General features: G+C 60.6%; 54 protein-coding genes and 5 pseudogenes (2 of these 59 running past the window's edge). 30 read left to right on the top strand and 29 right to left on the bottom strand.

Annotated elements, in window-relative coordinates; genetic code table 11:
• The 4 genes from cysT to HJB82_RS11610 all read left to right on the top strand — a co-directional run.
• Positions 1–688, top strand: partial view of a sulfate ABC transporter permease subunit CysT gene (gene cysT, locus HJB82_RS11625; protein ID WP_207585580.1) — the 3' portion only. Its footprint begins 170 nt before the window's first position; 688 of the gene's 858 nt are visible here — the last part of the coding sequence; the start codon falls outside the window, past its left edge; the stop codon is at positions 686–688.
• The gene (cysW, locus tag HJB82_RS11620; protein WP_207585579.1) at positions 678–1,550 is read left to right on the top strand and encodes a sulfate ABC transporter permease subunit CysW; all 873 of its coding nucleotides are present in this window, start codon (positions 678–680) and stop codon (positions 1,548–1,550) included. Before cysT ends, cysW begins: the two co-directional genes overlap by 11 nt.
• A gap of 10 nt (positions 1,551–1,560) precedes the next feature.
• A complete protein-coding gene (locus tag HJB82_RS11615; protein ID WP_207585578.1) occupies positions 1,561–2,601 on the top strand; it encodes a sulfate/molybdate ABC transporter ATP-binding protein in 1,041 nt (346 codons plus the stop codon).
• 159 nt (positions 2,602–2,760) lie between these two features.
• Entirely contained in the window at positions 2,761–3,630 is an 870-nt protein-coding gene (locus HJB82_RS11610) for a cell wall hydrolase (protein ID WP_221115666.1), read from the top strand.
• A gap of 31 nt (positions 3,631–3,661) precedes the next feature.
• Here HJB82_RS11610 and pepT read toward each other — a convergent pair whose 3' ends face one another.
• The 9 genes from pepT to HJB82_RS11565 form a co-directional block, all read right to left on the bottom strand.
• A complete protein-coding gene (gene pepT, locus HJB82_RS11605) occupies positions 3,662–4,894 on the bottom strand; it encodes a peptidase T (RefSeq protein ID WP_221131871.1) in 1,233 nt (410 codons plus the stop codon).
• A 93-nt stretch (positions 4,895–4,987) separates the two neighbouring features.
• Complete coding sequence (locus tag HJB82_RS11600; protein ID WP_207585575.1) at positions 4,988–6,046, bottom strand: ABC transporter ATP-binding protein; 1,059 nt, start codon at positions 6,044–6,046, stop codon at positions 4,988–4,990.
• 4 nt (positions 6,047–6,050) lie between these two features.
• Positions 6,051–6,881, bottom strand: a complete 831-nt coding sequence (locus HJB82_RS11595; protein ID WP_221131870.1) for a carbohydrate ABC transporter permease — start codon at positions 6,879–6,881, stop codon at positions 6,051–6,053.
• 4 nt (positions 6,882–6,885) lie between these two features.
• Entirely contained in the window at positions 6,886–7,821 is a 936-nt protein-coding gene (locus HJB82_RS11590) for a carbohydrate ABC transporter permease (protein WP_221139983.1), read from the bottom strand.
• Between the two features lie 207 nt (positions 7,822–8,028).
• On the bottom strand, positions 8,029–9,288 hold the full coding sequence (locus HJB82_RS11585; RefSeq protein WP_221139982.1) for a sugar ABC transporter substrate-binding protein: 1,260 nt from the start codon (positions 9,286–9,288) through the stop codon (positions 8,029–8,031).
• A gap of 34 nt (positions 9,289–9,322) precedes the next feature.
• Positions 9,323–10,495 (bottom strand): PLP-dependent transferase, encoded by a 1,173-nt coding sequence (locus tag HJB82_RS11580; protein WP_221139981.1) that lies wholly within the window; start codon positions 10,493–10,495, stop codon positions 9,323–9,325.
• Complete coding sequence (locus HJB82_RS11575) at positions 10,492–11,214, bottom strand: FadR/GntR family transcriptional regulator (RefSeq protein ID WP_221139980.1); 723 nt, start codon at positions 11,212–11,214, stop codon at positions 10,492–10,494. The genes HJB82_RS11580 and HJB82_RS11575 overlap by 4 nt, the downstream gene beginning before the upstream one ends.
• 298 nt (positions 11,215–11,512) lie before the next feature.
• On the bottom strand, positions 11,513–12,493 hold the full coding sequence (locus tag HJB82_RS11570; protein ID WP_207585569.1) for an NADP-dependent oxidoreductase: 981 nt from the start codon (positions 12,491–12,493) through the stop codon (positions 11,513–11,515).
• A gap of 344 nt (positions 12,494–12,837) precedes the next feature.
• Positions 12,838–13,728 (bottom strand): LysR family transcriptional regulator, encoded by an 891-nt coding sequence (locus HJB82_RS11565; RefSeq protein ID WP_221115664.1) that lies wholly within the window; start codon positions 13,726–13,728, stop codon positions 12,838–12,840.
• 103 nt (positions 13,729–13,831) lie between these two features.
• Here HJB82_RS11565 and HJB82_RS11560 point away from each other — a divergent pair, with 103 nt between their 5' ends.
• On the top strand, positions 13,832–14,707 hold the full coding sequence (locus HJB82_RS11560) for an SDR family oxidoreductase (protein WP_207585567.1): 876 nt from the start codon (positions 13,832–13,834) through the stop codon (positions 14,705–14,707).
• A 26-nt stretch (positions 14,708–14,733) separates the two neighbouring features.
• Here HJB82_RS11560 and HJB82_RS11555 read toward each other — a convergent pair whose 3' ends face one another.
• Complete coding sequence (locus HJB82_RS11555) at positions 14,734–15,552, bottom strand: endonuclease/exonuclease/phosphatase family protein (RefSeq protein WP_207585566.1); 819 nt, start codon at positions 15,550–15,552, stop codon at positions 14,734–14,736.
• Between the two features lie 94 nt (positions 15,553–15,646).
• Positions 15,647–17,110: a phosphatidylserine/phosphatidylglycerophosphate/cardiolipin synthase family protein gene (locus HJB82_RS11550; RefSeq protein ID WP_221131953.1), complete on the bottom strand. Its 1,464-nt coding sequence runs from the start codon at positions 17,108–17,110 to the stop codon at positions 15,647–15,649.
• Positions 17,111–17,276: 166 nt separating this feature from the next.
• Here HJB82_RS11550 and HJB82_RS11545 point away from each other — a divergent pair, with 166 nt between their 5' ends.
• The 4 genes from HJB82_RS11545 (at position 17,277) to HJB82_RS11530 (ending at position 18,815) form a co-directional block, all read left to right on the top strand.
• Entirely contained in the window at positions 17,277–17,918 is a 642-nt protein-coding gene (locus HJB82_RS11545; protein ID WP_221139979.1) for a UdgX family uracil-DNA binding protein, read from the top strand.
• A 143-nt stretch (positions 17,919–18,061) separates the two neighbouring features.
• Positions 18,062–18,316, top strand: coding sequence for a DUF2934 domain-containing protein (locus HJB82_RS11540; RefSeq protein WP_003574663.1), 255 nt, complete (start codon positions 18,062–18,064; stop codon positions 18,314–18,316).
• 135 nt (positions 18,317–18,451) lie between these two features.
• A complete protein-coding gene (locus HJB82_RS11535; protein WP_221139978.1) occupies positions 18,452–18,631 on the top strand; it encodes a hypothetical protein in 180 nt (59 codons plus the stop codon).
• A gap of 10 nt (positions 18,632–18,641) precedes the next feature.
• Positions 18,642–18,815: a hypothetical protein gene (locus HJB82_RS11530; protein ID WP_207585563.1), complete on the top strand. Its 174-nt coding sequence runs from the start codon at positions 18,642–18,644 to the stop codon at positions 18,813–18,815.
• Positions 18,816–18,843: 28 nt separating this feature from the next.
• On the opposite strand, the gene HJB82_RS11525 is transcribed toward HJB82_RS11530, so the two are convergent.
• Positions 18,844–19,197: a hypothetical protein gene (locus tag HJB82_RS11525; RefSeq protein ID WP_207585562.1), complete on the bottom strand. Its 354-nt coding sequence runs from the start codon at positions 19,195–19,197 to the stop codon at positions 18,844–18,846.
• Between the two features lie 142 nt (positions 19,198–19,339).
• Between HJB82_RS11525 and HJB82_RS11520 the strand changes: the two genes are divergently transcribed.
• The 3 genes and pseudogenes from HJB82_RS11520 (at position 19,340) to HJB82_RS11510 (ending at position 20,734) form a co-directional block, all read left to right on the top strand.
• The gene (locus tag HJB82_RS11520) at positions 19,340–19,654 is read left to right on the top strand and encodes a plasmid stabilization protein (RefSeq protein WP_221115662.1); all 315 of its coding nucleotides are present in this window, start codon (positions 19,340–19,342) and stop codon (positions 19,652–19,654) included.
• A 59-nt stretch (positions 19,655–19,713) separates the two neighbouring features.
• Positions 19,714–20,003: pseudogene (locus HJB82_RS11515) on the top strand (DUF3175 domain-containing protein).
• Between the two features lie 5 nt (positions 20,004–20,008).
• Complete coding sequence (locus HJB82_RS11510) at positions 20,009–20,734, top strand: glutathione S-transferase (RefSeq protein WP_221115660.1); 726 nt, start codon at positions 20,009–20,011, stop codon at positions 20,732–20,734.
• 12 nt (positions 20,735–20,746) lie between these two features.
• Here HJB82_RS11510 and ligD read toward each other — a convergent pair whose 3' ends face one another.
• From ligD to HJB82_RS11465, 9 genes are all read right to left on the bottom strand, one after another.
• On the bottom strand, positions 20,747–21,625 hold the full coding sequence (gene ligD / locus HJB82_RS11505; protein ID WP_221115659.1) for a non-homologous end-joining DNA ligase: 879 nt from the start codon (positions 21,623–21,625) through the stop codon (positions 20,747–20,749).
• A complete protein-coding gene (locus tag HJB82_RS11500) occupies positions 21,622–22,629 on the bottom strand; it encodes a DNA topoisomerase IB (RefSeq protein WP_221115658.1) in 1,008 nt (335 codons plus the stop codon). The genes ligD and HJB82_RS11500 overlap by 4 nt, the downstream gene beginning before the upstream one ends.
• A gap of 15 nt (positions 22,630–22,644) precedes the next feature.
• Positions 22,645–24,801: a glycogen debranching protein GlgX gene (gene glgX / locus HJB82_RS11495; RefSeq protein ID WP_221139977.1), complete on the bottom strand. Its 2,157-nt coding sequence runs from the start codon at positions 24,799–24,801 to the stop codon at positions 22,645–22,647.
• Positions 24,802–24,904: 103 nt separating this feature from the next.
• Positions 24,905–25,699 (bottom strand): SDR family NAD(P)-dependent oxidoreductase, encoded by a 795-nt coding sequence (locus HJB82_RS11490; protein ID WP_221139976.1) that lies wholly within the window; start codon positions 25,697–25,699, stop codon positions 24,905–24,907.
• Between the two features lie 174 nt (positions 25,700–25,873).
• Positions 25,874–27,088: an MFS transporter gene (locus HJB82_RS11485; protein ID WP_221139975.1), complete on the bottom strand. Its 1,215-nt coding sequence runs from the start codon at positions 27,086–27,088 to the stop codon at positions 25,874–25,876.
• A 136-nt stretch (positions 27,089–27,224) separates the two neighbouring features.
• Positions 27,225–27,707, bottom strand: a complete 483-nt coding sequence (locus tag HJB82_RS11480; RefSeq protein ID WP_221139974.1) for a GNAT family N-acetyltransferase — start codon at positions 27,705–27,707, stop codon at positions 27,225–27,227.
• 83 nt (positions 27,708–27,790) lie between these two features.
• Positions 27,791–28,996 carry a 3-oxoadipyl-CoA thiolase gene (pcaF, locus tag HJB82_RS11475; protein ID WP_221139973.1) on the bottom strand — a complete coding sequence of 402 codons (1,206 nt, stop codon included), beginning with the start codon at positions 28,994–28,996 and terminating at the stop codon, positions 27,791–27,793.
• Between the two features lie 9 nt (positions 28,997–29,005).
• Complete coding sequence (locus HJB82_RS11470; RefSeq protein WP_221139972.1) at positions 29,006–29,710, bottom strand: CoA transferase subunit B; 705 nt, start codon at positions 29,708–29,710, stop codon at positions 29,006–29,008.
• A complete protein-coding gene (locus HJB82_RS11465; RefSeq protein WP_221115651.1) occupies positions 29,707–30,414 on the bottom strand; it encodes a 3-oxoacid CoA-transferase subunit A in 708 nt (235 codons plus the stop codon). Before HJB82_RS11465 ends, HJB82_RS11470 begins: the two co-directional genes overlap by 4 nt.
• 141 nt (positions 30,415–30,555) lie before the next feature.
• Here HJB82_RS11465 and HJB82_RS11460 point away from each other — a divergent pair, with 141 nt between their 5' ends.
• Entirely contained in the window at positions 30,556–31,314 is a 759-nt protein-coding gene (locus HJB82_RS11460) for an IclR family transcriptional regulator C-terminal domain-containing protein (RefSeq protein WP_207585549.1), read from the top strand.
• Positions 31,315–31,369: 55 nt separating this feature from the next.
• Here the strand turns inward: HJB82_RS11460 and HJB82_RS11455 are convergent, their stop codons facing one another.
• Positions 31,370–32,863 (bottom strand): acid phosphatase, encoded by a 1,494-nt coding sequence (locus HJB82_RS11455; protein ID WP_259673943.1) that lies wholly within the window; start codon positions 32,861–32,863, stop codon positions 31,370–31,372.
• A 236-nt stretch (positions 32,864–33,099) separates the two neighbouring features.
• Between HJB82_RS11455 and HJB82_RS11450 the strand changes: the two genes are divergently transcribed.
• The 9 genes from HJB82_RS11450 to HJB82_RS11410 all read left to right on the top strand — a co-directional run bounded on the left by HJB82_RS11450 (position 33,100) and on the right by HJB82_RS11410 (position 44,580).
• Positions 33,100–34,389, top strand: coding sequence for a cytochrome-c peroxidase (locus HJB82_RS11450; protein WP_221139970.1), 1,290 nt, complete (start codon positions 33,100–33,102; stop codon positions 34,387–34,389).
• A 419-nt stretch (positions 34,390–34,808) separates the two neighbouring features.
• A complete protein-coding gene (locus HJB82_RS11445) occupies positions 34,809–35,924 on the top strand; it encodes an acyltransferase (RefSeq protein ID WP_221139969.1) in 1,116 nt (371 codons plus the stop codon).
• Between the two features lie 117 nt (positions 35,925–36,041).
• Positions 36,042–36,968, top strand: a complete 927-nt coding sequence (locus HJB82_RS11440; protein WP_259669603.1) for a transcriptional regulator — start codon at positions 36,042–36,044, stop codon at positions 36,966–36,968.
• Between the two features lie 208 nt (positions 36,969–37,176).
• Positions 37,177–38,685: an alpha-N-arabinofuranosidase gene (locus tag HJB82_RS11435; RefSeq protein ID WP_221131861.1), complete on the top strand. Its 1,509-nt coding sequence runs from the start codon at positions 37,177–37,179 to the stop codon at positions 38,683–38,685.
• Positions 38,686–38,888: 203 nt separating this feature from the next.
• Positions 38,889–40,793, top strand: coding sequence for an ABC transporter substrate-binding protein (locus HJB82_RS11430; RefSeq protein WP_221139968.1), 1,905 nt, complete (start codon positions 38,889–38,891; stop codon positions 40,791–40,793).
• A 121-nt stretch (positions 40,794–40,914) separates the two neighbouring features.
• A complete protein-coding gene (locus HJB82_RS11425) occupies positions 40,915–41,919 on the top strand; it encodes an ABC transporter permease (protein WP_207585543.1) in 1,005 nt (334 codons plus the stop codon).
• A gap of 3 nt (positions 41,920–41,922) precedes the next feature.
• Positions 41,923–42,780: an ABC transporter permease gene (locus HJB82_RS11420; protein ID WP_207585542.1), complete on the top strand. Its 858-nt coding sequence runs from the start codon at positions 41,923–41,925 to the stop codon at positions 42,778–42,780.
• Between the two features lies 1 nt (position 42,781).
• Positions 42,782–43,771, top strand: a complete 990-nt coding sequence (locus HJB82_RS11415; protein WP_221131858.1) for an ABC transporter ATP-binding protein — start codon at positions 42,782–42,784, stop codon at positions 43,769–43,771.
• Positions 43,768–44,580, top strand: coding sequence for an ABC transporter ATP-binding protein (locus tag HJB82_RS11410; protein WP_221131857.1), 813 nt, complete (start codon positions 43,768–43,770; stop codon positions 44,578–44,580). The genes HJB82_RS11415 and HJB82_RS11410 overlap by 4 nt, the downstream gene beginning before the upstream one ends.
• A gap of 39 nt (positions 44,581–44,619) precedes the next feature.
• On the opposite strand, the gene HJB82_RS11405 is transcribed toward HJB82_RS11410, so the two are convergent.
• Both HJB82_RS11405 and HJB82_RS11400 read right to left on the bottom strand, forming a co-directional pair.
• Positions 44,620–44,910, bottom strand: coding sequence for a type II toxin-antitoxin system RelE/ParE family toxin (locus tag HJB82_RS11405; RefSeq protein WP_221131856.1), 291 nt, complete (start codon positions 44,908–44,910; stop codon positions 44,620–44,622).
• The gene (locus HJB82_RS11400; protein WP_221131855.1) at positions 44,907–45,131 is read right to left on the bottom strand and encodes a hypothetical protein; all 225 of its coding nucleotides are present in this window, start codon (positions 45,129–45,131) and stop codon (positions 44,907–44,909) included. Before HJB82_RS11400 ends, HJB82_RS11405 begins: the two co-directional genes overlap by 4 nt.
• A 133-nt stretch (positions 45,132–45,264) precedes the next feature.
• On the opposite strand from HJB82_RS11400, the pseudogene HJB82_RS11395 reads away from it, so the two are divergent.
• Positions 45,265–45,357 (top strand): annotated as a pseudogene (locus HJB82_RS11395) (ABC transporter ATP-binding protein); the annotation flags it as partial.
• A 262-nt stretch (positions 45,358–45,619) separates the two neighbouring features.
• On the opposite strand, the gene HJB82_RS11390 reads toward HJB82_RS11395, so the two are convergent.
• From HJB82_RS11390 to HJB82_RS11380, 3 genes and pseudogenes are all read right to left on the bottom strand, one after another.
• The gene (locus HJB82_RS11390) at positions 45,620–46,267 is read right to left on the bottom strand and encodes a hypothetical protein (RefSeq protein WP_221131854.1); all 648 of its coding nucleotides are present in this window, start codon (positions 46,265–46,267) and stop codon (positions 45,620–45,622) included.
• A gap of 251 nt (positions 46,268–46,518) precedes the next feature.
• Positions 46,519–46,665, bottom strand: a pseudogene (locus HJB82_RS11385) (DUF1778 domain-containing protein); the annotation flags it as partial.
• 153 nt (positions 46,666–46,818) lie between these two features.
• Positions 46,819–48,915: a carboxy terminal-processing peptidase gene (locus HJB82_RS11380; protein ID WP_221131853.1), complete on the bottom strand. Its 2,097-nt coding sequence runs from the start codon at positions 48,913–48,915 to the stop codon at positions 46,819–46,821.
• Positions 48,916–49,962: 1,047 nt separating this feature from the next.
• Here HJB82_RS11380 and HJB82_RS11375 point away from each other — a divergent pair.
• The 4 genes from HJB82_RS11375 (at position 49,963) to HJB82_RS11360 (ending at position 52,476) form a co-directional block, all read left to right on the top strand.
• On the top strand, positions 49,963–50,817 hold the full coding sequence (locus HJB82_RS11375; RefSeq protein WP_221115646.1) for a transglutaminase family protein: 855 nt from the start codon (positions 49,963–49,965) through the stop codon (positions 50,815–50,817).
• Between the two features lie 922 nt (positions 50,818–51,739).
• Entirely contained in the window at positions 51,740–51,883 is a 144-nt protein-coding gene (locus HJB82_RS11370) for a hypothetical protein (protein ID WP_207585536.1), read from the top strand.
• A 95-nt stretch (positions 51,884–51,978) separates the two neighbouring features.
• The gene (locus HJB82_RS11365; protein WP_207585535.1) at positions 51,979–52,200 is read left to right on the top strand and encodes a hypothetical protein; all 222 of its coding nucleotides are present in this window, start codon (positions 51,979–51,981) and stop codon (positions 52,198–52,200) included.
• 84 nt (positions 52,201–52,284) lie between these two features.
• Complete coding sequence (locus tag HJB82_RS11360) at positions 52,285–52,476, top strand: hypothetical protein (protein ID WP_207585534.1); 192 nt, start codon at positions 52,285–52,287, stop codon at positions 52,474–52,476.
• A gap of 363 nt (positions 52,477–52,839) precedes the next feature.
• On the opposite strand, the pseudogene HJB82_RS11355 reads toward HJB82_RS11360, so the two are convergent.
• Positions 52,840–53,085: pseudogene (locus HJB82_RS11355) on the bottom strand (GntR family transcriptional regulator); the annotation flags it as partial.
• Here HJB82_RS11355 and HJB82_RS11350 point away from each other — a divergent pair.
• The 3 genes and pseudogenes from HJB82_RS11350 to HJB82_RS11340 form a co-directional block, all read left to right on the top strand.
• A pseudogene (locus tag HJB82_RS11350) lies at positions 53,084–53,287 on the top strand (M20/M25/M40 family metallo-hydrolase); the annotation flags it as partial. The pseudogenes HJB82_RS11355 and HJB82_RS11350 overlap by 2 nt on opposite strands.
• Positions 53,288–53,673: 386 nt before the next feature.
• Positions 53,674–53,949, top strand: a complete 276-nt coding sequence (locus tag HJB82_RS11345) for a hypothetical protein (protein ID WP_221139967.1) — start codon at positions 53,674–53,676, stop codon at positions 53,947–53,949.
• Between the two features lie 167 nt (positions 53,950–54,116).
• Positions 54,117–54,455, top strand: a complete 339-nt coding sequence (locus HJB82_RS11340; RefSeq protein ID WP_221139966.1) for a hypothetical protein — start codon at positions 54,117–54,119, stop codon at positions 54,453–54,455.
• A 382-nt stretch (positions 54,456–54,837) separates the two neighbouring features.
• On the opposite strand, the gene HJB82_RS11335 is transcribed toward HJB82_RS11340, so the two are convergent.
• A protein-coding gene (locus tag HJB82_RS11335; RefSeq protein WP_221115644.1) for an alpha-glucosidase/alpha-galactosidase crosses the window boundary here: on the bottom strand, positions 54,838–56,021 show its 3' portion. Its footprint extends 187 nt past the window's final position; the window shows 1,184 of its 1,371 coding nt (coding positions 188–1,371); the start codon falls outside the window, past its right edge — the gene reads right to left on this strand; the stop codon is at positions 54,838–54,840.

Below are 56,021 nucleotides of genomic sequence, written 5' to 3'. Positions count from 1 at the left end.
CGCGCTCGATCCGCGCACGCTGAACGCGCTGCGCATCAGCTTCGGCAGCGCCTTCATCGCCGCGATCGTCAATGCCGTCTTCGGCGTCCTGCTTGCCTGGGTGCTGGTGCGCTACCGCTTTCCCGGCAAACGCATCATCGATGCCATGGTCGACCTTCCCTTCGCGCTGCCGACCGCCGTTGCCGGCATCGCACTGACGACGCTTTATGCGCCGAATGGCTGGATCGGCCAGTTTCTGACGCCGCTCGGCATCAAGATCGCCTTCACCCCGGCCGGCATCGTCGTGGCGCTGATCTTCGTCGGCCTGCCGTTCGTGGTGCGCACGGTGCAACCGGTCATGGAGGAAATCGACAAGGAGGTCGAGGAAGCAGCCGCAACGCTCGGCGCCAATCGCTTCCAGACGATTTTCCGCGTGCTGCTGCCGGGGCTGGCGCCTGCCGCGCTCACCGGCTTTGCGCTCGCCTTTGCCCGCGGCGTCGGCGAATACGGCTCGGTCATCTTCATCGCCGGCAACCTGCCGTTCAAATCGGAGATCGCACCGCTTTTGATCATCATCAAACTCGAAGAGTATAATTACGCGGCAGCGACCGGCATTGCGGCGATCATGCTGATCATCTCGTTCGCCATGCTGCTCGTCATCAACCTCATCCAGAGCTGGAGCAGGCGGAGGTACGGCTATGGCGCTTGAGTCAACCGTTCAACCGGTCAAGCTGCGTTCGGTGACCACCGAAAACCGGATCGCGCGCCGCACGCTGATCATCGTCTCGATGGTCTTCCTGCTGCTGATACTGCTGCTGCCGCTCGCGGCCGTCTTCGTCGAGGCCTTCCGCAAGGGTGCCGGCCCGTTCCTCCAGGCGCTCGCAGACGCCGAGACCTTCTCGGCGATCCGCCTGACACTGATCGTTGCCGGCGTCAGCGTTCCCCTCAACCTCGTCTTCGGGGTCACCGCCGCCTGGGCGATCGCCAAGTTCGAGTTCAAGGGCAAGGCCTTTCTGACGACGCTGATCGACATGCCCTTCTCGGTCTCACCCGTCATATCGGGCCTGGTCTTCGTGCTGTTGTTCGGCGCCAATACCTGGCTCGGCCAGTGGCTCAGCGCTCATGACATCAAGATCCTGTTTGCGGTGCCGGGGTTGATCCTCGCCACCATGTTCGTCACCTTCCCCTTCGTCGCCCGCGAGCTGATCCCGCTGATGCAGGAACAAGGAACGGCCGACGAAGAGGCAGCCCTTTCGCTCGGCGCCAGCGGCTGGCAGACCTTCTGGCACGTGACGCTGCCGAATATCAAATGGGGCCTGCTCTACGGGGTGCTGCTCTGCAACGCCCGCGCCATGGGCGAGTTCGGCGCCGTCTCGGTGGTGTCAGGCCACATCCGCGGCCAGACAAACACCATGCCGCTGCAGGTGGAGATCCTCTATAACGAGTATAATTTCACCGGCGCTTTTGCCGTCGCCACACTTTTGGCCTTGCTGGCGCTCGTCACTCTTGTTTTGAAGACGCTGCTGGAAATGCGCTATAGCGCTGAAATCGCCGCCAGCCGGCGGCACTGAAGGATTTGGAATGGAAGTACGCGTTCAAAACATCCGCAAGGAATTCGATCGTTTTCCGGCGCTGCACGATGTCTCGCTCGACATCCGCTCCGGCGAGCTCATCGCACTGCTCGGCCCTTCGGGCTCCGGCAAGACGACATTGCTGCGGCTGATCGCCGGCCTCGAAAGCCCAACGGAGGGTCTGATCTTCTTCGGCGACGAGGACGCCTCGAAGAAAACCGTTCAGCAGCGCAATATCGGCTTCGTCTTCCAGCACTATGCTCTGTTCCGCTACATGACGGTGCTCGACAATGTCTCCTTCGGCCTGAAGGTCAGGAACAGCGCACGGCGGCCCGCCAAGGCCGATATCCGCAAGCGAGCGCTGGAACTGCTCGACCTCGTCCAGCTTTCCGGTCTCGAAAAACGCTACCCCGCCCAGCTTTCCGGCGGTCAGCGCCAGCGTGTGGCGCTTGCCCGCGCCATGGCCGTCGAGCCGAACGTGCTGCTGCTCGACGAGCCCTTCGGGGCGCTCGACGCCCAGGTGCGCAGGGATCTGCGTAAATGGCTGCGCGATATCCATGACCGCACCGGTCACACCACCGTCTTCGTTACCCACGACCAGGACGAGGCCCTGGAGCTTGCCGACCGCGTCGTCGTCATGAGCCAGGGGGCGATCGAACAGGTCGGCACGCCGGATGAGGTCTACGACAACCCGAATTCTCCCTTCGTCTTCGGCTTCATCGGCCAGTCGAACTGCCTGCAGGTCGAAATCTCCGATGGTGACATCCGCTTTGAAGGCCGTTCGCTCGGCCTCAATGCCGATAGTGAGCCGGAGGGCCCTGCGCAGCTCTACTTCCGCCCGCATGACGTCAGGCTCTGCGAATCGGCTGAAAACTGCATTGCCGGCCAGCCGGTTTCCAGCCGCCGCGTGGCCGGTACCCGCCATATCGAATTGGATATCGGCAATGACCGCCCGCATATCGAGATCGAGCTGCCGCCGAGCGAGGCCGACAGGCTCGACCGCAACCGCGTGGCCTTCAAGCCGACCCGCTGGAAGCTGTTCCGCAGCTGATGGAGGTTGTCGCCAATGACCCGGCTCCTTGCAGGACTCTCATGTCGCGAGAGTCCATTTGGCTTTTTGTGATCTATGGTTGTTTGTATTTTAGTCACATGACGAGTAAAAGATTTTCACGATAAAAAGTAGGACTAATCCCACAGGAGGCACCTGGCGTTGAGGGCGGAGATTTCCTTTGGAAAATCCCTGATCGGGATTTTGTTCGCAGGGCTGGCGGCCGCAGGCTGCACGACGACATCGAAACCGGCGGCAACGTCGGCGAAGACCAAGCAGGTTCACGCGGCGAAGGTCACTTTCAATTATACGACCAAGGATCGCGACTGCCTGCAGCGCGCGATGTATTTCGAATCGCAGCATTCGGATGAGGACGGCTATATGGCTGTCGGAACCGTCGTCATGAACCGGCTCACCTCCGGCGCCTATCCTCCTTCGATCTGCGGCGTCGTCGCCCAGGAAAAGCAGTTTGCGCCCGGCGTGATGACGCGCGAAGTCAAGCCGCAGGCCGAAACCGAGCTGGCGACCGCCGCCGACGCGATCCTGAAGGGCGCACGCCATCCGGCGGTGAAGGATGCAATGTTCTTCCACACCGACGGGCTGAAATTCCCCTACAACAACATGCATTATGTGACGGTCGCCGGCGGCAACGCCTTCTACGAGAAGCGCGACTCCGACGGCATGCTCGAGACACCGCCGCCGCTGCCCGCCTATGAGGTGGCGATGAATTATGTACCGGGCGAAAGCATGCTGCCGCCGCAATTCGAGGCGCTGATCCCCTCGGCTGTTCCCGTTCCTCTCCCGGCTCCGGATCCGTTGGCGACGGCGAGCACGATATCGGCGATAAATATGGCGCCCACAGCACGTATGGCGCCCATCGCAAATCCCATGCCGATGCAGATCACCGCACCGGTGACTTCGCCGGAAACCTCGATCGAACCCGACCCGGGAATGCCGATCGCGATCCCCATTCCCCGCCCCGCCTATGACAGCGTCATGCTGCGCGGCAGCATTGCAGCGAACGGCGGCTAAACCAGTTTCGATTTTGAAGTGAACGCGCGCCTTAAGCGCGCTCTTCCCAGACCCTGGCAAGCTCGACGATCGTCTTGACTGCCTTTTCCATATCCTGGCGGCTGACCCATTCGAGCGGCGAGTGGAAGGCGTGGCCGCCGGCGAAGATGTTTGGGCATGGCAGACCCATGAAGGAGAGGCGCGAGCCGTCGGTGCCGCCGCGGATGCTGCCGCGCACTGGCGTCATGTCGGCCCGGCGCACCGCTTCGATGGCGTTGTCGACGATTTGCGGGTGGCGGTCGAGCACCACCTTCATGTTGCGATACTGCTCCTTGACCTGGAAATGATAGGTCGAGCCGGGATAGCCAGCCATGACCTCCTTGACGATGGCTTCGAGCATGGCTTCCTTTTCCACCAGCCCCTTGTCGGTGAAGTCGCGAATGATGAGGCTGAGCGACGCCTTCTCCATCGAGCCGGTCACCCCTGTCGCATGGATGAAACCCTGCTTTCCCTCGGTGGTCTCGGGCGCCATCTCCCTCGGCAGCCGGTCGATGATGGCGCCGGCGATCTTGATGGCGTTCTCCATACGATCCTTGGCGAAACCCGGATGGATCGCCACGCCTGCTATGCCGATCTCCACACCATCGGCCGAGAAGGTCTCGTCCTCGATATGGCCGGCGGTCTCGCCGTCCATCGTATAGGCAAAGTCGGCGCCGAGTTTCCTGAGGTCGACCTTGTTGACGCCGCGCCCGACCTCTTCGTCGGGCGTGAACAGGATTTTGATCGTCCCGTGCCGGAGAGCTGGATTGTCGACAAGGAACTGGGCCGCGGTCATGATTTCCGCCAGTCCCGCCTTGTCGTCGGCGCCGAGCAATGTCGTGCCATCGGTCGTGACGATGTCGTTGCCGATCTGATTGTTCAACTCGGGATGCTCGGAAACGCGGATGACCCGGCTTGCATCGCCGGCAAGCCTGATATCCCCACCGGCATAGTTCCGGATGATCTGCGGCTTGACATTCGTGCCGCTGAAATCGGGCGCCGTATCCATGTGCGAGCAGAAACAGATGACCGGCACCGTCTTGTCGCTATTTCCAGGAATGGTCGCGTAGACATAACCGTGTTCATCGAGATGCGCGTCGGCAAGGCCGATCTTCAGCAGTTCATCGACCAGAACCCGGCCGAGATCCTTCTGTTTTTCGGTGGTCGGCTGCGTCGACGAGGCAGGATCGGATTGCGTGTCGATAACGGTATAACGGAGAAAGCGGTCGAGAACGGTATCGGTCATGGCATCCAATCCAGAAAGATCACCCGAGAGATATAATCCTCGCGGAGGATGCGGCAAAAGATTTTTCCGCTCGCGACGCGAGAGAATTGCCGTTCAGTCGATGCGCTTTCCCTCGCCGTCGAAGACGTGCAGATACTGGGCCGGGAAGGCCACGTTCACCTTCGGGCCTGCCTTCAGCGCTTCGCGATCGAGCGTGAAGATCTTGAACGGCAGGCCGTGCAGGGCAAGGTGCAGGATGATGCCGAAACCGGTGGGTTCGACGAGTTCGACATCGGTGGCAAGTCCTGCCCCGTCATTGGTCATCAGCACGTGCTCCGGCCGGATGCCGAGCGTCACCTTGGCGCCGTCTCCCAGCGGCAGCGGCTTTGCCAGCGGCACGATCGTGCCGTCCTGCAGCTTGACGCCGCCTTCGACATAGCTCGCCTCGAGGAAATTCATTCCCGGCGAGCCGATGAAGCCGGCGACAAAAAGATTGGCAGGGCGGTCATAAAGTTCCAGGGGACTGCCGACCTGCTGGACGACGCCGCCATGCATGGCGACGATCCGGTCCGCCAGCGTCATCGCCTCGATCTGGTCGTGGGTGACGTAGATCGAGGTCGCCTTCAGGTCGCCATGCAGTTTCTTGATTTCGGCGCGCATCTGTTCGCGCAGGCGCGCATCGAGGTTGGAAAGCGGTTCGTCGAACAGGAAGGCCTTCGGTTGGCGCACGATGGCGCGGCCCATGGCGACGCGCTGGCGCTGGCCGCCGGAAAGCGCCTTCGGCCGCCGTTCGAGCAGCGGATCGAGGCCAAGCTTGGCGGCGGCCGAAGCCACAGCGCTCGCGATCTTCTCCTTCGCCGTCTTCCGCAGCTTGAGGCTGTAGCTCATATTGCCGGCGACGTTCATATGCGGATAGAGCGCATAGGACTGGAACACCATGGCGATGTCGCGGTCCTTGGGATGAAGCTCGTTCACTCTGGCGCCTGCAATGCGGATCTCGCCTGATGTGACCTCCTCCAGCCCGGCGATCATGCGCAGCAGCGTGGACTTGCCGCAGCCGGACGGACCGACGAGCACGACGAACTCGCCATCCTTGATTTCGAGGTCGACGCCGTGCAGCACCTGCACATGGCCATAGGCTTTGCGGATATTCTGGATATCGATCGATGCCATTTGTTTAACCCTTGACCGCGCCGGCCGTCAGGCCCTGGACGAGATAACGCTGGATGAGCAGGAAGAAGAGGCCGGCCGGAATGAGCGCCATGACACCCGCCGCCATCATCTGCCCGAAATCCACCGAGAATTTCGAAACGAAGGTGAGAAGGCCGACCGGGAAGGTCGCCGCGTCATTGCCGTTGATCAGCATCAGCGCAAACAACAACTCGCTCCAGGCGGCGGTGAAGACGAAGCCGAGCGTGGCGGCGATCCCCGGCAGCGTCAGCGGCAGGATGATCTGGCGAAACGCCGTGAACTGCGTCGCCCCGTCGATCATCGCCGCCTCTTCGAGATCCCTCGGGATGCCGTCGAAGAAGGACTGCATCAGGAAGGTGGCAAACGGCACGTTGAAGGCGGTGTAGACGATGACGAGGCCGGTCAGGCTGTTGGTCAGATGCAGCGGCGACAGGATCTTGAAGATCGGCGCCACCAGCATGACCAAAGGAAACATCTGGGTCAGCAGCATCAGCGCGACGATCCAGTATTTTGCCCTGAAATTGAACCGCGACAGCGCGTAGCCCGACAGCGAGGCGCAGATCGTCACCGTCACCGCCGTCGACGTCGAGACGATCAGGCTGTTCTTGAAGAAGGTCGGAAAGGCGCTGTGCTGCAGCACGAAGGCATAATGCTCCCAGGTCGTGCGCGACGGCCACATGCGCACGCCTTCGCTATAGAGCAGGTCGTTCGGCGTCACCGAGACCTTGAGCAGCCAGAACAGCGGGAAGAGCGCGAAGGCGATATAGCAGAGGATTGCCAGACGGTGCGCAATGGTGGGAATGACGGATCGTCTCATTGGCTCAATCCTTGTTCAGCAGCGTCTGCCGCAGCAGGATGATCAGCATCGAATAGGCCAGCAGCAGCCCGAGCAGCACCAGCGCGATCGCCGAGGCGTAACCGAAATCGAGCCGCTTGAACGCCGTCGTGAAGATGTAGCTCGCAACGATCTGCGTCCGATCGGCCGGCCCGCCATTGGTCATGACGACGATGAGATCGGCGAAATTGGAAATCCAGACGGTGCGCAGCAGCACGGTGATGGCGATCGTCGGCGCCAGAAACGGCAGGGTGATCGAGCGAAAACGCTGGAACCAGCCGGCGCCGTCGATCGACGCCGCCTCGTAGAGATCGCGCGGGATTGCCTGCAGGGCGGCAAGCAGGGTGATGGCGAAGAAGGGAATGCCCCACCAGACATTGGCGACGATCGGCCCCCACATCGCATAATTCGGATCGGAAAGGATATTGCCCGAGTCATGCATCAGCCCGAGGGCGAAGAGCCAGTGCGGGATCGGCCCGATGACCGGATTGAACAGCCAGGCCCAGTTGAGGCCGGCGAGAAAGGACGGCACCGCCCAGGGCAGGAAGACCAGAGCCTGGGCGATTGCCCGGCCTGGGAATGGCTTGTCGAGCAGCAGCGCCAGGATGAGCCCGAAGGTAAACTGCAGGACGACGGAGGCGCCGGTCCACCAGAGGGTGTTGCGCAGCGCCCCATAGAAGGCCGGATCCGTGGAAAGCTCGCGGAAATGATCGAGCCCGATGAAGCCGCCGGAAAACGGATTGAGCAGCTGAATATCGCGGAAGGCATAGGAAACGCCGACCGTCAGCGGCACCAGCATCACCGCGATGATCAGGATCAGCGACGGCGCGCTGTAGAGATAGGGCTCCGAAGCATCGGCAAGACGACGCAGCCATGGCCTGCGGTCGCGACGCATGTCGAGCGTATCGGCGGAAGTGGTCATCAGATTGCAGTTTCCATTGTCTTTACCGGTCGGGAATTGGTGACGTTTCCGAATGGAGAGACCGGAGCCCCCTCATCCGACCCTACGGGCCACCTTCTCCCCGCTGGGGAGAAGGGGAATGAGGCGCCGCCACGCGTCCCTTCTCCCCAGCGGGGAGAAGGTGCCGGCAGGCGGATGAGGGGGCTTCTGCCACAAAGCCCTCTATCCTTATTTCTTAGTCAGGAACTTCTGCTGCGCCTTGGTCAGGTATTCCGCCCACTGGTTGGCCAGATCCTTCGCCGAGATGTCGCCCAGCATTGCCTGCTGCGAGGTCTTGATCGCCAGCGAATCCTTGAAGAAGGCAAATTCCTCGAGGTAGGTCGGCATCACCGTCGGTACCGTGTTCGGGTCCGCCAGTTCCTCGAACCAGCCCTTGAACTGGTCACCGGCATAGAACGGATCCTTCTCGGCCGCCGTATAGGCCGGCAGGGCGCCGATGCGCTTGTTCCACTCGATATTGCCTTCCGGCCCTTCGAGGGTGGCGATCAGCTTCCAGGAGAGATCCTTGTTGCCGCTGGTCGAAAACATCGACCAGCCGCCATAACCGATGGTCGGGAAGGACTTGCCGTCGGGGCCTTTCGGCAGCGGCATGACGCCGAAATCGTCCTTCTTCATGCGTTCGGCAATGGCGATCAGCGCATCCGGATCCTGGTCGAGGAAGGCGCAGGTGCCGGAATAGAAACCGGCGACGACTTCGTTGAAGCCCCAGTTGATGCTGTCCTTCGGCGCATAACCCTTCTTGTAGAGATCGACCATCCATTCGATGCCCTTGGCCCAGCCGGGGCTGTTCATCGTCGAGGTGCCGTCCTCATTGAAGTATTTGTTCGAACCGGCCATCGAGGCGGCGAAGATCATCCAGCCGTTGAGGCCGCCCGCTCCACCGCGCATGCAGTAGCCGTATTTCCCTGAAAGTTTGGAGATCTTTTCCGACGCGGCGGTGAACTCCTCCAGCGTCTTCGGCGGCGCTGCGACACCGGCTTCCGAAAGCAGCTTCTTGTTGTAGAACATCGCCCGGAGATAGAAGCCGTAGGGCAGCATATAGGCGGTCTTCTTGACGTCGCGGCCGAGTTCGAGCGCGCGCGGCGTCAGTTCCTTTGTGTGCTCCCACTTTGCGAGATAGGGCTCCAGGCTTTCGAGCATGCCGTTATTGGCATAGAGCGACAGCCAGGTATCGGGCATTTCCATCACATCGGGCACATCGCCGGCCGATACCATGGTCGCAAACTTCTGGAACGCTTCGTTCCAGGGCAGCGAAATGATGTCGACCTTGGTGCCGGGATTGGCGGCTTCGAACTTGCCGACGATCGATTTCAGCGTTTCGGTGCGCTCCGGGCTGGTGATGACTTCGACGAGCTTCAGCGTCGTGTCGGCAAAGGCCGTGCCCGCCATCATCGAAGCAAAGAGCGTTGAGATTATTAGCTTTTTCATGCTCGGTTCCCCCTTGTTAGGTTTCTCTCAGGTTTCAGGATTGCGAGGCGGCGGCGAGCGCCTCCTCGATGTCTCTCCACAGGGCCTCGGTTCCTTCGAGGCCGACATGGAGGCGTACGGATCGCGCATGGATGCCGAAGGCATGTGCGGAATTCGGCTGCGCCTTCTGCTGAAGCACCACCTCGCCCGGTACGATCAGGCTTTCATGTCCACCCCAGCTTACACCCAATTTGAAGAGCTTGAGGTGATCGGCGAAGGCGCGGATATCGACGCCTTCGCGGAAGATGAACGAAAACAGGCCCGAGGTGCCGCTGAGCCCGGCGGGCAGACGGTTGGCGAGGCCGGGATGGCAGACCGTCTCCACGACCTCGAGCTTCTGCAGGCGCCGGGCGATTTCAAGCGCCGATGCCTCATGGGCCCGCATACGCAGCGGCAGCGTGCGCAGCCCGCGGATCAGGAGCCAGGCGTCGAACGGCGAAAGTTTGCCGCCGAGATAGGGATAGGCTTCGGCCTTGATCCGGGCGATCATCGCCTTCGAGCCGGCAACGATCCCCGCCACCACATCACTGTGGCCGCCGAGGTATTTCGAGGCGGAATGGATGACCAGATCGACGCCGAGCGTCAGCGGCCGCTGGAAGAACGGGCTTGCCCAGCTGTTGTCGATCATCGAGACGATGCCATGTTGCCTGGCGAGGGCCGCGAGCGCGCCGACGTCATGCGCTTCCATCACCCAGCTCGTCGGGCTTTCCAAGTAGAGGAGCTTGGCGCCGGGCAGCGCCCTGGCAACCGCTTCCTCGTCGCGCCCATCGACATAGGTCACCTCGATCTTCATCCGCTTCAGGATGGTGCCGAACAGGCGGAAAGCATCGGGATAGACGTGTTTGACGGCGACGATGCGGTCGCCCGGCTCGACGAAGCTCAGCACCGCCGACGAAATCGCCGCCATGCCGCTTGCAAAACCCAGCGCATCCTCCGCACCCTCGAGCTTGGCCAGCATTTCCTCGAAGGCGCGCACCGTCGGGTTCAGCCCGCGCGTATAGGTCGGCCGCACTTTCTCGCCGCGATAGGCGGCGATCATCTCGTCGTAATCGGAAAAGGTGAAAAGCGAGGTCTGGAAGATCGGCGGCACGACGGCGTCGGCGAAATTGCCTTCGTCGTGAGCGGTGATGAGGGAAGCAAGATCGAACGGGTCTGCGCCGCTGCTCATTTTGACATTTCCTTGATGTCTTCCTCGACGATATCGAGAATTTTCAATGTTTCCACGCGCGCCGCCTCGGGATCCCCGGCCGCAATCGCGTTGAAAAGGGTGCGGTGAAAGGGAAAGGACCGGCGAGCGAAATCCTGCCGGTCGAACGGATGTTCCCAGAAGCGCTCGAAGGTCTCGCGCATCTGCTCGAGCAACTGGCGAAACAGCGGATTGTGGGTGGCGTCGTAGACTGCGAGATGGAAGGCCAGATCCTCCGGCCCGGACGTGCCCTTCTCCAGGTGCACGTGCTCCATCGCGTTCAGCTTTTCCTCGATGACGACGAGGTCCTTCGCCGTGCGCCGCCGCGCCGCAACCATGCCCGCTTCGCATTCGATGCCGCGGCGAACTTCCAGCGTCTGCAGCAGCGCGTCGCGCAGATGCGCCGCGTCGAACGATAGCGGCATATGGATCGTCGCCCTGGACACCGGCTTCAACAGGTAGGTGCCGCTGCCCTTGCGCGTCTCGATGACGCCGAGCGCCTGAAAGTGGCGGATCGCCTCGCGAATGGTCGAGCGACCGACGGCAAGTGCGGCCATCAGCTCGCGCTCGGCCGGCAGCCGGTCTCCCGCCTGCAGCCGCGCTTCCTCAACATAATCCGCCAGCGCGTCGGTCACCTGACGCGCGCGGTCCATGGCGGGAAGCGGCCGGATCACCGGCCTATCGCTACGATTTGCCTTCATGGTTCCCCATTTTCTTATCAGGCAGTCAGGCTCTTGAATTGGTCTGACATCTTAGCATTTCTCAAAGTGGGGGAGGCGTCAAGGGGTGTTGTTGGTGTCGAGTTGCTCGGAATTTCCGGACAATATTGGAGAACTTTCGAAAAACCCCTCGTAAGATATTCGGAGATCGGGAGAATCACCCAGAAGGGGGCAGCCATGCAGCAGGTAGAGGATGGGCTTGAACACGGCGTCGCTCATGAGAACACCTTCCGGTAAGGATGTAGGGCCTCAGTCGGAATGAAGAGCGCGAGAATAGTAATCAGCGGGTGAGGTCTGCGACGATCTTACCCGGCGCGTGGCCGGTACGATTGCGCTCGATTGCAGAGGCAAGATCATCGAACCCGACTACCTCGGCGATTGTCGATTGCAAAGTGCCCGCGTCGACCTGCTGAGCGATGGCAGCCAGACGCGAGGTGTCGGGCTTATTCGACAGAAAGACGCCCCGCCGACCATCCGGCGCACGCGATGCGACGTCTGGTGCCGCGATGCTCACGAGCAGGCCGTTAGATGACAACAGCGCCCAAGATGGGTCCAGAACCTTGCCGCCGACCAGATCGACGACGAAGTCGATCTTGCCTGTGAGGTGCTCCAGGGTCTGATGGCGGTAATCGATCACCTCGTCTGCACCCAGGGCTTCCACATGCAGAAGGCTTGTGGTCGAGGCAGTGGCATAGACGAACGCTCCCGCCGATTTGGCGAACTGAACGGCAAAGCCGCCCACCCCGCCAGCCGCACCCTGAATCAGCACCCGCTGTCCAGACAGGTCGAGATCCGCGGCCTGAATGACATGCCAAGCCGTCATAGAGGCCACTGGGATAGCTGCAGCCTGGACGTCAGACAGGCCCTCCGGGGTCTGGACGAGTTTGCCGGCCTCGATGACAAGATGGTCGGCGTAGGCTCCGACGCCACCGAGGGCGGCCATGACCCGATCCCCAGCCTTCACGCCTGTGACGCCGTGGCCGGTCCGAAGCACGACGCCGGCCATTTCGATGCCAAGCGTCGCGGGCAGGGTTAGCTTGAAGCGCTCGCGGAGATAGCCTTCACGGATTTTCCAGTCGATGCCGTTTACTGCGGCGGCCTTGACCGACACCAAGACCTCGCCCGGGCCCGGCTCGGGCGAGGATACCCTATCGACTGTCAGGGATTCGGGCCCGCCATAGGCTTGAAGACGTAAGGCCCGGCCGGTGGCAAGCGGTGTAGTGTTTGGATCGGTGGGTTCGAAATCAGGCGAATTGTTCATGTGGATCTCCTTCTGGGGTGAAAGATATGAGTCCAAAATTTGAGCCACAAGTCGTCGCAATGGGACAGTCCGTCTCGCAGAAGAGACACATCGTCTTCAGGCGTGCCTTTGATTCGGCAGACCGTGGCGCTAGCCACCAGTTGGCATGCTCGACATTGTCTGATTATCTGCTGGTGAAGTGTGCCCCCTTAGGGGATAGGATTCGGGACGAAGTACGCCTCTGAAAGTCTCACTCAGATTGGACGATGTCTGTATTAACCGCTTCTGCAACGCGTTTAGTCTTATTATTAAGCAGTGGGCAATTATGGTCTGAACGACATTCAGGCCCGAAAGCTGCCCTCTCATCATCTGGCGATAAAGGCGGCCAGTTCGTCAGGTGTTCCGTTTGGAAAAGCCTGTTTTAGAAAATCCAGGAACGCGGAGACTTTTGGGCTTAGCAGTCGGCGAGAGGGATACAACGTCCATAAGGCTATCTCGGGACCGTCGAAATCGCCCCAATTCACCAACCTCCCGTCAGTGATATCTTGCGCCACCAACGAGATAGGAAGACGTGCCGCACCGACACCGATACGTGCCGCATCCCTGACCATGATAAGAGATGCGAGACCGAGTACAGGATCGATTGAAATCGAGGAGAGACCATTGGGTGTCTTCAGGCGCCATGTTTGTTGCTCGCCCGCCCCACGTATGACGCCAGGAGCGACAGCATCTTTTGTTGGACGCGGCAGGTCGGGGCTTGCTACGACGACAAGCCGATCCCGAAGAAATGCTCGCCCGATCAGGCTTTCATCAGAATCTGGATTGACCCGAATGACCAGATCGTAACCTTCCTCGATCATGTCGACAGGTCGATCCTCGGATGTGACCTCCAGCCGTACCTCGGGATATTTCAGTGCGAATTGAGCTGCGATTTTACCCATCGCGCTCTGAGAAAAAAGCACAGGCGCACTAATGCGCAGCTTTCCTTTGGGTGTTTGGCCGCCGGATGCGATCGCCGACGTGGTCTCGTCGAGTTCGGCGAGCAATCTCCCTGTCCGCTCGAAAAGCGCACGCCCCTCTTCGGTCAGTTTGAGGTTCCGCGCGCCCCGCTCAAACAGCCGAAGGTCAAGGCTGCTTTCCAACTCTGCGACGCGGCGGGACAGTGTTGCTTTGGGCCTTCCGGTCGCTCTTGCGGCTTTGCCGACCCCCCCGTGGCGGGCGACTAAATTAAAATCAGCAAGCGCAAGAAGATCCATAGGTGTCCCATCAGTGAGATAGTGTGTCCAAATTATCCGTCTATCGCACCGTCAGTGAACCACACACATTGGACATGTCAATCAATTTAACAGGAGAAACCCTATGACTATTCTCGTTACCGGCGCTACAGGCAACATTGGCCGTCAAGTCGTCGAACACCTTGTCAAGCGCGGTGCGGATGTTCGCGCCCTCGCTCGCGACCCATCGAAAGCCACGTTTCCGGACGGTGTGTCCGTCGTCCAGGGTGACTTTCTCGATGTCGATTCGCTACGCACCGCCATGTCCGGCGTTTCCACCTTGTTCCTTTTGAACGCGGTCGTGCCGGACGAATTCACGCAGGCCCTCATCGCGCTGAACGTCGCCCGATCGGCTGGCATCGAGCGCATCGTCTACCTCTCCGTGATCCATGCCGACGTCTACGTGAACGTACCGCATTTCGCTGGCAAGTTCAGCGTCGAGCGAATGATCGAGCAGATGGATTTCAAGGCCACAATCCTCCGTCCGGCCTACTTCATGCAGAACGATCTGATGGTGAAGGACGTCATTACCGGGTACGGCGCTTACACGATGCCGATCGGCCCCAAAGGCCTTGCCATGATCGACGTTCGTGATATCGCCGAAATTGCTGCCCTTGAGCTGCTGCGTCGTGAAAATGCCTCAGAGCCGCTCCCAATCGACCGGATTAACCTTGTCGGCCCACAGGTGTTGACCGGAACGGATATTGCCGCCATCTGGTCAGACGTGCTTGCCCGCTCGATCAACTACGGCGGCGACAACACTGAAGGCTTCGAGCAGAATCTGAAGCAGTTCGTACCAGCCTGGATGGCCTACGACATGCGTCTGATGGGCGAACGATTTATGACCGACGGGATGCTTCCCGAGGCCGGCGATGTGGCGCGCCTGACTGCATTGCTTGGCCGACCTCTGCACCAATACCGCGACTTTGCGCTGGAAACAACTACAACGCAGCGCCGGTAGCGGATTCTGCTGCGGGAATTTCGCACTTAGCCGCCGGCTGCCGGCCCCAGATCGATCAGCGCCTTGATCGGCAGATGATCCGAGGCAATACGCGCCAGCGGCGTGTCATGCGCTTCCACCTCCGAGATGATCCCCTTGCGGTTGGCGATGATGCGGTCGAGGGCGAGGAGCGGCAGGCCGGCGGGGAAGCTGGGGACGGCAGGCGGCAGTTCTCCGAAGGCGGATTGGAAGGTGTTGAGGGACGAGCGGTCGCCGAGCCGCCATTCGTTGAGGTCGCCGAGCAGGATGGTCGGCATCTCCTGCCTGTCGTTGATGAGGTCGACCAGCATTCGGGCCTGCTGGGCTCTGTTATGGCGCAGCAGGCCGAAATGCGCGGCGATGATGCGCAGCACCCCGCCCTCTTCGAGCTCGATTTCGGCGACCAGCGCGCCGCGCGGCTCCAGCCCCGGCAGCTTGACCTGGTGCACGTCATGCACCAGCCCCTTCTTGAAGAGCACGACATTGCCGTGCCAGCCATGCGCCTTGGCCATGCCCGCAATCGGCACCGGGATCAGCCCGGTTTCCCGTTCCAGCCGGCCGAGATCGAGAATGCCGGTGCGCTCGCCGAAGCGCGTATCGGCCTCCTGCAGGGCGATGACGTCGGCACCGATTTCATGAATCACCCGGCTGGTACGCTCCGGATCGAAGCGACGGTCGGTGCCGATGCACTTGTGCACGTTATAGGAGGCGATCAGCGTTCCGGCGCTGCGCGGTCTTGTCTCCGTATAGGCCGGGTCGAGCCGCTTTTTCCTGCTCCTGATCGAAGCGAGAATGCTGGCGGGAAGATTGACTTTTCTGGCGTGCATCGGAAGGCGCAGTCATTCCGTTGATCAAAAAGGGCTTCTCTCCGCAGTATAGGAGGGCAACGGGAACTTGCCATGTCCGATCACAAATAATCCTTCAGAGATAGGGTGAGCCCAGCCATAGCACCTTCTCGAGCAACCGCACCGGGAAGGGTCGCGCCCGCAAACCGTCCAGCGTCACCAGCGTTGCCGATTTCAGGGTTTCCTCGATATGCTCGTCGATCTCGCCGGCAAAACCCTCGTTCAGCACTTCGAGATCGACCTCGAAATTCAGCCTCAGCGAACGCGGATCGAGATTGGAAGAGCCGACATAGGCCCAGGTGCCGTCGATCGTCAGCAGCTTCGAATGGCTGAAGTTGCCGGTCGAGCGCCAGATGCGGCAGTAATTCTTGAGGATCTGATCGAATTGCGCCGTCATCGCCCGGTCGACCAGCACCAGGTTGTTGACTGAGGGAACGACGATATCGACTTCGACGCCGCGCCGCGCAGCCGTCACCAGGGCGCTGATCAGTTCGCGGTCCGGCAGGAAATAGGGCGACATGATGCGGATCGATTGGCGCGCCACGGAAAAGGCGCCCATCAGCATCTTGTGGTTGGTCTCGACGCTGCGATCCGGCCCGGAGGCGACGACGCGCATCAGGATCGGATCGCCGGGGCTGCGCTGCGGCGGTTCGATGCGCCAGGCCTCGCCGTTCAACAGCTCCTGCGTGGAAAAGCGCCAGTCTTCGGCGGCAAGATCGAAAAGGTCGGCAACCACTGGGCCGGTGACGCTGAAATGCGTGTCGTGAGCAAAACTCTCACCCGTCGCCTCCTCGCTGAAACCCGCGCGGATGTTCATTCCGCCTGTCAGCGCGATCTTCCCGTCTCCGATCAGGATCTTGCGGTGGGTGCGCAGATTGGCATAGGGCAGCCGCAAGCCCATGATGACGTTGCCGTTGAAGACGGCGACGGTGACGCCGCCCTCCCGGAGATGGCCGAGAATGCTCGGCACCGAATAACGCGCTCCGACCGCATCGATCAGCACCCGGACCTCGACGCCGCGCTTTACCGCCGCAATCAGCGCATCGGCGATGCGAAGGCCGATGACGTCGCGGTCGAAAATATAGGTTTCAAGCAGGATGCTGCGCGCCGCCTCGTCGATGATCGATTTCATCGCCGCATAGGCCTCGTCGCCGGTCTCCAGCACGTCGATCGTATTGCCTGAGGTCAGCGGATTGCGCGTCACCCGGTCACCGAGCGTCTGCAGCGCCGCAAAGCGGCGGCCGAACTGGCTGATCACCGTCTCGGCCTCGGCATCGAACGTCTCCAACTCGTCGATTTCGGCCGCAAGCAGCAGCGCGTCGCGGCGGATGCTCAGCGATTTGCGGCGGATACGGTTGATGCCGGCAATCGCATAGAGCACCGCACCGATGATCGGCGACAGGATGATGACGCCGACCCAGCCGATCGCCGCACGCACCTCCTCCTTGGTCATGGCAGCATGGATCGCCGCCGCGGCCCCCATGGCGATCGAAACAACAAAGAGGATATGCGGCCAGTAGGTCGACAGGAGATAGAACATCGCTGGCCAATATAGCCGCGAAACGGCAGCGTTCAATCGCGCCGGCTCTCTCCCATGACGCGAAATTTTTCGCGGTGATCATTTTCCAGGCTGGCGAGATCAATCGCGAGGGCAGGAACCATCCCGGCACAGATCGATTGATCCCAAGGAGATGAGGATCGCCATCATGAACATAGCCGCAACCGTCGGTCCTGCCCTGCAGCTCGATGTCGCCGATGCCGACAGCATTGCCGAACTGCGGCATCAGGCCGAAGGCTGCACCCGCTGTGATCTCTACAGGAACGCCACGCAGATCGTCTTCGGCGAAGGGCCGGGGAAAGCCGAGATCGTCCTCGTCGGCGAACAGCCGGGCGATCGGGAGGATCTGACCGGAAAGCCCTTTGTCGGTCCCGCCGGCCAGTTGCTCGATCACTGTCTGGAAGAGGCGGGTCTCGACCGCCAGCGCTGCTATGTCACCAATGCCGTCAAGCACTTCAAGTTCACGCCGCGGGGCAAACGGCGGCTGCATGCAAAACCCAATGCCGGCGAGATCCGGCGTTGCGCCTGGTGGCTCGGCGCCGAGCTCAACATCCTGCAACCGAAACTCGTCGTGGCGCTCGGCGCAAGCGCGGTTTATGCGCTGCTCGGGCCGAAGGTGAAGCTGACGCCGGCGCGCGGCCATATTCTGCAGCCGGCAAACCATTCGCCTGTGCTGGTCACCATCCACCCCTCCTATCTCTTGCGCATCCGCGACGAGGCAGAACGGCACAGGCTGCGGCTGGAGTTCGTGTCAGATCTGCACAAGGCGGCGGAGTTTGGGGCGCGCTGAGCGCCTCTTCTCAACCCTATTATGCTGCATTGCGAAATATTTCCGGTTGTGGGGGCGATTTCGCTTGAAACAGCTCCGTTCATCTGGAACCATCCAGGCAGTATCGCGTTCGAACGACCGCATCATGTGACTGGAGATCAGCGATGGCAGAAACTCGAGACGAGTGGATCAAAAAGCGTGCATATGCCCTCTGGGAAGAAGAGGGCTATCCGACCGGGCGAGAATCCATCCATTGGGAACAGGCACGACACGAGCGCGAAGCGCTCGAAGGCTCTGCTGCCTCTTCCGATGGGAAGGAAGTCAAGCCCAAGGCGAAGCGCAGCGTCGCCGGCAGCAAGACCAACGGCGTCGTGACACCGGCGCCGAAACGGACCGCGAGCCGCAAAACGGCGCTCTGAACCTGAATACCGAGCACTTGGATTAAAAAAGGGCGTCGTCGCGGCGCCCTTTGATGGTTTTCGTCATAAGATTGAATTAGTTGCGCTATATGGAATTTGAAAGGTGGGCTTCCACGCGGGGTGAACAGAGGCCGGATGACGCTGCAAGTTTTGAAGCTTCCCAAAAAAGTTGAGCCCTCGCCCGTTAACCGGGAACCAGATACACCGGTTGTTTATGGCGAAACCGGGGAAGTTGCCATGAACGACGGCCAGTCCGATATCCTCTCCGTCCCGCTCGTCGCAGCCAGCGGCCGCTCTTCGACCGCGCTCGTCTAGAGGGATGGAGATGTCGCTCCTCATCATCGCCGCACTGCTCTACCTCGGTCTCGCGCTCGGCTTCATCCTTGTCGTCGACAATCTCGTCGGGCTGATTTTCCGCGATCCCCGCGCACCGGTGCAGCCGCGCTCCTTCGACATTGGCCGTGCCTTCGCTGCATCGCAAAAGCTCTATCGAAAATAACAGGTCGCAGGCATCCTCCCAGCTCGTTTTACGCAAGAGCGGCGCCGTCGAATTCGGGATATTTGCGCATCAGATCCACCTCACTGGTGCAGCTGTCGTCGCGCGCCGTCAGTTCGATCGAGATCGTGTCGGCGGGATCAAGGCGGCCGCTGTCGTGATGGTTGGCACCATCGTGATAGACGGGAATACGCGCGCCGCTCTGGCTGACCAGAACGGCATCCCGCTCGAAACCTCTTTGCAGCAACCAGTCACGCGGCGCCATCAGGCGGATGTCGACCTCGTAGGAGTGCTCCTTGAGGCTGACGGTATAGGTAACCGGTGACACTTGGCCGTTGACGTCGATCGCGCCGTTTCCATCGGCTTTGACGATGTGGTTTTCCATGTTCTCGGCTCCTGTTTGCGGGCGGTTTTCCCATCTGGAATGGAGCGAACGCGGCTTTCGTTCCGATATCCGAGCGACCCTACCGCCGGAACTTTTGGCCTCAGCACCAGTTTGATCCCTTTGCACACCATTGGAGGCGACGATGCCGAGAGGTGACAAATCCGACTATACAGACAAGCAGAAGCGCAAGGCCGAGCACATCGAGGAGGGCTATGAGGATCGCGGCGTCTCCGAGAAAGAGGCTGAGCGGCGTGCCTGGGCGACGGTCAACAAGGAAAGCGGCGGCGGCAATAAATCCGGTTCCGGCCGCGGCAAGACGGATACGCACGGCTCCGCCGAAAAGGGTGGTCACATCGGCGGCGCTGCATCCGCCGCGCGTTCGAAGGAGGAACGGTCAGCTTCGGCGAAGAAGGCGGCCGCGACGCGCAAGCGTCATGAACACCACAGCCACCACTAACAAAAGGTGCGACTGGCGGTGATCTGCCGCCGGCCGCATCCGACAAAGGATTTTTAGACATGGCCAAGTCGAAGAAAAAATGGTCGCGAGATGTCACTGAACACAGCGATGCCATGGACTGAAGGAAGGCGTGTTCAAATCGGACGATCCGAAGAAGATCGCCCGCTCCGTCAAGCACTCGGCCGAGGAGAGCCATCGGCGGAAGTCGAGCCCGTTCCGGGCGGCCATGTCGATGCTGACCTTCTACATCAACCGCGCCGGCGACCAGCTGACGAAAAAGCGGCGCGGCACCCTTGAAAAAGCCAAGGACGAACTGCGAAAAGACTTCGATCGTCAACCGAAGAAATGAGCACCATGGCATACGAGCTTTATTATTGGGACGGCCTGCAAGGCCGCGGCGAATTCGTCCGGCTGGCGCTTGAGGAAGCCGGCGCCGACTATGCCGACGTCACCCGCGAGCCTACGCGGGGGACGGACGCCATGTTCGCCCTCATGGATAGCGAAAGCGAACCGCATATTCCCTTCGCCCCGCCTTTCCTGAAGGACGGCGACCTGATTATCCCGCATGTCGCCAACATCCTGTTTTACCTCGGCCCGAAACTCGGCCTTGCGCCTGAGGACGAAGGCCTTCGCCATGTCGCCAACGGGTTGCAGCTCACCATCACCGATTTCGTCGCCGAGGTGCATGATACGCATCACCCGATCGACACGTCGCTTTACTACGAGGATCAGAAGCAAGAGGCGAAAGCCCGCTCCGCCGCCTTCATCCGCGATCGCATTCCGAAATTCCTTGGTTATTTCGAGCGTGTTCTGCGGCAGAACCCTGACGGCCTCGACCATATTGTGGGAAATGCGCTCACCTATGTCGACCTCTCGCTCTTCCAGATAATCGAGGGCTTGACCTATGCGTTTCCGAAAGCCATGGCGAAGCGCAAGGCGGAATACCCGGCACTGCTCGCCCTGCATGATCGAGTGGAAAAGCGTCCGAACATCGCCCGCTATCTCGCTTCGCCTCGCCGCTTGGCCTTCAACGAGGACGGGATTTTCCGGCATTATCCCGAGCTCGACAGCGCGGGGTGAGTGAAGAGCGGTTCATTCCAGCGGCATGGCCGCATCGAAGAAATCGCCCCATGGGTCCTTCGGCCGGGTCTTCAATTGCTGCGGCACGTTGGCAAGCGTGAAGGCGGCCGGGCCGCTGACTTCGTTCAAATCAGACCAATCGAGCGGCATCGAAACCGGAGCCCCCAGTCGTGCCCGCGTCGAATAGGCCGCGACCGCCGTGCTGCCGCGGCCGTTGCGGAGATAATCGATATAGATGTGCCCGCTGCGTTTGGCCTTCGTCGCGGTCGACAGATATTTTTCCGGCGCGTCAGCCGACATGCTTTCTGCAAGTGAATGGGCAAAATCCTTCACCTCGGCCCAGCCGGCCTTCGCCGCGAGCGGCGACACAACATGCAGCCCCTTGCCTCCTGATGTCTTGACGAAGGCAGCCAAACCATGGGCCTCCAGCCGTGCCTTCACGTCAAGCGCTGCCGAAATCACCGCGCTCCAGGCGATATCCTCGCCGGGATCGAGGTCCATGGTGATCATATCCGGCCTTTCCCAATGATCGGTCGTTACGCCCCAGGGGTGAATTTCGAGCACGGCCGATTGCACCAGCGCCACCAGGCCGTTGAAATCGACGATGCGCAGCAGCTTTTCACCGTCCATATCCTGCGGATCGGCGATCTCCTCGATATGTGGATTCATGCCCTTCCAGGCATGTTTCTGGAAAAACCGCTGGTGGCCCTTTATTCCGTCCGGCAAACGCAGCAGCGCCAGGGGCCGATTGACGAGATAAGGCGCCATGAATGGCCAGACCGCCGCATAATAGTCCGCGAGCGCCTGCTTGGTCACACCCTCGTCCGGCCAATAGAGCCGGTCGGGATGGGTCAGGACTACGTCCGATGCCGGCGAATTTCTGGGGCTCATTCCTCGATCTCGCGTGTGAGAAAATCAAGTAGCCTGTTTTCCTCGGCCCGCAAGCCCCGCAGCGGCGCGTTGCTGCTCTCGATCAGCGGATGATCATTGCCGGCGAGCGCGATGATCGCCGGATGGATATAGCTCGAGCGCGAGATCGCCGGCGTGTTGTGCAGTGCCTCTGCCGAGGCCTCCGACATCTGCTTTACCGTCGGCCTGGAACCACAGACAATCGCCTCGCGCGCCGCTCCGAAGGCCGCCAGCGACCCTGCCCAGGTGCGGAAGGTCTTCGCGGAAATCGGGATTCCCGATATCTCGGCCAGATAGGCGTTCAGCCGGCCGGAATCGATCGGCTTCAGCGCAGCGTTTTCATCCTTCCAGACGAAAAGCTGGCGGCCGGGCAGGTCCGCGATCTCCTCCAGGATCTTCTGCAGCCTGGGATGTTTGAGACTGCGCTGGACGCGCTTGCCGCCCTTGGCGCGGAATTTCAGCTCGATCTGCCCGTCGACGATCTTCAAGTGCCGCTTGAGCAGCGTCGTTGCGCCATAGGTGCCGTTTTCCCTGACATAGGCCTGGTTGCCGACGCGCAAGTGCGCCTCGTCGAGCAGCGTCGTCAGGGCCGCCAGCACGCCGTTGACATCCTCGGTGCCGGTGTCGAGATGGCGCAGCACAGTGCGGCGTATCTTCGGCAGCGCCCGGCCGAACTCGATCAGCTGATGGAATTTCCCGGCACTGCGGAAAGACTGCCATTCCTTGTGATAGCGATATTGCTTGCGCCCGCGCGCATCAATGCCCGTCGCCTGCAGATGGCCGTTTTCGTAGAGGCAGATCCAGACATTCTCATAGGCCGGCGGCAGACCAAGCGCGCCGATGCGCGCCCGCTGCAATTCATCGGCAAGCGTCGTGCCGTCGGGCATCACATAGCTGAAGCCCTTGCCCTTCCTTCGTCTGCGGATGCCTGGTTCGGTATCGCTGACATAGACGAGACCAAGTTCGGTGATGGCTTCGGCATTCATCTTCTCTGCGACCTGCTACTTGCTCCTGCGACCGAACTGGAACCAGCGGCGGCGCTGGGCCTTGGTCGCCCCCTCCGGCGGTTGGGTCTGGCCTGTCGGCGCAAAGACGGCGACGCTCTGGGCATAGACGATGACCGGATTGTCTTGCTCGTGCACCTCGAAGGCGTTGGTCTCTGTCCCGGTGTCGAGGATCCGCGACCAGTGTTCCAGCCCGTTCACCTCGGGCAGGTATATTTCGCAATCGCCGCCGGCATTGAAGACTAGGAAAAGGTCGTCCATCACCTCGGTTTCCGGTGCAAGTGCGCTCCTTGAGAGATAGACGCCGAGCACTTGCAACCCGTCGTCGTTCCAGGCGTCGTCATCCATGAAGTTGCCGTCCGGCTTGTACCATGCGATCTCGATGCGCCCGTCCTCGCTGGTCTCGCCGGTCAGGAACCGCTCCTGCCGCAGGACCGGATGCGCCTTGCGGAAGGCGACGGCCTGCCGGCAAAAATCGAGGAAGGGATCGTCGAGCCCATCCCAGCCCGTCCAGCCGATTTCATTGTCCTGGCAATAGGCATTGTTGTTGCCGCCCTGGCTATTGCCGAGCTCGTCGCCGGCGAGAATCATCGGCACGCCTTGGGAGAGCATCAGCGTCGCAATCATGTTGCGCCGGCGCCGCGCCCGCGCGGCATTGATTTCGGCATTGTCGGTTGCGCCTTCGGCGCCCATATTGTCGGAATGATTGTCCGAATGGCCGTCGCGGTTGTCCTCGCCATTCGCCTCATTGTGCTTGTCGTCGAAGGACACAGTATCCGTCAGCGTGAAGCCGTCATGGGCCGACAGGAGATTGATCGAAGAGGTGGCGCCCCGATCGGAATGATTGAACTGCGGCGCCGAGCCGGTGACGCGCGCCGCCACCTCCGACACCATGCCACCATCGCCCTTCCAGAAACGGCGCACGTCGTCGCGAAACTTGTCGTTCCACTCACGGAAGGGATGCGGGAAGCCCCCGACCTGGTAGCCGCCCTCGCCGATATCCCAGGGTTCGGCGATCAGCTTGACGCCTGAGAGAATCGGATCCTGCCGGATCGCGCCGAAGAAGCCACCCTGGCGGTCGAATTCCAGGTCCTGCCGTCCGAGCGTGCTGGCGAGATCGAAGCGGAAGCCGTCGATATGCATGACGCCCACCCAGTAGCGCAGGCTGTCGAGCACCATGCGCATCACCATCGGATGGGCGACATTCAGCGTATTGCCGGTGCCAGTCGTATCGAAAGTATGGCGGGGATCGTCGGGCGAGAGAATGTAGTAGCTGGCATTGTCGAGCCCGCGGAAGGACAGCGTCGGCCCTTTTTCGCTGCCCTCGGCGGTGTGGTTGTAGACCACATCCATGATGACCTCGATGCCGGCGGCATGGAACTTCCGCACCATGGTCTTGATCTCGGTGATTTTGTCGCCGGACATGTAGCGCGATTGCGGCGCGAAGAAGCCGAGCGTCTGGTAGCCCCAATAATTGCGCAGGTTGTTTTCCAGGAGATAACGATCGTCGAGGAAATACTGGATCGGCAGCAGCTCGATCGCCGAGATGCCGAGCTTGACGAGATGGTCGATGATCGGATCGCTGCACATGCCGAGAAAGGTGCCGCGCAGTCGGTCCGGCACTTTCGGATGCGTCATCGTCAGGCCGCGCACATGCGCCTCATAGATGATGGTGTCGGGCCAGGGCCTGCGGATCGCCTCTTCACCCGCCCAATCGAAGTCCGGATCCTGCACCACGCCCTTGACCGTGAAGGGCGCGCTGTCGCGATCGTCGAAGGAAAGGTCGTCCTCGCCGATCTGATAGCCGAACAGCGCGTCGTCCCATTGCAAGTCGCCCGTTACCTGCTTGGCATAGGGGTCGAGCAGAAGCTTGTTGGCATTGAAACGATGGCCGGCGTTGGGGTCATAGGGGCCATGGGCGCGATAGCCGTAGACGGTGCCCGGCCCGACGCCGGCGACATACCCGGACCAGATGTCGCCCTCGCGTTTCGGTAGCGGCATCCGGGCGATTTCATTTTTTCCATCGGGGGAGAAGAGGCAGAGCTCTATCTGTTCCGCATGAGCCGAGAAAACGGCGAAATGGGTACCGGAACCCGTATACTCTGCCCCCAGCTCCGGCTTGAGGAAGTCGAGTTCCGAAAATGAAAAGCTCATGATGCCCCGCTCAATGAAAAGACCAAGCGGGAAACGTAATGGCGGTTCTAAAGTTCCCTCATGAATGGGAAAAGGCAACGGTGTTGCCGGCCGGAGGGTGCGCTTATGGCATCAACTGGCCACCATTCACCTCGATGATCTGGCCGGTGATGTAGCCCGACAGCGTCGGCGAGGCGAGGAAGAGATAGGCGCCGACGCAATCCTCCGATGTGCCGACGAAACCCATCGGGATCGACTTGCGCTGCAGTTCCATCTGCTCGTCATTGGTATAACGCTCGTGGAACGGCGTGGCGATCACGCCCGGCGCCACGGCATTGACGCGGATCCTGTCGGCGACGAATTCCTTGGCGTGGCCGCGGGTGATCGTCGAGACGAAGCCCTTCGATGCCGCATAGAGAATCGCCCCGTTGCCGCCGCCATTGCGGGCGGCGATCGAGGTGGTGTTGATGATGAAGCCACCCTGCTTTTTCAGCCATGGGTGGGCTGCCCGCGTCGCCGCCAGCACCGAGCGCGCGTTGAGGTCCATCACCGCGGCATAATGCGCGTCGGTATATTCCGAGGTCGGCTTGCGCCCCAGCATGCCGCCGGCATTGTTGATGAGCCCGTCGAGATGGCCGAAGGTTTTTGCCGTCTCCTCGACGACACGTTCGGTCTCGCCTTCCCGCGACACGTCGCCCTGGATCAGATGCACGGTGCCGCCGGCAGCGCGGATCTCCTCGGCAAGCGCCTCCGCGGGCTCGCGGCTGGCATTGTAGTGGATGCCAACCTTGGCGCCCTGCGCTGCAAAAGCGCGGGCGAGCGCCGCCCCGATGCCGGTCGAGGCGCCGGTGATCAGCACGGCCTTGCCGGAGAGATCCGGCAGCTTGATCGATGCGAGCGATTGCGCAAGTTCTACCATGGCTAAGACAGCCTCCCAAAAAACCAAGGACATAGGTGATGAAACAGATTGGGGAAGTCTATCAGCCGAAATCGGCGAAGGGCAATGCACGAAAACGGGAGATTTGTATCGCACGTAGGCGGGCAGAATGGTCTTTCCGGCAGCCGTCGTTGCCGACGGCTGCCGGATTTCTCGTCACGAAGGCACACCGAAAGCCGGCTGCGGTTTTTGGCGGGCGAGTGGCGGGAATGCCAGCGCGATTGCCGCAGCCCCCAGCCCAACCATCGCCGAGCCGATGAACAGCCAGGAATAATTGGCGAACGTGTCGAATATCCAGCCGCCGATAAGGGGGCCGAAGGCCATGCCGAGGCTGGAGAGCATCGTCGCCGCGCCGAGGACGGTGCCGAGGATGCGCGGCCCGAAGTATTCCCGCGCCAGCACCGCATAGAGCGGCATTACACCGCCATAGGCGCTGCCGAAGACGATGGCGAGCGCATAGAATTGGGTCAACTCGCTGACGAAGAGATAGGTTGCGAGGGCTGCCGCCTGCACCAGCAGGCCCGCGACCAGCACCGGCTTCACCCCGATCCGGTCGGCAAGGCTGCCATAGAGCAGCCGGCCGCCGAGGCCCGCCAGGCCCTCGACGCTATAGATGCTGACGGCCGCCATCGGGGCGACGCCGCAGATCGTCGCATAATTCACCATGTGGAAGATCGGCCCGGAATGCGCCGCACAGCAGGCAAAGAAGGTCAGGCCGAGGACGATGAATTGCGGCGACCGGAAGACTTTCGACAGCCGTGGCTGGGCGCCGTCGACTGCGAACGCGGCGCCGGCTTCAGTGGTCTCGGCCGGTGGGCGCTTGACCAGCAGGGCGGCCGGCACGAGCAGCGCCCAGGCAGCAATGCCGATGATCAACATGGCCGGCCGCCACTCATAGGCCGAGATCAGCCAGCGCGCGAAAGGCGAGATGGTCATCGGCGCGACGCCCATGCCGGCGGAAACGAGCGACACCGCAAGGCCACGATTCTCATCAAACCAGCCGATGGTCGCCGCGATCATCGGGGCGAAGAAGGTGCTGGCGGCCAATCCGACGAGGATGCCGTAGGTCAGCTGGAACTGCAGCAACGTCTCGGCGCGGCTGGCCAGCACAAGCGCCAGGCCGAGCAGCACTGCGCCGATCATCACGACGATGCGCGGGCCGAAGCGGTCGCTGGCCGCGCCCCAGAGGAAACCGCCAAAACCCATGACGATGAAATTCAGTGTCATCGCGCTGGCGATCCCGACATGCGACCAGCCGGTGGCGGTGGCGATCGGTTCCTGGAAAATCGCCAGCGAGAACATCGCGCCGATGGCCACGCACGACATCAATGCGCCTAAGGCGACGATGACCCAACGATAGGAAACACCCATGGCTTCATAACCTCCATGCCGACAGAGTGATCGCGACGCATACGGCAAGCCTACCGCACTTCGCGTCTGCGATCTAAAGACGTTTGAACCGCTGCGATTTCGACAGCGCACTCAGATCTTTTTCGCCGTTACGGTTCTACAGAGTCCGAAACATCACCAATGCGTCGACATAACCCTCGGTCGGATGAAGGAAGACGCCGGGAAGGCGGCCGACGATTTCGAAGCCGAGGGATTGCCACAGCTGGACGGCGCGGCGGTTGCTGCTGACGACGAAATTGAACTGCATGGCGCGAAAGCCTCTGGCGCGCGCGTGCTCAAGGGAATGTTGATGCATCAAGCGCGCGACGCCGCGGCCGCTGGCGGCTGCATCGGTCATGTAGCCGCAATTGCAGACATGGCGGCCGCCGCCGGCCTGATTGGCCTTGATGTAATAGGTGCCGAGGATGACCCCGTCCTCCTCGGCGACGAAGGTCTCGCGGTCCGGCCCCATCCAGTAGGCGAGCGCATCGACTTCGGGGAGATCGCGGTCGAGCGCATAGGTTTCGCCGGCGCGGATCGTCGGAGAAATGATCCTCCAGATGGCGCCTCGATCGTGGTTGTCTGCGGGTCGGATCAGCATGCCCGATTTTTACAGAAGGCTGATATGCCGCGCAACTGGCCGAGGGCTGCCGGCGAACCGCTGCAAGCCCTCTTCGACCGGCCTCAAACCCTTTCGAGCGCGATTGCAATCCCCTGCCCGACGCCGATGCACATCGTCGACAGCGAATATTGTCCGCCGGTCTCCAGAAGCTCCAGCGCCGCCGTGCCGGTGATGCGAGCGCCCGACATCCCGAGCGGATGGCCGAGCGCGATCGCGCCGCCATTGCGGTTCACCCGCTGATCGTCATCGGCAATGCCGAGTGCCCGCAGCACCGCCAGTCCCTGGCTGGCGAAGGCCTCGTTGAGTTCAATGACGTCGAACTGTTCCTGGGTCATGCCAAGCCGGGCCATCAGCTTGCGCGAGGCCGGGATCGGGCCGACACCCATCACCCGTGGCGGAACCGCAGCAGCCGCGCCGCCGAGGATGCGGGCAATCGGCGTCAGACCATATTTTTGCGCCGCCGCTTCGGAAGCGACGATCAGCGCCGCCGCCCCATCATTGACGCCGGAGGCATTGCCTGCCGTCACCGTGCCGCCTTCCTTCTTGAAAGGGGTGGCAAGTTTCGCCAGCGTCTCGATCGTCGTCGCCCGCGGATGCTCGTCCTTGTCGACGATGACGGGATCGCCCTTGCGCTGCGGGATGGTCACCGCAGTAATCTCCTTCGCCAGGCGGCCGCTTGCCTGCGCGGCCGCCGCCTTTGCCTGGCTGCGCACCGCAAAGGCATCCTGGTCTTCGCGGCTGACCTTGTAATCTTCGGCGACGTTCTCGCCGGTCTCCGGCATCGAATCGACGCCATATTGCTTCTTCATCAGCGGGTTGACGAAGCGCCAGCCGATGGTGGTGTCGTGGATTTCGGCCGCCCGCGAAAAAGCCGTCTCGGCCTTCGGCATGACGAAGGGCGCGCGCGACATGCTCTCGACGCCGCCTGCAATCATCAGCTCGGCCTCGCCGGCGCGGATGGCGCGCGCCGCCGTGATTACCGCATCCATGCCGGAGCCGCAGAGCCGATTGATCGTCGTGCCCGGGACAGCGATCGGCAGGCCGGCCAAGAGGGCCGACATGCGCGCGACATTGCGGTTGTCTTCGCCCGCCTGGTTGGCGCAGCCGAAGATCACATCGTCGACGGTTTCCCAATCGACGGCGGTGTTGCGTTCCATCAGCGCCTTCAGCGGGATGGCGCCGAGATCGTCGGCGCGCACCTGGGAGAGCGACCCGGCGAAGCGGCCGATCGGCGTCCTGATATAGTCGCAGATAAAGGCTTCGGTCATGGCTTTTCCTCAGAGTTCCGGGACGACGAGATCGGCAACCGGCCCGTCGAGATGGAGCGGCGCGCCGGTCATCGCCTGCAATTCCTCCGGCGATATCGCAGGCAGCTTCTCACGCAGGACGAAGTGTCCGTCGACGATGTCGATGACGGCATGGCTGGTATAGACGCGGGTGATGCAGGCCACACCGGTCAGCGGGAAGGTGCATTTCTCCACCAGTTTCGGCTCGCCTGTTTTGGTGACGTGCTCGGTGATGACGCAGACTTGCTTGGCGCCGTGCACGAGGTCCATGGCGCCGCCGACGGCCGGCACGCCTTTGCTGCCCACCCGCCAGTTGGCGAGATCGCCGCTCTGGGCGACCTGGTAGGCGCCGAGGATGGCGACATCGAGATGGCCGCCGCGCACCATGGCAAAGCTGTCGGCATGATGGAAGAAGGCCGCCCCCGGCTTCAGCGTCACTGCCTTCTTGCCGGCGTTGATCAGGTCCCAATCCTCCTCACCTTCGGCCGGCGGCTCGCCGAAATTCAGGATGCCGTTTTCCGTATGAAAGATTGCCTGGCGGCCGGGCGGCTGATAGCGGGCGACCATTTCGGGAAAGCCGATGCCGAGGTTCACATAGGCGCCGTCGGCGATGTCCTGGGCGGCGCGCCAGGCGATCTGCGCATTGGAAAGCTTGATGTCTTCCCGAGTGTTGATGGGGCGGGTGTTGACGGTCATACGTAGGCCACTCCAGCTCGAATGAGTTCTTCTTCCTGCTGGGGACTGATAACAGCGACGACGCGGTCGACGAAGATGCCGGGTGTGACCACATGCTCGGGATCGATGCCGCCGGCCGGCACGATCGACGAGACCTGGACGATGGTCTTCGCCGCCGCCATGCACATCAGCGGATTGAAGTTGCGGCCGGCCTTGTTGTAGGTGAGATTGCCCTGGATATCGCCGATCTCAGCCTTGACGATGGCGAAGTCGGCCTTCAGCCAGCGCTCCTGCACGTAATGGCGGCCATCGAATTCGGCGATGACCTTGCCCTCGGCAAGTTCGGTGCCATAGCCCGTCGGCGTATAAAAAGCCGGAATGCCGGCCCCGCCGGCGCGGATACGTTCGGCCAGCGTTCCCTGCGGCACCAGCTCGAGCTCGATTTGACCGGCCAGATATCTGTCGGTGAAGGCGCGTGGGTCCGACGAACGCGGAAAAGAGCAGATCATCTTTCTGACCATGCCTGCGTCGATCATCGCAGCGATACCGATGCGCCCGTTGCCGGCATTGTTGTTGATCACGGTGAGGCCCTTGGCGCCCTTGTCGATCAGGGCATGAATGAGCTCGATCGGCGCGCCCGAACCACCAAAACCACCAATCATGACGGTCGCGCCATCACCGATCTCGGAGACGGCCTCCGCCGTGCTCCTGACTGTCTTGTCCATGCGGGATTTCTCCTTGGCTAGATCAGGTTCTCCAGCGTCAGCCATAAAGCCCGAGGCGACGGACGGCAAGAAATTTGTGCGTTATTTGACTTTTGTTCGTATATCGCACAGAATGGATGGATCGATTGGAGAACTCGCCCGATGCGCGAAACGGATTTTGTCAGCGGCTTTGCCCGCGGCCTGAAAGTCATCGAGGCCTTCGGCGAAACGCGCCAGCGGCTGTCGATCGCCGAGGCCGCCAAGCTGACGGAGCTCGACCGCGCCACCGTGCGCCGTTCGCTGCTGACGCTGGCCGAGCTCGGTTATGCAGATTATGACGGCAAGTTCTTCACCCTGACGCCGAAGATCCTGCGGCTTGGCCATGCCTATCTCGCGGCGACGCCGCTGCCGGCGCTCTTACAGCCGCATCTCGATCATCTTTCGGAAAGGGCCGGCCAGAGCGCCTCGGCCTCGGTGCTCGACGGCACCGACATCGTCTATATCGCCCGCGCCGCGCAGCGCCGTGTCATGTCAATCAATCTCACTCCCGGCAGCCGCCTGCCCGCCTACTGTGCCTCGATGGGCCGCGTGCTGCTGGCCGCCCTTAGCGAAAACGAGGCGCGTGCCATCCTAGCCCGCAGCGAGTTAAAGCAGAACACGGTGAATACCAGGACCGATCCGGACGAGCTGATCGCCGAGTTCCGCCGAGTGCGGACAGAGGGTTACGCCATCATCGACCAGGAACTGGAGATCGGCCTCTGCTCGATTGCCGTGCCGATCGACAACGACAGCGGCGCAACGGTTGCGGCGATCAATATCGGCGCGCCGGCCGCGCTCGTCCCGGCCGCGGAGATGAAGGAGCGGTACCTACCGCTGCTGAAGGAAACGCAGGCCGCCTTGCGGCCGCTGCTGCGCCGGTAACAGCAAACATGCAGAGGGAGCGGTCCCGGTGGAAGCCGGGGCCGCTCGCGACAGATCAATGCGTCAGGTCGAGCGCGGCTGTGAGATCACCCATCGGCGGCCGGCCGTTATCACCGAGCGCCTGGTCGCGGGTGACGATGCCGGGCAGCACCGGCAAATCGTAGCGCGCCGTGATCAGCCGGAGGATCGACGTCGTGTCGTACTGGCTGTGATCCACCGTGCCGCCCTTGGCGAAGGGCGAGATGATGAAGGCCGGAATGCGGTTGCCGGGTCCCCAGCGGTCGGCTTTCGGCGGCGCGACGTGATCCCAGAAGCCGCCATTCTCGTCATAGGTGACGACGACGAGCATATGGCCCCATTGCGGGCTTTTCTCGAGGTGAGAGACGATATCGGCAAGATGCTGGTCGCCGCTCGAGACATCGGCATAACCGCCATGTTCGTTGAGGTTGCCCTGCGGCTTGTAGAAGGAAACCGCCGGCAGTTTGCCGTCGTCGATATCTCCAAGGAAGGCCTCGCCGCCAAGGCCGCCGTCTTTCAGATGTTCGGCGCGTGCCGGCGTGCCGGGCGCGAAATTGGAGAAATAGTTGAAGGGCTGGTGGTGGAACTGGAAGTTCGGCACCGGCGTGGCATTCTTGCCGTCGAGGGCTGCCTGCCAGGCGCCGCCGTACCACGCCCAGCTGATGCCTTTCAGCGACATCAGGTCGCCGATGGTCACCGCATGCTGCGGCGGTAGCGTCGTTGCCGCCGTCGGATCGGCATAGGCTTGGTCGCCATCCTTGGCCGGCGGGTTGGCGCTCGGCTGGTAGGGTGGCTGCATGGTGTTGACGGCGTAGAAATCGGGCGTCAGCGCACCGTCGGAGACGAATTTCGGGGCGCCGTCCAGCGCCGACTTCGGGGCGTTGTCGGCCACCACAAGCGAAGTGCCGTCGGCATCGACCTTGGCGATCACAGGCTTGGCCGGGCTCTTGTCGGCATCCGGATAATAGGGCGCGCAGGCGCAGACCAGCGCGAAATGATTGAGGAACGAACCGCCGAAGGCGCCCTGGAAGAAATTGTCGGCAATGACGTATTTCTTCGCGACCTGCCACATCGGCAGGATGGACCCGTCATAATGGCCCATGACCAGGCTGCCGGAATCGGCCCAGGCGACGAACTTGTCGTTCTTGCCGCCGTCGATCTGCATCTGCTCCTGGTAGAAGCGGTGCCAGAGGTCGCGGGTGATGACCGACGACGTCTGCGCAAAGCCCTTGGGATCGTCGATCGCGAAGCTGGCATTGGCAAGATGGGCCGACTGCGCTTCTGTCACGGCCGGCGTCACGCCCTTGGCAGTCAGGCCGCCCCAGGCGGGCGGCAGTTCGGAAAGCGGCTGGCCGTTGCGGTCGAGTTGGCGCGCCTGATCGGCATTGACGTTGGCGAGGCCGTCGGCACCGGGAAAGCTGCCATAGAGATTATCGAAGCTGCGGTTTTCGGCATAGATGACGACGATAGTGTCGATCTTGTCGTAACCGGCCGGCGCCGCATGGGCTGCCGTCGCCATGGCAAACGGCATCAGGGCCGATCCGGCGAGACAGATTGAGTTGAGGAAATTTGGTCTTTTCACGGGGGTAACCTCATGGCTGGGGGCGTTGGCTAGAGGGAGCGGAAAACGCTCGGGGGCACGCTGACGCTATTCCCGCCATCTATCAACTTTGTGACGTCGGGCTGCCGGAGAAGACCCGTCATCAATTTGTTGCAGCGAGGTTCGATCATGGAGGAACTCCGCGTTAAGTTATTGGAATCCCTATCATGACAACAAAGACGTTCTGGCTCGTGCGCTCCGGTCTGGCGATCGGTATCGTTGCGACAGCGCTCTGTCTGGCCATTCTGCCCCTGCGGCAAAGCAGCGCGGCGGTGGCTTTCGACGTGCATCCCGGCCCGATGTCGCGCGCCGAGGCCTTCGCCCGGGCCGAAACGCTCGGCGCGCTCGGCCGCAAAATGTTCTTCGACGCCTCGCTGTCGGCCTCGGGGCTGCAGGCCTGCGCGTCGTGCCATGATCCCCGTCACGCCTTCGGCCCGGCATCGGCCACGCCGGTGGAGATGGGCGGGCAACATATGAACCAGCCGGGGCTGCGCGCCGTTCCGACGTTGCGTTATCTGCAGGCGGTGCCGTCCTTCACCGAACACTATTACGATTCCGAGGACGAGGGTGACGAGAGCGTCGACAACGGCCCGACCGGCGGCCTGACCTGGGATGGCCGGGTCGATCACGGCGCCGAGCAGGCGAAGATCCCGCTGCTCTCGCCCTTCGAGATGAGCAACAAGGATGCGGCTGAGGTCGCGGCCAAGCTGCGCAAGACAGCCTATGCCGGCGACATCAAGGCGGCGTTCGGCAAGACGGTCTTCGACAATCCCGAGGACACCTTCAGCGCCGCTGCCGAGGCGCTCGCCACCTTCGAGCAGAGCGGCCCGGATTTTTATCCCTATTCCAGCCGCTACGACGCCTTTCTCGCCGGCAAGGCGACGCTGACGACACAGGAATTGCACGGCCGCAAGCTGTTCGAGGATCCGCAAAAGGGCAACTGTTCGAGCTGCCATCTGAGCGAACCCGCCAATGACGGCGAGCCGCCGCAATTTTCCGATTTCGGCTTCCTCGGCCTCGCCGCCCCCCGCAACATGGCGATCCCGGCCAATAGCGACCCCAACTATCACGATCTCGGCCTTTGCGGCCCGCAGCGGACCGACCTTGCCGGCCACGGCGAATATTGCGGCCTGTTCCGGACGCCGACGCTGCGCAATGTCGCGCTGAAAAAGAGCTTCTTCCACAACGGCTATTTCCACACGCTGCGCGACGTCGTCTCCTTCTACGCGAGCCGCGACAGCGATCCCGGCCGCTGGTATCCGAAAAATTCAGACGGCACGATCCGTAAGTATGACGACCTGCCGCAAGCCTACTGGGCCAATCTCAACCAGGACCGGCCTTTCGGCAGGAAGCCGGGCGATGCACCTGCCCTCACCGATCCGGAGATCGACGATATCGTTGCCTTCTTGGGGACACTGACGGATGCCGACTTGCAGCCGAAGGCGAGCGGGCACTGACGCAATCGCCGAACAGGCTGAAGATTACCACAATCTCAGGCCGCCTCTTTGCTAGTTCAATCCGGCCGCCAGATCGCATTATCTGATTTCTTCAACTCGTTTCGTATCCCACATGCCCGGATCCTGCGCTGCCGGTATCTCTTCTAACCGCTCCCGCTGATAAGCGAAGCTTTGCTCTCGTTGTGAAAAGCTCGAGCCAAGCATTCTCATCAGAACCCAACCGCCAAGTATAATGCAGTGCCCGTTGTATATGCCGTGTCAGGCCAGGAGAGATCATTCGTAGAACAACAAGGGTTTGTGAGAGGCGCATTTTGGCGGATCGGAGATTATCTCGGCTCAACCCCGTTTCACTACGGCGCGTGACAACATTCAAAACTTATCTTAATGAATAGTTAAACTGCAAAAGTGCGGGAGGCTCCATGCACGAGCGCGAAATCAAGAAGGCATTTTACCCGAACTTCAATATGATCAGGCTCGTGGCAGCCTCCACGGTAATCTTCTCGCATGCCTTCCTTATCTCGGAAAAGACCTCGGCGAACGAGCCCTTTGAGCGTTTGCTCGGAGAGGGCAATATCCTTGGCCTCTTCGGCGTCTATGTGTTTTTCATCAGCAGCGGCTTCCTCGTCACGCAGAGCGCGCAGTTCGGCAGCGCGGGTGGTTTTCTCTGGAGGCGGGCGCTGAGAATATACCCGGCATTTATCGTCTGTACGCTGCTCAGCGTCTATGTCTTGGGCGCCTTGTACAGCCCGTTGGGCGTCAGTGGTTACTTGCTCAAGTCGCTTCATATGAAGACGACACTGCATTCGTTGCTCGACCCGAACTTTGGCATGACCCTGCCGCATGTGCAGTTTTATGACCCCGCCATCTCTTGGCTTGCCACCTCGGTCAACGGCTCTCTTTGGACGATCGGGCAGGAAATCTTCTGCTACCTCATCGTCGCCGGATTAATGGTAATCGGGCTTCTGCGAGCCCCGCTGATGGCACTTGCCCTCGCCGTAGGCGTGACCTGGCAGCTTTTCTTCGATCATCCGTGGCCAAAGATACGGTTCCTGACGGATTTTACTTTTATCGCTCCCTACTTCTTCTGCGGTTCGCTTCTGAGGTTCGTGATGGAAAAGCGGCAGCCCAATATAGTCCTGGCATTGATCTTCGTAGCGCTCGGTATGCTCTGCCTCGTCTTCTGGCCCGGCTATCTTTACGGCCGCATGTTGTTCGCCTATCCGCTTATCTACATCGCAACCTCGCCGGTGATACGCCTGCCGACTCTCGAACGCTTGGGCGACGCCTCCTACGGGACCTATCTCTATGGCTGGCCAGTGGAGCAGACGATGAACCATGCCCTCGGCGGGTACAGCACGTGGTGGGCGGTCTTAGCGCTTTCCCTGCCGACAGCGTGGTTGCTCGGCTGGCTTTCATGGCATCTGCTGGAAAAGCATGCGCTGCGGTTAAAACGAATCTCATTCCTCCAGCGACAGCCTGCATCCCCTGAGAAAGGCGACTTCGACCCACGTCGCAGTGACGTCTGGCGCTCTTGATCGTCACAGCCGGACTTTGACGCGTGACTGTTCTCGGATACCAACACCATTCGGCACTGCTCCCCTTGATGTATCACAATTTCCGATATACATCATTTCATCGGAAATAGTGGGGGAATGATGGAACGTTCGTTTTTGACGATTGCCGCCGGTGAGAATAATACGGCGATACGGGCTCTTTCGGCGCCGGCGCGGGTTGAGATGCTGAAGCTGCTCTGCGCCAAAGGGCCGACGAATATCAATGATATTGCCCAGGCGCTTTCTCTCCCGCAATCCACCGTCGCCACCGGTATCCAGATTTTGGAAGAAGCCGGGCTCGTCGAGTCGCGGCTGGCCAAGGCCCGCAAGGGAAACCAGAAGATCTGCTCGGCGGTCTATAGCGAAATCCTGATCAGCTTTGAGGAAAGTGCCGCGCAACGGGCCAACAATATCATCGAAGTCGAGATGCCTGTCGGGCTCTACACCAGCTGCGACGTGCATGCGCCATGCGGCCTTTGCTCCACCGAGAGCGTCATCGGCCCTCTCGATGTTCCCGACTATTTCCTGGATCCGCAGCGCATGCAGGCCGGGCTCGTCTGGTTCGGCCGGGGCTATGTCGAGTATAAATTCCCCAACAATGCCAAGGTGTTGAACAAGGATATCCGCGCCATCGAATTTTCGATGGAGCTGTCGTCGGAAGTGCCCGGCACCAATGCGGACTGGCCTTCCGATATCACCCTCTGGGTCAACGGCATGGCGATCGGCACCTGGACCTCGCCCGGCGACTACGGCGACAAGCGCGGCGCCTTCACGCCGGCCTGGTGGAAGCTCGAAGGTTCGCAATATGGGATGATGAAGACCTGGCGCATCTCGACGCGGGGAACCTTCATCGACGGTGTCGCCGCATCGAATGTCACGCTCGGCGACCTGGCGCTCGGCCAGCACTCGTCCATCCGCCTGCGCGTCGGCATCGCTGAGAATGCCGGCCATACCGGCGGCGTCAATATTTTCGGCCGCAGCTTTGGAAATCACGGCCGCGATATCATCATGCGGCTTCATGTCTGAAAATCGATATCATAAATCGTGATTTCAAATTTCATTTCTTTTTCAAATTAGCAGACCATAAAATATAGACAATGCATTGTAATTGAATTGTTTTTCAGGAAATTATATTAGTATGATTAAAAACACCGGTCGGTTGACAGAACGACATTCCTGATATCAAGTTGGAGGCAAGAAAACAAAAATTCTGATACATAAACGGGAGGATCCGTTGAAAACCAATGTCGTTGCCCACCGCGATTTCCGCATCGCGACCATTGACGCCAGGCTCTACAGTTCATTTCTCGAGCATCTCGGCAGAGCGATATACGGCGGCATCTACGAGCCCGGACATCCGACAGCCGACGAGGACGGCTTCCGCCGCGACGTGCTCGATCTGGTGCGTGATCTCGACACGCCCTACTGCCGTTACCCCGGCGGCAACTTCGTTTCGGCCTATAATTGGGAAGATGGCGTCGGCCCGCGGTCGGAGCGCCCGGTTCGCCTCGACCTTGCCTGGCGCACCCGTGAAGCCAATCAGATCGGCGTCAACGAATTCGTCGACTGGTGCAAGAAGGCCAACACCAAGCCGATGCTCGCCGTCAATCTCGGCTCGCGCGGCCTCGATGCCGCCCGCAATTTCCTCGAATATTGCAATCATCCGGGCGGCACCTATTATTCCGATCTGCGCCGCAAGCACGGCTGGGCCAATCCGCACGATGTCAAATTGTGGTGCCTCGGCAATGAGATGGATGGCCCCTGGCAGGTCGGCCACAAGTCGGCCTATGAATATGGCCGGTTGGCCGATGAGACGGCGAAAGCCATGCGCGGCTTCGACAAGTCGCTCGAACTGGTGGTCTGCGGCTCGTCCAATTCCGATATGAAGACCTATCCGGATTGGGAGGCTCAAGTCCTCGAGCAGTGCTACGACAGCGCCGACCATATCTCGCTGCATATGTATTTTGCCAACCGCGAGAAGAATACCCTCAACTATCTCGCCCGGGCGACCAAGCTCGACCGCTACATCACCACGATCGGCGGCGTGATCGACTACATCAAGGCGAAGAAGCGCTCGAAGAAGACGATCGGCATTTCCTTCGACGAATGGAACGTCTGGTATCATTCCAACCAGCAGGACAAGGAGATCCTGGCGCGCGACGAATGGCCGGATGCGCCGCATCTGCTTGAAGACGTCTATAATTTCGAAGACGTGCTGCAGGTCGGCGGCATCCTGAATACCTTCATCCGCCGTTCCGACCGGGTGCGCATCGCCTGCATCGCCCAGCTCGTCAACGTTATTGCCCCGATCATGACCGATGACGGCGGGGCCGCCTGGCGCCAGACGATCTACTACCCCTTCTACTACGCCTCAAGATATGGCCGTGGATCGGCACTGCAGCTGGTCGTCGATGGCCCGACCTATGACAGCGACGAGGAGAACGACGTCCCCTATCTCGACGTCTCCGCCGTCCATTCCGAGGATGGCAAGACGCTGACCTTCTTTGCCGTCAACCGTCATCCGCAGACGGCACTGGATTTCGACGTGCGCCTGGAAGGTTTTGGGACCGCCAGCGTCATCGAGCAGGTGGAGATGACCCATAGCGATCTGCTAGCCGTCAACACGGCTGCGCGGCAGGATACGGTCGCGCCGGTCAATGTCCAGACTGCGAAGATCGAGGACGGCAGGTTGCGGGCGGCGCTGAAGCCGCTGTCCTACAACGTCATTCGGCTGTCGGTCTGACAGCCGCCGCCGGGTAAGGCCCATTGGCCCCCGGCTAAAGAAATTCGGCTCGACTGCGAGGAGGCAGGCGGGTTGGAGGGATGGTTGGCTAGAGCCTTGGACCTTGAGTGTTTCAAGTCCTGATGCTTTCGCGAACCGACAACCGCGACGTGCCCATGCGTGCCTTTGCGGCCGCCGTATCGTCGCTTTCTAGGGAGGAGTTCATGCAACAGTGGAAGAGGCTCGCATTTGGCGTCGCGCTGGCCGCACTCGGCCTGACAGCGGCGGCCAAGGCCGATGACTATACCTCCTTGCCCCGCAAGGAGACGCTCATCGTCGAAAATCCGGAAGGGACGATCAAGAATCCGGGCTGGTTCAATATCTGGGTCAATGGCGGCGGCGGTGTTTCCACCGGCCTGCAGCAGCTGACCATGGATACGCTCTGGTATATCGACCCCGAACAAGGGCTTGGCGGCTCGACCTGGGACAGTTCCCTGGCCGCCGACAAGCCGCAATATAATGCCGACTTCACCGAGATGACCGTGAAACTGCGCAAGGGGCTCTTCTGGAGCGACGGCGTCGAGTTCACGGCCGACGACGTGGTCTATACCGTCAAGACGCAGATGGATCATCCCGGCATGGTCTGGAGTGCTGCCTTCTCGGTTCAGGTGGCAAGCGTCGAGGCGACTGATCCCCAGACGGTGGTGTTCAAGCTGAAGAAGCCCAATTCGCGCTTCCATGCCCTGTTCACCGTGCGCTGGAACGGCGCCTGGATCATGCCCAAGCATGTGTTCGAGAAAGTCGCCGATCCGATCCGCTACGATTTCGCCAACCCCGTCTCGCTCGGCGCCTACAAGCTCAAGGCTTACGATCCCCAGGGCAAATGGTACACCTGGGAAAAGCGTGAGGACTGGCAGAAAACATCGCTTGCGCGCTTCGGCGAGCCTGCCCCGAAATATGTGACCTACACCGATCCCGGCCCGCCGGATAAACGCACCATCGCTCAGCTCGAGCACAATCTCGATATCATCCACGACAACACCCCTGAGGGCATGTTCACCCTCAAGGAAAAATCCAAGTCGATCGAGACCTGGTTCCCGGGCTTCCCCTTCGCCCATCCGGATCCGACCCTTCCGGCGGTGATTTTCAACACCCAGGACCCGACCTTCAACAATCCTGATGTGCGCTGGGCGCTGGCCCTGCTGATCGACATCAAGGCCGTCGACATGGCGAGCTATCGCGGCGCTGCGACGCTCTCGGCGCTCGGCGTACCGCCGACGGCAATCGCCATGAAAGACTATCAGGCGCCGATGCAGGATTGGCTGAAGGATTTCGAGGTCGACACCGGCAAGCAGAAGATCAAGCCCTATGACCCCAGCGTCGGCCAGCAGATCGCCGATCTGCTGCGCAAGCAGCCGAAGTTCAAGGACCAGATCCCGACCGACCCTGAGGCAATCAGCACGGCCTTCGGCTATGGCTGGTGGAAGCCGGATCCGAAGGCTGCCGGCGAACTGCTGGAGAAGGCAGGCTTCAAGAAGGCCGGCGGCAAATGGATGACCCCGGACGGCAAGCCGTTCAGGATCCGGATGACCGTGGAGGGCGATTCGCGCTCCGTCTTCACCCGAGCAGGCACGCTGATCGCGCAGCAATGGGCCGCCTTCGGCATCGACGCCAAAGCCGTGCCGACGACCAGCCTATGGCAGGTGGCACTCCAGCCCGGCGATTTCCAGGTGGCGATTGCCTGGAGCGTCGAGACCTGGGGCGGCGATCCCGACCTGTCGTTCTTCCTCGACAGCTGGCACTCGCAGTTCGTGGCCAAGAAGGGTGACGTTCAGCCGCCGCGCAACTGGCAGCGCTGGAGCAATCCGGAGCTCGACAAGATCATCGAGACCATTCGCGGCATCAGCGCCGACGATCCCAAGGGCATCGAGCTCGGCAAGGATTATCTGAAGCTGGCCGCCCGCGAAATGCCGACGATCCCGCTGATGTCCTATAACGTCTTCACCTCGATGGACACGACCTATTGGACCGGTTATCCGACCATCAAAGACCCCTATACCGACCCGGTGCCGAACTGGGCCAACTCCAGGCTGATGATGGTCAAACTGAAGCCGGCTCAACCGAAATAATCCTCCCAACGCCGGCGCGCAGCCATCGCGCCGGCCCCTTATCGGCGGGCTCTGCCCGCCGATCCTTTCCCGTCGATGCTGTCCCATCGATGAAAGGAAACCAGAGAGGAACCACTGCTCTATGACGTCCTATCTGATCTTTGTACTGAAGCGGTTCGGTCAGTTTCTGCTCGTCGTCTTTCTGGGCGTCAGCATCACATTCTTCGTCACCCACCTGACCCCGATCGATCCGGTCGAAGAAAGCATCGGCGCCATTACCCAGATGGGGCAGTCCGATCCGAATGCGATCGAACTGATGCGCCAGTCACTGCGCGAGCTTTACGGCATGGAGGGCTCGATCTGGCAGCAATATCTGCATTTCTGGCTGCGGCTTGCGACCGGTGATCTCGGCCCCTCGCTGTCGGCTTTTCCCACACCCGTTTCCACCATCATTCTGCGGTCCCTGCCCTGGACGATCGGGCTGATGACGGTCTCCACCCTGATCACCTTCGTGCTCGGCAATGCGATCGGCGCGCTCGCCGGCTATTACCGGAAGAATACGGTGCTGAAGGCCGTCAGCCTCGTCTGCATCGCCCTGCTTCCCATTCCCTATTATATTCTCGCCTTCGTGCTGCTCATCCTGTTCGGCTATCTCTGGCCGGTGCTGCCGATCAATGGCGGCTATGAGATGAACGCCAATCTCAACCTGTCGTTTTCCCTGGTCCTCGATATCCTCGAACATTCGATCCTGCCGGCCATGTCGTTGATCCTTGTCGGAACCGGCAGTTGGCTGATCGGCATGCGCGCGCTGGTATCCAACATCATCACCGATGACTACGTTGTCTTCGCCGAGCTCGGCGGCGTTCCGAAGCGGAAAATTCTCCGCTCCTACATCGCCCGCAATGCCATGGTGCCGCAGTTCACCGGGCTTGCCATGTCGCTCGGTGCGATCTTCAACGGCACCGTCATCACCGAAATCGTCTTCGGCTATCCCGGCATCGGCAACCTTTTGATTTCGGCGGTGCATGCCGGCGACTACAGCCTGGTGCTCGGCCTCAGCGCCTTGTCGATCGTCGGCGTCGCCGCCGCGGTGTTCATCATCGACATTCTGAGCCCGCTGATCGACCCGCGTATCAAGGTGGAATAGAGCATGTTTACCATTATCCGTGACCTCGCCCGCCAGAATATGGAATTCCTCTGCGGCCTGCTGCTCTTTGCCGTCATCGTCGGATTGATCATCCTGTCCTATTTCTCGCCCTACGCCCCGACGGACATCTATCTCCTGCCACCCGACATGCCGCCCGATGGCGATTACTGGCTCGGCACGACATCGCGCGGCCAGGACGTTTTCTGGCAGTTGACGACCGCCCTTCGCAACACCTTGTATTTCGGCATCGGCGTCGCTTTTATTTCACGCATCATCTCGCTGGTCGTCGGCCTCGTCGCCGGTTATGCCGGCGGTGCGGTCGACCGGGTGCTGATGGCGATCAACGACAGCGTCATGGTCATCCCGCAATTTCCGCTGCTGATCCTTTTCTATTTCGTGCTGAAGGACAGCATGACCTGGACCGCGCTGATCGTCATCATGGCCTCGCTCGGCTGGTCCTACGATGCGCGCCTCATCCGCTCGGTGGCGATCGGCCTCAAGACAAGGCCGTTCACCACCCAGAGCGTCTATTCCGGCATGAGCATGCGCAAGATCCTCGCCGAGGAGCACCTGCCCTACGTTCTGCCGATCGTCTTTGCCACCACGATGAACAACATGATCTGGTCGATCGGCATGGAGATCACCCTGTCGGTGCTCGGCTTCACCGATATCGAGACGCCGACCATGGGCATGATGATCTACTGGGCCAATGCGCATTCGGCGCTGATATCAGGCGTATGGTGGTGGGTGGCGGCACCCGTCGCCGCGATCGTCGTTCTCTTCCTGGCGCTCTTCCTGCTGTCGATGTCGATGAACGAATACAATGATCCGCGCAGCCGGCTGAACCGGATGGGAAGTTAGCATGGACCCTTTGGTCGAAATCGAGAATCTGAAAGCCTATTACCGTGCCTTCCTTTATGGCGTCGATCGCGAGGTGCGCGCCGTCGACGATATCAGCCTGACGATCGGCCGCGGCGAGGTCTATGGCGTTGCCGGTGAATCGAGCAGCGGCAAGACCACCCTGATCAAAACCATTGCCGGCGCCATCCGGCCGCCGCTGCGGGTCGTGTCGGGGAGCGTGAAATTCCATTTCGCCGGCGGCACCCAGGATATTTATGCGATGAAGCCGGAGGAGCGCATGGCGCTGCGCTGGAAGCATCTGTCCTATATCATGCAGGGGTCGATGAATGTGCTCAATCCGGTGCGCCGGATCCGCCATTCCTTCACCGATTTCGCCTTTCGCCACATGCCGGTCGGCAAACAGGTTTTCTTCGAGAAGGTCGCTGCCCATCTGCAGCGGCTGAAGCTCGATCCGCATCTGCTCGACGCCTATCCGCACGAGCTCTCCGGCGGCATGCGCCAGCGCATGACCATTGCGCTCGCCACCATCCTGACGCCGGAATTCATCATCGCCGACGAACCGACGACGGCGCTCGACGTGATCGTCCAGCGCGACGTGCTGTCGATGATCCGCGAAATCCAGCGCGAGATGGGTTCGTCCTTCCTGTTCGTCACCCATGATATGGGGGTTCACGCGACGGTCTCCGACCGCATCGGCATCGTCTATGCCGGGCGTCTGGTCGAGGAAGCGCCGACCGCCAAACTCTTCAGCAAGCCGCTGCACCCCTATACGCAGCATCTGGTCGGCAGCCTGCCGCGCATCGGCGATGCGACGACGCGACCCTCGCTGGAGGGCCGTCCGCCAAACCTTGCCATGCCGCCGGAAGGCTGCCGGTTTCACCCGCGCTGTCCGAAACGCATGGATATCTGCTCGCAGAAGGTGCCGCCCTTGGTCACCGTCGAGCCGGGGCGGCGCGTCGCCTGTTTTGCAGTTACGGGAGATCAGCTTTGACCGCTCTGCTCAGCCTCTCGCATGTCACGAAAATCTATCGGCAGGGCGGCATGCTCGGCCGGCGCCTGGTCACCGCAGTCAAGGATGTCAGCTTCGAACTGGGCGAGGAGCCGGAGATCCTGTCGATCGTCGGCGAATCCGGCTCGGGCAAATCGACGATCGCGGCGATGATCCTGGGGCAAACCACACCGACGGAAGGGCAGCTGGAATTCTCCGGCAAAACTGTCACCATCCATAGCCGATCCGAACGCAAGGCCTTCATGAAGGAGGTCCAGCCGGTTCTGCAGAACCCGTTCGAAGCCTTCAACCCGCTGAAGCGGGTCGACCGCTATCTGTTCGAGACGGCCCGCAATCTGTCAGGCCCGGGAAAACGGATAGACCGGAAAGAAGCGGAGCGGATGGCCGATGCGGCGCTTACGCATGTCGGCCTGACGCTCGAAGAGGTGAAAGGCCGGTTCCCCCACGAACTATCCGGCGGCCAGCTTCAGCGCGTCGCCATTGCCCGCGCGCTGATCCCGCAGCCCCGCCTGCTGGTCGCCGACGAGCCGGTCTCGATGGTCGACGCCTCGCTGCGCATGGCGATCGTCAACCTCTTCGGCCGGCTGAAAAGCGAACTCGGGCTGTCGATCATCTACATCACCCATGATCTGGCCACCGCCTATTACATCAGCGACAACATCATCATCATGCGCAAAGGCGAAATCGTCGAGCGGGGCCAGGCCCGCCCCGTGCTGGACAATCCGCAGCATCCCTATTCGCGCGCGCTCAAGGAGGCGGTGCTGGCGGCGGATTTCAGCCCGGCGATGTGAGCGCTGCGCGTAATGAAAATCAGGCCGCAAGCCTCGCGTTCACTGTCCGGGCATGGATGCCGGAGCGCGGGCACCATGGCGCACGGCATGGATGATAATTTCGGCCTCGGTGACTTCGTAAAAGATCAGGTAGGGGTAAGGAACCGCCGTCAAGCGGCGAATGGTCAAGTCTTCGGTGCGCTTGCCGACGAACGGTTGCTCGGGAAGTTTTTCGATCAGCAATTTGATGCGCTGCCGAACACGGCGTGCGCCCTGCGGCGAACGCGGGTCGAGATATCCGGCAATGTCTTTCAGGTCGGCAAGGGCCGGTTTCGTGTAGCGAAGTCTCACAGGCCGTAGCTGGCCCATACGGCGCGAACTTCTTCATCGCTTGCAAATTCGCCCCGCGCAGCGGCGGCTTTCGAGTCCGCAATCGCCGCCCGCTCCCCGGATGCCAAAGGCACAGGCTCTTGCTCGTCGGCAAGGTGCAACAGGACGCGCGCCAACTCATCCTGCATATCTGGAGAAAGGGCGCGGACGCGCTCGACGGCTTGTTCCAAAAGGTCTGTCATACCCCATTATGCCCGGAAATTCCGCCCGGAAAAAGGGAAAAAACACGCTTCGCCAAAAGGCGGCAGCGCGCGCTCCCACCGGTCGCGGCGGCCGATTGTCGAATTGAGATCTCGCAACCCGACCATCAGCATCATGGATGAGATCGTCGAACGGGGCCAGGCCCGCCCCGTGCTGGATAACCCGCAGCATCCCTACTCGCGCGCGCTCAAGGAGGCGGCGCTGTAGGCTCATCCCACGGCGCTTTGGTGTAGGCATCCGGTGAAGACCGCGGTCCTCAGCTTAAATGTTTGGCCGTGATGCGGCGACTGCTCTTGCAGCTTTATTGCAACGCTCAGACACCTGTATACGAAAGCCCTATTTGCTTGGTCGCAAACTTTGTAGAGATACCGAGCGATGTCTTCAACAGAAGCACCTTGGCGGCTGTTGTTCTCGCAGGTGGCCAGGGTTCGACCTGTTCCGGGCGTTTTCTACAATTCCATGGCAACCGCTAACGATTAAGCTCGTCGAAAAAAGCAACGATTGGCTCACAATCAGCGCGAAGAAGAGCGAGTCCGTTTATCGCACGGTCGGAAACGGGGACGAAGCTCTGGGCGAAGTAGGACCAGTTGTAAAACTGGTCCCCGCCACCCTTCTTGACCACGAGCACTGCGTGAAACGCGACCTGGTAGTCGGTGGAACCACCGCCGTTTGTAAACGGTGTCTGCATCCTCAAACCCGCCAATTCAGCCCGTTGTGTGACTGCCTTGTACCGCCGGGGATAAGCCTCGGCCACCTGCACGCAATAGGGATGTGAACCGGCGACCGCGAGTGCACGCCACTCCACAATCTTGATGTTGAGGGCAGACCAAAGAAATAGGCCGGCAATCGGTCCAGCAACTGACGACACGACCACCATGTGTAGCAGTTTGACCGTCCTCGGGCTATCGATCCGGCCTGGCGCCAGCGCAAGGATCGGCAGATCGACCAGCCCAGCCAGCAATATAAACAACCAGATGGCGAAACCAAACTGATCCGTCACCGATACCATTAGAGCAACAACCAGACTCATCCCGAAGTGCACAGCGACGGCTCGCTTCATTAAGCGAGAAGCCGGTTGATCCAGAATAAGTGCACCGGCCGAAATGGCAAAAGCCACAAGCGGACCCGAAAACCACAACAGACACATAAGGACAGCGGGGAGGTCCCAACTGTAGTACGCGATCGGGTGGACTGACCATAGAAAAATCCCTGCCATCAAGGAGCACCAGCCGCAGAGCAGGATTAGGCGGAGTACCGGCAATGGTCTCGAAGGTGTCGACACGGAGGATGCGGTCATGTTTCTTTGACCAGATTTTGCATTTGCGATTTCGAACGTCAGAGGGGACGTCGCGGTGCTGGCGGCGGATTTCAGTTTGGCGATGTAGGCTCATCCCACGGCGCTTTGGTCGACATGGTCCGTTTCAGGCAGTCATTGGGCTGCGCTGGCGCGTCGAGGTATTCGGCATAAATTTCGGGGCTGACCGTGAATGTGGTCCGCTCGAGCAGCACTTCCGGACTTTTGTTCGTGGGTGAGGAAGGCATGGGAAACTCCAGTCTGGGCACGACAGAGCGTAACGACGTCATCTTACAAGTATTGTAAAGATATCATCGCTACGCAATCCGTCACGTGCGCAACGGCGCGGCGCTGTCGTCGGTCTGACGATTTCCCTATTGTTTTGTGACTGCCCTTACCCCGCCTTGCTGCAGATCCACCGCGTCGGCAAGAATGTCGGCGGTCTCGTTGAGCAGCACGTCTTTTGCGTTCTTGCGGGCATTTTCGATGGCGATATCGGCGCTCAGGCTGCGCTCGCCTGACTCCAGGCCATCATCGTCACCGGGATCGTCGCCACCGCTTTCCTGCGCACGAGCCTTGAACCGTTCGGCGCGCGCCGTCGCTTCCTTGCGACGTTCGGCTTCATTCAGGGAAACAATCCCCTTCTCGCGCTGCGCCTTCAGGTCGGCAATGTCCTTCAACAGGCGCTGGAAATCCGGATCGCCCTTCACCCGCGCATCATGGCGGCTTTGCAATGTCGGCAGCAGTTTCGCAAGCGCCTCGTCGCGCGAGTATTTCGCAGGCTTGATCTCAGCCCATGGCAGGGCATTGTCATAACTGGTCTCGCCGAAGCTTGTCGGATCGGACAGTCCCGGCAGGCTGATATCCGGCGTCACGCCACGCAGCTGCGTCGTGCCGCCATTGACCCGGAAAAACTGGGCGATCGTCACTTTCAGCTCGCCGAATTCGGGTTTGCTATTGTGAACCACCTGGTCGAGATCGACGACGGTCTGCACCGTGCCCTTGCCGAAGCTCGGTTCGCCGACAATCACGCCTCGACCGTAATCCTGGATTGCCGCGGCAAAAATCTCCGAAGCCGAGGCCGAGCCGCGATTGATCAGCACACCCATCGGGCCTGCCCAGACAGGCTCTGGGAAATCCGAATCCTTGACCTCGATCTTGCCGTTGCCGGCACGCTGCTGAACGACCGGGCCATTGCCGATGAAGAGGCCGGTCAGATCAATCGCCTCATCCAATGAACCACCGCCATTGTTGCGCAGGTCCATCAGAACGCTGTCGACATTCTCTTCTTTCAGCTCGCCGAGAAGCTTGGCGACATCGCGGCTTGCACTTTTATAATCCTTGTCGCCTTTGCCCTTGGCTTCGAAATCCTCATAGAAGACCGGCAGGGTAATGATCCCGATTTTTCGCTCGATATCGCCCACTTTCACCGACAGCACAGTCTTCCGGGCAGCCTGCTTATCGAGACTGATTTTATCTCGCACCAGGTTGACGACGCGATGTGTGGCATCGGCGCCGGCATCGGCCGGCAGAATGTCCAGCCGCACGACGGAGCCTTTTTTGCCGCGGATCATCTGCACGACTTCATCAAGGCGCGTTCCCACAACTTCCTTGATCGCCCCATCCTTGCCCTGGCCAACGCCGGTGATGCGGTCTCCGACGGCGAGCTTGCCGGAAAGCTGCGCCGGCCCGCCGGGCACGAGTTCACGGATCGTCGTGTAATCGTCGCGCTCCTGCAGCACCGCGCCGATCCCGAACAGCGACAGCTTCATCGAGACATTGAAATCGGCGGAAGCGGCCGCGCCGAAATAATCCGTGTGCGGATCGACCGAGTTTGAATAGGCATCCATGAACGACTGGAAAACGTCGTCGCTTTTGAATTTGTAAACGCGCTCGAGCGTGTTGTCATACCGCTTGTCAAGCGTGTCGCGAATAGCCGCATCGGTTTTGCCGCCGAGCTTCAGCCGCAGCCAATCGCTCTTGACGCGCTTGCGCCACAGCTCATCGCTCTCGGCTTGCGACTGCGGCCAGGGCGCCTTTTCGCGCAGCACCGAATAGTCTTCCTTTGTACTGAAATCGAAACCCTGCTTCAGCAGGCCGCGCGCATAGGTCATCCGATCGACAACGCGCTGTTCATAGGCGTTGAAAATCGCAAACGGGATCTTCAAATCCTTCCGTTCGATCGCATCGTCGATCTCGCTGCGGTCAGCCATGAACTTGTCGATGTCGGCCTGCTGGAAGAGCATGCGGTCCGGATCAAGCGACTTGATGAACTGATCCATGACCCTCGCCGACAAGGCGTCGTCGAGCGGAACCGGCTTGTAGCTATAGCGCGAGAGAAATTGTGCGCTCAACTGAGCAGCTTGCGCCTGTCGCTCCAGCGGCGCCAAAACCGGCGGCGATGCGACTTCAGCAGAGGCGGACTGTACGATTGCAAGAAATGCACCGAGAAAAACGAAAGCTATGCGCATGCAGCGTTGATCCAATTCTTCATGCCGAGGGTGGATGTGTGATCTAAGTGAGGCAATTGTGGTTTTTTGGCAAGCAGGAGGCAAATTGGATTAGTCTGCGAGGCCTGAGAAAAATGGCCCGGCACGATCGATCGCGAGAAAGTGCTCCGCGTCAATCCGCTGGACGGGTGATCGATACGTCTTCGAAACTTCCTGCATTTTCTCGGATTCGAAGAACCAGTGGGACCACAGCAAGCGGATCGGGCGGCGGATATATCTCGCTAGTGCAGTCGGATCGAGCCTGGAGGAAGTGAGGGGTTTCGCAAAATTCCCGCCGCCAGCTCTTGGCACGATGCCCATCGCCCGCGCCGATACTGTGTTTAGACGAGAGCCTGTTGGCTGCGCACCGAGCCAGCGGTCAGGTTAATTAACCGTGCAATTGTGTCGGAGAACGGTCGCAAGGCTAATATCTCCGTGCGGCCGACAAGACGAAGGGTCAGCAGTCTGCAACGCACCAGAATCGGTATGGTTGCTGCGCCGTACAATATGCAGCACTCCGGGTCTATCGCGGGAAAAGAATGTTCACCCACCTAAGAATGTGCTGCATATCATTGGACCGCGCAGCATGTTAGAAGGGCTGCGACTCCGGAAAGGAGCACGCATGCCGCTGGACATTCTTCCCAATCGTTTCGAAATATGGCCGGCGACAATGCCATCATGGTTATGGGCAACGGCTCCTCCAAGCAGGCCGTCGTCGTGACCAAGGCGGCACTCAAAGATGCTCCGCCTGCCCCCATAGTTTACGGCTCAGTTCCGCTACCCGACCTCGCCACGATCGGAGCGATTGCCAGCTCAAAATTCGACAAAGGCATGATCGCCGTCGATGGCCGGATTTGGGTCACAGCAGAGGATCTTCGAGAGGGGCGACGTGTAATTGGATAGGATCGGCCGCGCGTGGGGAGCGCCATGGCCACGATCGCGCCCGCAACGCGAGAACCCGGTTGCGGGTGCCGTTTCGATAGCGCATGCCTTCGCTGAACGGAACGATCTTGCGTTCGGGAGACCACAATGAAACTTCAGATCAAGCATCGAACGAGCTACCGTTACGCGCGACCCGTCTGGCTGCTTGCACACCGATTGATGCTGTCGCCCCGAACCGCCCAACAGCTGCGGACCTTGTCTTTCGGGATCGACTGCTCTGCCCGGGGATCGATCGACTGGGCGCAGGACGTCTTCGGCAACACAATAGCCACGGTGACGTTTTCTGAACAAACCTCGGAGTTGACGATCTCCAGTGATGCCGTTGTCGAGCAGACCGCCGATCCGTGGCCTGTTTTCAATATCGACATTTCGGCCCACACCTATCCCTTCACCTATTCAAGCGAAGACAAGACCGACCTTGGCGCATTTGCTGTTGCGACATCTTCCCGTGGCGCGGTGTCGGATTGGGCAGGAGCGTTCGTGCGCAGCCGCCCGACCGACACGCTGTCACTCCTCAAGGATTTGAACGCCGGCATTCTCACAAATGTCACCTACCGTATCCGAGATGAAGAAGGCACGCAGTCGCCCGAACAAACACTGGAACTCGCAAGCGGCTCATGCAGGGACATTGCGGCGCTCTTCATCGAGGCGGTGCGCTGCCTGGGCTTCGGTGCCCGTGCTGTCTCCGGCTATCTCTACGACCCTCAGGCCTCGGTCGATGACGGCGGATCAACGCATGCCTGGGCGGAAGTCTATCTTCCCGGAGCAGGCTGGATCGCGTTTGATCCCACCCACCGACGGGTGGGAGCAGCCTGTCTCATTCCCGTGGCGTTTGCTCGCAACAATGGCCAGATCATGCCTGTGACCGGCGGATATGCTGGAACGCCGGAAGATTTCGTGGAAATGGACGTGTCGGTCAAGGTCATCGAGATACGAGAATAGCGTGGGAAATGGGCGCTCGGCTGCCCTATTCCTTTCAAATCATCGACCCGTTTAAGAGATTTCGAAATTGAAACTATTGCGTATCTGAAATACGCGAAAGTTACATCATGTTTATCTCGTCGGCGAAAACATAGATAAAACGCGTGGCCACCGCCAGGCGCAGGCCGGCAAATTGGTCCATCTCACGCGCGGTATCTACGTCGGCGCGGCCGTCAGCCGAAGCGGACAATCCGCTATGCAAAACGAAACAACTGTTGATCGCTCCTTAGGCATAGCACGCCCTCTGATCGTGTCTTTGAGAAACTTCCAGCCGGCGGACCAATATCCGGTATCAGTCTGGCTAGCGATGCAAAATCCCCTAGTCGGCACGCATTCTTTTCATTTGCTTTGCCGCCTCAAGAGGCGCACGGTCCGAACTTCAGTAAGCCATGTTCAGGGCGCTGCTGTTTTAGGGTCACCATACCCTAGCCCCGACTGAAAGGAGGACGTTATGTCTTCCAACATTTCCCTTCGGTTCCTGACGGCCATGGATCGCAACATTCGTCGGGAAGTGCGCTTCCGCAGGCACCGCTGCTAGGCTTTCGATTTTGAGCCTGGCGGAGCGTTTGAGTACCGGTTGGGCCGCTCGGAAAAGACAATCATCCCTCTCAGCATCGCGCATCATCAATCTGCTATCCGCGGTTTGCCCGTGGCAATCTGCAGACCGCGCATTAACGCCCTACGTGACTGACTTCTCACCATGGGCGTGTGAATATGCACAAGCAGATTTTGGTTCAACGTGGACACCCGCGCGCTCGGCATGGCTGTAGGTGAGATGGGCCTACCCTTCGCCGTTCCGTGCTTTAGCAGTTTCACACTGCGTTCCCAAGACCTTGGTCGACACCGCCAGCTTGCTCTCTTCCAACCATCAGGAAAGGCTCCAATGTCCAAGACATCAATGCTCTATTTATGGAAGAGCACATCAGTCTATCTTAGCCGGTTTCGATACATCGAATTCCTGATCAAGTCGGCCCCTGCTTTCAGCCTAGCCTTCATCGCTTACGTCGCACTGATCCACCCTCGCTGAACGACGCGCGACTGCTTCAGGCACCGAGCAAGATCTGCCTAACCGATGTTGGTTCTGTTTCGACGCAGACCTCATCTCAACCAAGGAGTTTTTCTATGCCTTCCGATGAAGCAGCACCGATCCGCCGAACAATTCGCATGTTTCCCGCCGAGAAGACTGCCTTTACCGAGATTGCGTTCACTAAGATTGTGGCCACGGAAAAAGGGGGGCAGGATGAGAAATCAGCGTTGCTCAAAGCCCTAAGGATCAGCCGATTGCAGGTGATACATCTCAGCGACAACGAGCAGGGCCAAGACCCGAGCAAATTCCCCCACTAACCGTTCACAAGTGGCTATCGCCCACAAATCTTCGCGGGTGAAAATCCCCGCCGAAAGACTAACTCACTCTCAAAGGAGATACCCATGATCGAATTTAAATCGTCGGACGGTAACGCCGAAAGATCAGCAGAAATCGACCTGCACCTTAAAAAACTGGATGCCGAAATGGCGTCGCCGAATATCAAGGAGATAAGGCACGCTGAACTCAACGCGCTTTATCGCCAGCTAAGCGCCGAAAGAGTCTTGCTTACCTCGGCAATGGGTTCAAAGCATTGACGATTAACCTGGCGCCAGGCCCGCTTAGGTGAGACCAGCCAAATTCCTGCTTTGGGAAAGTGCCGATAGGCGCTCTCCAACATGGCATGACCGACCCTATTGATCTTGCGGGTAAACCGGAAACGCGCCTTGGCCAGGCGGGGTCGAACTTCGCAGCCTTGGCGATATTGCTGGATCGACCTCGACCGACCAAGTGCCGGACGAGAAGCTTTCGACAGTACGGATGGCGAGCAGAAGGGCGCGGACAGATCGCTGATAAAGTTACGCTTGGGACACGGATCGCGGTTATCGGAGTCTTGCGCATAATGGTGCCTCGCAAGATGGAACTCGCCACCGGCCGCTCCCCCGGCGAAAAACGCCCCATCACCGATGCACGGCCGCGAGCGCAATTCCGTCGGCGACTTCCTGGCAGCGATCGGTCAAATTGGCGGTCGCCACACGCAGGTGGCTACTCGGCAGAACCGAGAATTTCGCTCCCGGATGAACCGCGATGCCCCTCGCCGCGAGTGTGACCAGCGCAAATGGTTCCGAGGACACTGGGATCCAGGCGCAAAGACCACCGCCATGGGCGGTCTCGACGCCGCGCTCGGCGAGCGCATTGATGAGTGACAAGGTGACGACCTGCCCTCTCATACCCGGCAGTGAAGACTTCTCACATTTCCTCGAGCACAAACCTGGCGCCTTTCTGCGTCTCGGTAATGGTGTCAACTCGGCGATCCTGCATAGCGCCAAATATGACTTCGCGGACGAAAGTCTGACGGCAGGTGCTGCCATGTGGGCGCGGTTGACCGAACGCTACCTCGACGAATAGGCTGCCTTTCGAAAGCGCATTGCGCTCGCAAAGCTCTCACTCAAGGCGCGACAAATCGAACGACTAAACTAAGCGCTCCTAGCATTATCTGTGGGAAACTCATACAACCACGGCAACAAGTTCGAAGCGGAGGTGGAAAAGCTCGCGCAGGCACTCGCGCTCATCGATGACGGCGATCCTAGGCAGGCGGAAGCCGGCGTCCGTGCCCTCGGGGAGCTACTCGGCTTCACCGCGACAAGGCCCGACAATGACGGAGACACCGGACCCGACGTGTTGTGGCGCGATGACGCGAATCCGCGCCAGTTCGGTTTCGAATTGAAGACGGACAAAAATGATCCGGCGACCTATTTCAAGAAAGACATTTCGCAGGGTCATGACCATCTCGGATGGCGCAGACCTATCCCGGCCACACCATCCTCGGCCTCGCCTTTGTCGGTCCGGCGGGCAAGGCGCATGCCCAGGCCAACCCCTCGGCCGACATGAGCCTGTGTCTGCCATCGGCCCTGGCGGCGCTGCGCGACGAACTGCTGGCGCTGATCGAGGATCTGCGCAAGCACACGCCGATGGAGCGCCTCATCGCGATTGCAAAGGAGACGGAAAAAGATCGCTGGGATATCGAATCCCTGCTGGCGCGTATCGATCCAAAACCCATGAGCAAATGAAACCACGCTGTCCGCCCGCGCTGGTCCGCGACAGGATGTTGCGCGGGGGAAATCGGCATTGCCTTTGAATTTCTCGGGCATCCCGGAAGTAGCGGTAGATTTTGTTCGCGGTCGGTCATCATAGCAAATGCCAAGGTCACGCGCCCGCGAAACCCAGCCTTCGATGTATGAGGAAACGCCCGATCATCCGCCGACCGCTTCGCCGCCAGTCTTTGGCTGCCGAGCGGATCGGTCTTTCGATCGAAAGCCATTGCCGAGCGATGGCGGCAGAGCTTGAGATCGAACCCGCCGCGCCGCGCCAATCCATCAGAATTCCGATAAAAAGCGTAAGCCTTGTTGAATTCCTGATCGGCCCGGCCGCCGGCCCCGCGCAGCAGAATTGTGGGCAGCGGCACGCCCGACCGGTCGACTTTGCTACCTCTTCCCGCACGGGCGCTTTATGGCTGCGCCACCGCAACGTGAGCGGAAATTATTGCCGATCGACCGAGGGGTTGACTGAGGCCTAAAGCCAGGGCTCAAAGGTGGCATCCACGGTCGCTCGCGGCGGGAAAACATAGGGAATTATAAGGTTTTTCGCTACGCCATTGAAATCATGTGAGAATCCAGCTTCCCCAGCCAAATCTCCCTAAATTCCCTTGATTGCTTGATTTTCCAGTCGTGCCGTCGACCTGACCGTTGGCCGTGAAGCCCTTCCTGGCGACGTCGTGCGGTCCTTGATGTCGGCCCCATGAACCGCATTCCCAGGCGCACCGCGTCGGATACGCGATCAGATCGCCACAGCGCGTCGCCGTCGGTTCCTCAACCGGTCGCTGTACCCGGCGTCCGCAAAAAACCCCGCGGTTGTTGCAACACCGCGGGGCTCTTTGACGCCTGACCAGGGAGAGTAGGTCAGGCAGCCTTGACTTTACTGGATGTGCGGGCCCATTCGGGCAGCCAGTTGCCGTGGGTGGCGAGCAGGTCGTCGACCAGCGACCAGATCTGGTCGAGGTCGAGTTCGGCCGCCGTGTGCGGGTCCATCATCGCGGCGTGGTAGATGTGCTCGCGATTTTCGGTCATCAGCGCCTGCACCGTCAGTTCCTGGACGTTGATATTGGTGCGGATCAGCGCGGTCAGCTGCGGCGGCAGGTCGCCGATGAAGGTCGGCTGGATGCCGGAGGCATCGACCAGGCAGGGCACTTCGGCGGCGCAGTTGTTCGGCAGCGAGGTGATGCAGCCATTGTTGCGGACATTGCCGTAGATCACCGAGGGTTCGCCGGTCCAGACCGAGTTGATGATCGAGGAAGCATATTCCTTCGACGGCTGAACCTCGATCTTGTCGGCGCTGCGATAGGCCTCCGCCTGGCCCTTCCAGCGCTCGATCTGCTCGATGCAGCGTTTTGGATATTCATCAAGCGGAATGCCGAATTTCTCGATCAGGTCCTCGCGACCCTCCTTGATGAAATAGGGCGTGTATTCGGCAAAATGCTCCGAGCTTTCGGTAACGAAATAGCCAAGACGCGTCAGCATTTCGTAGCGCACCTTGTTCGGGCAGCGCGGGTTCCAGCCGGGCTTCGGCGCCCTGCCCTCGCGATAGGCGCGCAGCAGATCGGGATAGAGGTTGCGGTAGGAACCATCGGCCTGGCGATGCTCGAATTTGAGATAGAAGGCCATGTGGTTGATGCCGGCCGCCCGGTAACGGATTTCCTCGTAGGGAATGTCGAGGTCATGGGCCAGCTCCATCGCCGTGCCCTGCACCGAATGGCAGAGGCCGACCTGGCGAATGGTCGGGTATTTCTCCGATATCGCCCAGGTGTTGATCGCCATCGGGTTGACATATTGCAGCATGATCGCCTCGGGGCAGATGGCGAGCATGTCCTCGCAGATCTTCCAGAGATGCGGCACGGTGCGAAGCCCGCGCATGATGCCGCCGACGCCGAGCGTATCGGCAATCGTCTGGCGCAGCCCGTATTTCTTCGGCACTTCGAAGTCGGTGACGGTGCAGGGTTCATAGCCGCCGATCTGGAAGGCGACGACGACGAAATCGGCGCCGGCAAGCGCCTTGCGTTGGTCGGAATAGGTCTCGGCCTTGGCCT

It is taken from the genome of Rhizobium sp. NZLR10, assembly GCF_019685125.1.
Classification (GTDB): Bacteria; Pseudomonadota; Alphaproteobacteria; order Rhizobiales; family Rhizobiaceae; genus Rhizobium.
This window is presented reverse-complemented; position numbering and strand designations above follow the sequence as displayed.

What these genes read in the sequence shown, in the direction of transcription:
- cysW (WP_207585579.1), top strand. Translation starts at nt 678, where the DNA reads ATGGCGCTTGAGTCAACCGTTCAACCGGTCAAGCTGCGTTCGGTGACC.
- HJB82_RS11615 (WP_207585578.1), top strand. Translation starts at nt 1,561, where the DNA reads ATGGAAGTACGCGTTCAAAACATCCGCAAGGAATTCGATCGTTTTCCG.
- pepT (WP_221131871.1), bottom strand. Translation starts at nt 4,894, where the DNA reads ATGACCGATACCGTTCTCGACCGCTTTCTCCGTTATACCGTTATCGAC.
- HJB82_RS11600 (WP_207585575.1), bottom strand. Translation starts at nt 6,046, where the DNA reads ATGGCATCGATCGATATCCAGAATATCCGCAAAGCCTATGGCCATGTG.
- HJB82_RS11595 (WP_221131870.1), bottom strand. Translation starts at nt 6,881, where the DNA reads ATGAGACGATCCGTCATTCCCACCATTGCGCACCGTCTGGCAATCCTC.
- HJB82_RS11590 (WP_221139983.1), bottom strand. Translation starts at nt 7,821, where the DNA reads ATGACCACTTCCGCCGATACGCTCGACATGCGTCGCGACCGCAGGCCA.
- HJB82_RS11585 (WP_221139982.1), bottom strand. Translation starts at nt 9,288, where the DNA reads ATGAAAAAGCTAATAATCTCAACGCTCTTTGCTTCGATGATGGCGGGC.
- HJB82_RS11580 (WP_221139981.1), bottom strand. Translation starts at nt 10,495, where the DNA reads ATGAGCAGCGGCGCAGACCCGTTCGATCTTGCTTCCCTCATCACCGCT.
- HJB82_RS11575 (WP_221139980.1), bottom strand. Translation starts at nt 11,214, where the DNA reads ATGAAGGCAAATCGTAGCGATAGGCCGGTGATCCGGCCGCTTCCCGCC.
- HJB82_RS11570 (WP_207585569.1), bottom strand. Translation starts at nt 12,493, where the DNA reads ATGAACAATTCGCCTGATTTCGAACCCACCGATCCAAACACTACACCG.
- HJB82_RS11565 (WP_221115664.1), bottom strand. Translation starts at nt 13,728, where the DNA reads ATGGATCTTCTTGCGCTTGCTGATTTTAATTTAGTCGCCCGCCACGGG.
- HJB82_RS11560 (WP_207585567.1), top strand. Translation starts at nt 13,832, where the DNA reads ATGACTATTCTCGTTACCGGCGCTACAGGCAACATTGGCCGTCAAGTC.
- HJB82_RS11555 (WP_207585566.1), bottom strand. Translation starts at nt 15,552, where the DNA reads ATGCACGCCAGAAAAGTCAATCTTCCCGCCAGCATTCTCGCTTCGATC.
- HJB82_RS11550 (WP_221131953.1), bottom strand. Translation starts at nt 17,110, where the DNA reads ATGTTCTATCTCCTGTCGACCTACTGGCCGCATATCCTCTTTGTTGTT.
- HJB82_RS11545 (WP_221139979.1), top strand. Translation starts at nt 17,277, where the DNA reads ATGAACATAGCCGCAACCGTCGGTCCTGCCCTGCAGCTCGATGTCGCC.
- HJB82_RS11540 (WP_003574663.1), top strand. Translation starts at nt 18,062, where the DNA reads ATGGCAGAAACTCGAGACGAGTGGATCAAAAAGCGTGCATATGCCCTC.
- HJB82_RS11535 (WP_221139978.1), top strand. Translation starts at nt 18,452, where the DNA reads ATGACGCTGCAAGTTTTGAAGCTTCCCAAAAAAGTTGAGCCCTCGCCC.
- HJB82_RS11530 (WP_207585563.1), top strand. Translation starts at nt 18,642, where the DNA reads ATGTCGCTCCTCATCATCGCCGCACTGCTCTACCTCGGTCTCGCGCTC.
- HJB82_RS11525 (WP_207585562.1), bottom strand. Translation starts at nt 19,197, where the DNA reads ATGGAAAACCACATCGTCAAAGCCGATGGAAACGGCGCGATCGACGTC.
- HJB82_RS11520 (WP_221115662.1), top strand. Translation starts at nt 19,340, where the DNA reads ATGCCGAGAGGTGACAAATCCGACTATACAGACAAGCAGAAGCGCAAG.
- HJB82_RS11510 (WP_221115660.1), top strand. Translation starts at nt 20,009, where the DNA reads ATGGCATACGAGCTTTATTATTGGGACGGCCTGCAAGGCCGCGGCGAA.
- ligD (WP_221115659.1), bottom strand. Translation starts at nt 21,625, where the DNA reads ATGAGCCCCAGAAATTCGCCGGCATCGGACGTAGTCCTGACCCATCCC.
- HJB82_RS11500 (WP_221115658.1), bottom strand. Translation starts at nt 22,629, where the DNA reads ATGAATGCCGAAGCCATCACCGAACTTGGTCTCGTCTATGTCAGCGAT.
- glgX (WP_221139977.1), bottom strand. Translation starts at nt 24,801, where the DNA reads ATGAGCTTTTCATTTTCGGAACTCGACTTCCTCAAGCCGGAGCTGGGG.
- HJB82_RS11490 (WP_221139976.1), bottom strand. Translation starts at nt 25,699, where the DNA reads ATGGTAGAACTTGCGCAATCGCTCGCATCGATCAAGCTGCCGGATCTC.
- HJB82_RS11485 (WP_221139975.1), bottom strand. Translation starts at nt 27,088, where the DNA reads ATGGGTGTTTCCTATCGTTGGGTCATCGTCGCCTTAGGCGCATTGATG.
- HJB82_RS11480 (WP_221139974.1), bottom strand. Translation starts at nt 27,707, where the DNA reads ATGCTGATCCGACCCGCAGACAACCACGATCGAGGCGCCATCTGGAGG.
- pcaF (WP_221139973.1), bottom strand. Translation starts at nt 28,996, where the DNA reads ATGACCGAAGCCTTTATCTGCGACTATATCAGGACGCCGATCGGCCGC.
- HJB82_RS11470 (WP_221139972.1), bottom strand. Translation starts at nt 29,710, where the DNA reads ATGACCGTCAACACCCGCCCCATCAACACTCGGGAAGACATCAAGCTT.
- HJB82_RS11465 (WP_221115651.1), bottom strand. Translation starts at nt 30,414, where the DNA reads ATGGACAAGACAGTCAGGAGCACGGCGGAGGCCGTCTCCGAGATCGGT.
- HJB82_RS11460 (WP_207585549.1), top strand. Translation starts at nt 30,556, where the DNA reads ATGCGCGAAACGGATTTTGTCAGCGGCTTTGCCCGCGGCCTGAAAGTC.
- HJB82_RS11455 (WP_259673943.1), bottom strand. Translation starts at nt 32,863, where the DNA reads ATGCCGTTTGCCATGGCGACGGCAGCCCATGCGGCGCCGGCCGGTTAC.
- HJB82_RS11450 (WP_221139970.1), top strand. Translation starts at nt 33,100, where the DNA reads ATGACAACAAAGACGTTCTGGCTCGTGCGCTCCGGTCTGGCGATCGGT.
- HJB82_RS11445 (WP_221139969.1), top strand. Translation starts at nt 34,809, where the DNA reads ATGCACGAGCGCGAAATCAAGAAGGCATTTTACCCGAACTTCAATATG.
- HJB82_RS11440 (WP_259669603.1), top strand. Translation starts at nt 36,042, where the DNA reads ATGATGGAACGTTCGTTTTTGACGATTGCCGCCGGTGAGAATAATACG.
- HJB82_RS11430 (WP_221139968.1), top strand. Translation starts at nt 38,889, where the DNA reads ATGCAACAGTGGAAGAGGCTCGCATTTGGCGTCGCGCTGGCCGCACTC.
- HJB82_RS11425 (WP_207585543.1), top strand. Translation starts at nt 40,915, where the DNA reads ATGACGTCCTATCTGATCTTTGTACTGAAGCGGTTCGGTCAGTTTCTG.
- HJB82_RS11420 (WP_207585542.1), top strand. Translation starts at nt 41,923, where the DNA reads ATGTTTACCATTATCCGTGACCTCGCCCGCCAGAATATGGAATTCCTC.
- HJB82_RS11415 (WP_221131858.1), top strand. Translation starts at nt 42,782, where the DNA reads ATGGACCCTTTGGTCGAAATCGAGAATCTGAAAGCCTATTACCGTGCC.
- HJB82_RS11400 (WP_221131855.1), bottom strand. Translation starts at nt 45,131, where the DNA reads ATGACAGACCTTTTGGAACAAGCCGTCGAGCGCGTCCGCGCCCTTTCT.
- HJB82_RS11380 (WP_221131853.1), bottom strand. Translation starts at nt 48,915, where the DNA reads ATGCGCATAGCTTTCGTTTTTCTCGGTGCATTTCTTGCAATCGTACAG.
- HJB82_RS11375 (WP_221115646.1), top strand. Translation starts at nt 49,963, where the DNA reads ATGAAACTTCAGATCAAGCATCGAACGAGCTACCGTTACGCGCGACCC.
- HJB82_RS11370 (WP_207585536.1), top strand. Translation starts at nt 51,740, where the DNA reads ATGTCCAAGACATCAATGCTCTATTTATGGAAGAGCACATCAGTCTAT.
- HJB82_RS11365 (WP_207585535.1), top strand. Translation starts at nt 51,979, where the DNA reads ATGCCTTCCGATGAAGCAGCACCGATCCGCCGAACAATTCGCATGTTT.
- HJB82_RS11360 (WP_207585534.1), top strand. Translation starts at nt 52,285, where the DNA reads ATGATCGAATTTAAATCGTCGGACGGTAACGCCGAAAGATCAGCAGAA.
- HJB82_RS11345 (WP_221139967.1), top strand. Translation starts at nt 53,674, where the DNA reads ATGGCGCAGACCTATCCCGGCCACACCATCCTCGGCCTCGCCTTTGTC.
- HJB82_RS11340 (WP_221139966.1), top strand. Translation starts at nt 54,117, where the DNA reads ATGAGGAAACGCCCGATCATCCGCCGACCGCTTCGCCGCCAGTCTTTG.